The 57,671-nt window shown below is 33.3% G+C and carries 50 protein-coding genes (2 of these 50 cut by a window edge); 39 read left to right on the top strand and 11 right to left on the bottom strand.

Going from position 1 to position 57,671, the window contains the following annotated elements:
- Both G540_RS0100995 and G540_RS07375 read right to left on the bottom strand, forming a co-directional pair.
- Positions 1-239: the beginning of a MucBP domain-containing protein gene (locus tag G540_RS0100995; protein ID WP_027106479.1), read on the bottom strand. It extends 1,570 nt beyond the left edge of the window; the window shows 239 of its 1,809 coding nt (coding positions 1-239); it begins with the start codon at positions 237-239; the stop codon falls past the left edge of the window.
- 177 nt (positions 240-416) lie between these two features.
- Positions 417-593, bottom strand: coding sequence for a hypothetical protein (locus tag G540_RS07375; RefSeq protein WP_155885123.1), 177 nt, complete (start codon positions 591-593; stop codon positions 417-419).
- Positions 594-864: 271 nt separating this feature from the next.
- Here G540_RS07375 and rpsF point away from each other — a divergent pair, with 271 nt between their 5' ends.
- From rpsF to rpsR, 3 genes are read left to right on the top strand one after another with little or no spacing between them, the layout of a single operon-like run.
- Positions 865-1,149 carry a 30S ribosomal protein S6 gene (rpsF, locus tag G540_RS0100985; RefSeq protein WP_027106478.1) on the top strand — a complete coding sequence of 95 codons (285 nt, stop codon included), beginning with the start codon at positions 865-867 and terminating at the stop codon, positions 1,147-1,149.
- A gap of 45 nt (positions 1,150-1,194) precedes the next feature.
- Complete coding sequence (gene ssb / locus G540_RS0100980) at positions 1,195-1,749, top strand: single-stranded DNA-binding protein (RefSeq protein ID WP_027106477.1); 555 nt, start codon at positions 1,195-1,197, stop codon at positions 1,747-1,749.
- 21 nt (positions 1,750-1,770) lie between these two features.
- Positions 1,771-2,007: a 30S ribosomal protein S18 gene (gene rpsR / locus G540_RS0100975; RefSeq protein WP_027106476.1), complete on the top strand. Its 237-nt coding sequence runs from the start codon at positions 1,771-1,773 to the stop codon at positions 2,005-2,007.
- A 139-nt stretch (positions 2,008-2,146) separates the two neighbouring features.
- Here the strand turns inward: rpsR and G540_RS0100970 are convergent, their stop codons facing one another.
- A complete protein-coding gene (locus G540_RS0100970) occupies positions 2,147-2,965 on the bottom strand; it encodes an alpha/beta fold hydrolase (RefSeq protein ID WP_027106475.1) in 819 nt (272 codons plus the stop codon).
- 208 nt (positions 2,966-3,173) lie between these two features.
- On the opposite strand from G540_RS0100970, the gene G540_RS0100965 reads away from it, so the two are divergent.
- The 10 genes from G540_RS0100965 (at position 3,174) to G540_RS0100920 (ending at position 14,518) form a co-directional block, all read left to right on the top strand.
- Complete coding sequence (locus G540_RS0100965) at positions 3,174-3,443, top strand: zinc ribbon domain-containing protein (protein ID WP_027106474.1); 270 nt, start codon at positions 3,174-3,176, stop codon at positions 3,441-3,443.
- A gap of 81 nt (positions 3,444-3,524) precedes the next feature.
- Complete coding sequence (locus tag G540_RS0100960; protein ID WP_027106473.1) at positions 3,525-4,316, top strand: hypothetical protein; 792 nt, start codon at positions 3,525-3,527, stop codon at positions 4,314-4,316.
- A gap of 145 nt (positions 4,317-4,461) precedes the next feature.
- Positions 4,462-5,949: an MFS transporter gene (locus G540_RS0100955; RefSeq protein WP_027106472.1), complete on the top strand. Its 1,488-nt coding sequence runs from the start codon at positions 4,462-4,464 to the stop codon at positions 5,947-5,949.
- A gap of 62 nt (positions 5,950-6,011) precedes the next feature.
- Entirely contained in the window at positions 6,012-7,790 is a 1,779-nt protein-coding gene (locus G540_RS0100950; protein ID WP_027106471.1) for a glycoside hydrolase family 13 protein, read from the top strand.
- A 269-nt stretch (positions 7,791-8,059) separates the two neighbouring features.
- The gene (locus tag G540_RS0100945) at positions 8,060-10,045 is read left to right on the top strand and encodes a fructose-1,6-bisphosphatase (RefSeq protein WP_027106470.1); all 1,986 of its coding nucleotides are present in this window, start codon (positions 8,060-8,062) and stop codon (positions 10,043-10,045) included.
- 106 nt (positions 10,046-10,151) lie between these two features.
- The gene (locus tag G540_RS0100940) at positions 10,152-11,012 is read left to right on the top strand and encodes an SPFH domain-containing protein (protein ID WP_027106469.1); all 861 of its coding nucleotides are present in this window, start codon (positions 10,152-10,154) and stop codon (positions 11,010-11,012) included.
- Between the two features lie 361 nt (positions 11,013-11,373).
- Positions 11,374-12,648 carry a PTS sugar transporter subunit IIC gene (locus tag G540_RS0100935; RefSeq protein ID WP_027106468.1) on the top strand — a complete coding sequence of 425 codons (1,275 nt, stop codon included), beginning with the start codon at positions 11,374-11,376 and terminating at the stop codon, positions 12,646-12,648.
- Between the two features lie 30 nt (positions 12,649-12,678).
- A complete protein-coding gene (locus G540_RS0100930) occupies positions 12,679-13,017 on the top strand; it encodes a PTS sugar transporter subunit IIB (RefSeq protein ID WP_027106467.1) in 339 nt (112 codons plus the stop codon).
- 24 nt (positions 13,018-13,041) lie between these two features.
- A complete protein-coding gene (locus G540_RS0100925; protein WP_027106466.1) occupies positions 13,042-13,365 on the top strand; it encodes a PTS lactose/cellobiose transporter subunit IIA in 324 nt (107 codons plus the stop codon).
- Between the two features lie 61 nt (positions 13,366-13,426).
- On the top strand, positions 13,427-14,518 hold the full coding sequence (locus G540_RS0100920; RefSeq protein WP_027106465.1) for a DUF871 domain-containing protein: 1,092 nt from the start codon (positions 13,427-13,429) through the stop codon (positions 14,516-14,518).
- 58 nt (positions 14,519-14,576) lie between these two features.
- Here the strand turns inward: G540_RS0100920 and G540_RS0100915 are convergent, their stop codons facing one another.
- The 6 genes from G540_RS0100915 to rbsK all read right to left on the bottom strand — a co-directional run bounded on the left by G540_RS0100915 (position 14,577) and on the right by rbsK (position 19,756).
- Positions 14,577-14,759 carry a hypothetical protein gene (locus G540_RS0100915; protein ID WP_027106464.1) on the bottom strand — a complete coding sequence of 61 codons (183 nt, stop codon included), beginning with the start codon at positions 14,757-14,759 and terminating at the stop codon, positions 14,577-14,579.
- Positions 14,760-14,790: 31 nt separating this feature from the next.
- Positions 14,791-15,168 carry a GtrA family protein gene (locus tag G540_RS0100910; protein WP_027106463.1) on the bottom strand — a complete coding sequence of 126 codons (378 nt, stop codon included), beginning with the start codon at positions 15,166-15,168 and terminating at the stop codon, positions 14,791-14,793.
- A gap of 551 nt (positions 15,169-15,719) precedes the next feature.
- Positions 15,720-16,691, bottom strand: a complete 972-nt coding sequence (locus tag G540_RS0100905; RefSeq protein ID WP_035463469.1) for a DUF1002 domain-containing protein — start codon at positions 16,689-16,691, stop codon at positions 15,720-15,722.
- 196 nt (positions 16,692-16,887) lie between these two features.
- A complete protein-coding gene (fucP, locus tag G540_RS0100900) occupies positions 16,888-18,237 on the bottom strand; it encodes an L-fucose:H+ symporter permease (protein ID WP_035463444.1) in 1,350 nt (449 codons plus the stop codon).
- A 32-nt stretch (positions 18,238-18,269) separates the two neighbouring features.
- On the bottom strand, positions 18,270-18,665 hold the full coding sequence (gene rbsD, locus G540_RS0100895; RefSeq protein WP_027106460.1) for a D-ribose pyranase: 396 nt from the start codon (positions 18,663-18,665) through the stop codon (positions 18,270-18,272).
- A 170-nt stretch (positions 18,666-18,835) separates the two neighbouring features.
- Positions 18,836-19,756 (bottom strand): ribokinase, encoded by a 921-nt coding sequence (gene rbsK, locus G540_RS0100890; protein WP_027106459.1) that lies wholly within the window; start codon positions 19,754-19,756, stop codon positions 18,836-18,838.
- 283 nt (positions 19,757-20,039) lie between these two features.
- Here rbsK and G540_RS0100885 point away from each other — a divergent pair, with 283 nt between their 5' ends.
- From G540_RS0100885 to dnaB, 4 genes are all read left to right on the top strand, one after another.
- On the top strand, positions 20,040-20,627 hold the full coding sequence (locus G540_RS0100885) for a histidine phosphatase family protein (RefSeq protein WP_027106458.1): 588 nt from the start codon (positions 20,040-20,042) through the stop codon (positions 20,625-20,627).
- 155 nt (positions 20,628-20,782) lie between these two features.
- Positions 20,783-22,813 (top strand): DHH family phosphoesterase, encoded by a 2,031-nt coding sequence (locus G540_RS0100880; RefSeq protein WP_027106457.1) that lies wholly within the window; start codon positions 20,783-20,785, stop codon positions 22,811-22,813.
- 15 nt (positions 22,814-22,828) lie between these two features.
- Entirely contained in the window at positions 22,829-23,278 is a 450-nt protein-coding gene (gene rplI, locus G540_RS0100875; protein ID WP_027106456.1) for a 50S ribosomal protein L9, read from the top strand.
- A 153-nt stretch (positions 23,279-23,431) separates the two neighbouring features.
- Positions 23,432-24,823, top strand: a complete 1,392-nt coding sequence (dnaB, locus tag G540_RS0100870; RefSeq protein WP_027106455.1) for a replicative DNA helicase — start codon at positions 23,432-23,434, stop codon at positions 24,821-24,823.
- Positions 24,824-25,089: 266 nt separating this feature from the next.
- On the opposite strand, the gene G540_RS06800 is transcribed toward dnaB, so the two are convergent.
- On the bottom strand, positions 25,090-25,836 hold the full coding sequence (locus G540_RS06800) for a copper homeostasis protein CutC (RefSeq protein WP_051188904.1): 747 nt from the start codon (positions 25,834-25,836) through the stop codon (positions 25,090-25,092).
- A gap of 269 nt (positions 25,837-26,105) precedes the next feature.
- On the opposite strand from G540_RS06800, the gene G540_RS0100860 reads away from it, so the two are divergent.
- Complete coding sequence (locus G540_RS0100860; RefSeq protein WP_027106454.1) at positions 26,106-27,392, top strand: adenylosuccinate synthase; 1,287 nt, start codon at positions 26,106-26,108, stop codon at positions 27,390-27,392.
- A gap of 50 nt (positions 27,393-27,442) precedes the next feature.
- Here G540_RS0100860 and G540_RS0100855 read toward each other — a convergent pair whose 3' ends face one another.
- The gene (locus tag G540_RS0100855) at positions 27,443-27,970 is read right to left on the bottom strand and encodes an acyl-CoA thioesterase (protein ID WP_027106453.1); all 528 of its coding nucleotides are present in this window, start codon (positions 27,968-27,970) and stop codon (positions 27,443-27,445) included.
- A 200-nt stretch (positions 27,971-28,170) separates the two neighbouring features.
- Between G540_RS0100855 and yycF the strand changes: the two genes are divergently transcribed.
- The 21 genes from yycF to G540_RS0100750 all read left to right on the top strand — a co-directional run.
- The gene (gene yycF, locus G540_RS0100850; protein WP_027106452.1) at positions 28,171-28,881 is read left to right on the top strand and encodes a response regulator YycF; all 711 of its coding nucleotides are present in this window, start codon (positions 28,171-28,173) and stop codon (positions 28,879-28,881) included.
- Positions 28,882-28,919: 38 nt separating this feature from the next.
- Positions 28,920-30,785, top strand: a complete 1,866-nt coding sequence (walK, locus tag G540_RS0100845) for a cell wall metabolism sensor histidine kinase WalK (RefSeq protein WP_027106451.1) — start codon at positions 28,920-28,922, stop codon at positions 30,783-30,785.
- Entirely contained in the window at positions 30,775-32,133 is a 1,359-nt protein-coding gene (locus tag G540_RS0100840) for a hypothetical protein (protein WP_027106450.1), read from the top strand. The genes walK and G540_RS0100840 overlap by 11 nt, the downstream gene beginning before the upstream one ends.
- An 18-nt stretch (positions 32,134-32,151) precedes the next feature.
- Entirely contained in the window at positions 32,152-32,970 is an 819-nt protein-coding gene (locus tag G540_RS0100835; protein WP_027106449.1) for a two-component system regulatory protein YycI, read from the top strand.
- A 243-nt stretch (positions 32,971-33,213) separates the two neighbouring features.
- On the top strand, positions 33,214-34,806 hold the full coding sequence (locus G540_RS0100830; RefSeq protein ID WP_027106448.1) for a type I restriction-modification system subunit M: 1,593 nt from the start codon (positions 33,214-33,216) through the stop codon (positions 34,804-34,806).
- Positions 34,799-35,746 carry a restriction endonuclease subunit S domain-containing protein gene (locus G540_RS0100825; RefSeq protein WP_027106447.1) on the top strand — a complete coding sequence of 316 codons (948 nt, stop codon included), beginning with the start codon at positions 34,799-34,801 and terminating at the stop codon, positions 35,744-35,746. Before G540_RS0100830 ends, G540_RS0100825 begins: the two co-directional genes overlap by 8 nt.
- A 95-nt stretch (positions 35,747-35,841) precedes the next feature.
- On the top strand, positions 35,842-36,159 hold the full coding sequence (locus G540_RS0100820) for a rhodanese-like domain-containing protein (RefSeq protein ID WP_027106446.1): 318 nt from the start codon (positions 35,842-35,844) through the stop codon (positions 36,157-36,159).
- A 38-nt stretch (positions 36,160-36,197) separates the two neighbouring features.
- Positions 36,198-37,865, top strand: coding sequence for an FAD-dependent oxidoreductase (locus G540_RS0100815; RefSeq protein WP_027106445.1), 1,668 nt, complete (start codon positions 36,198-36,200; stop codon positions 37,863-37,865).
- Between the two features lie 533 nt (positions 37,866-38,398).
- On the top strand, positions 38,399-39,679 hold the full coding sequence (locus tag G540_RS0100810) for a NupC/NupG family nucleoside CNT transporter (protein WP_027106444.1): 1,281 nt from the start codon (positions 38,399-38,401) through the stop codon (positions 39,677-39,679).
- A 1-nt stretch (position 39,680) separates the two neighbouring features.
- Entirely contained in the window at positions 39,681-40,967 is a 1,287-nt protein-coding gene (locus G540_RS0100805) for an NCS2 family permease (RefSeq protein ID WP_027106443.1), read from the top strand.
- A gap of 615 nt (positions 40,968-41,582) precedes the next feature.
- Positions 41,583-42,785, top strand: coding sequence for a phosphoenolpyruvate hydrolase family protein (locus G540_RS0100800; RefSeq protein WP_027106442.1), 1,203 nt, complete (start codon positions 41,583-41,585; stop codon positions 42,783-42,785).
- A gap of 24 nt (positions 42,786-42,809) precedes the next feature.
- Positions 42,810-43,634, top strand: coding sequence for a phosphoenolpyruvate hydrolase family protein (locus G540_RS0100795; protein WP_035463441.1), 825 nt, complete (start codon positions 42,810-42,812; stop codon positions 43,632-43,634).
- A gap of 250 nt (positions 43,635-43,884) precedes the next feature.
- The gene (locus tag G540_RS0100790; RefSeq protein ID WP_027106440.1) at positions 43,885-44,316 is read left to right on the top strand and encodes a hypothetical protein; all 432 of its coding nucleotides are present in this window, start codon (positions 43,885-43,887) and stop codon (positions 44,314-44,316) included.
- A 111-nt stretch (positions 44,317-44,427) separates the two neighbouring features.
- Positions 44,428-45,234, top strand: coding sequence for a glutamate 5-kinase (gene proB / locus G540_RS0100785; protein WP_035463439.1), 807 nt, complete (start codon positions 44,428-44,430; stop codon positions 45,232-45,234).
- Between the two features lie 12 nt (positions 45,235-45,246).
- Positions 45,247-46,494, top strand: a complete 1,248-nt coding sequence (locus G540_RS0100780) for a glutamate-5-semialdehyde dehydrogenase (RefSeq protein WP_027106438.1) — start codon at positions 45,247-45,249, stop codon at positions 46,492-46,494.
- 219 nt (positions 46,495-46,713) lie between these two features.
- Entirely contained in the window at positions 46,714-47,679 is a 966-nt protein-coding gene (locus G540_RS0100775; RefSeq protein WP_027106437.1) for a ribose-phosphate diphosphokinase, read from the top strand.
- Between the two features lie 111 nt (positions 47,680-47,790).
- Positions 47,791-49,113: a C1 family peptidase gene (locus G540_RS0100770; protein WP_027106436.1), complete on the top strand. Its 1,323-nt coding sequence runs from the start codon at positions 47,791-47,793 to the stop codon at positions 49,111-49,113.
- A 103-nt stretch (positions 49,114-49,216) separates the two neighbouring features.
- A complete protein-coding gene (locus G540_RS0100765) occupies positions 49,217-52,801 on the top strand; it encodes a PD-(D/E)XK nuclease family protein (RefSeq protein ID WP_027106435.1) in 3,585 nt (1,194 codons plus the stop codon).
- A complete protein-coding gene (addA, locus tag G540_RS0100760) occupies positions 52,801-56,613 on the top strand; it encodes a helicase-exonuclease AddAB subunit AddA (protein ID WP_027106434.1) in 3,813 nt (1,270 codons plus the stop codon). Before G540_RS0100765 ends, addA begins: the two co-directional genes overlap by 1 nt.
- A gap of 59 nt (positions 56,614-56,672) precedes the next feature.
- Positions 56,673-57,347, top strand: coding sequence for a class A sortase (locus G540_RS0100755; protein ID WP_027106433.1), 675 nt, complete (start codon positions 56,673-56,675; stop codon positions 57,345-57,347).
- Between the two features lie 122 nt (positions 57,348-57,469).
- On the top strand, positions 57,470-57,671 hold the beginning of the coding sequence (locus tag G540_RS0100750; RefSeq protein WP_027106432.1) for an AEC family transporter. Its footprint extends 737 nt past the window's final position; the window shows 202 of its 939 coding nt (coding positions 1-202); its start codon is at positions 57,470-57,472; its stop codon lies off the right edge, out of view.

Here is a 57,671-nt window from a genome sequence, read left to right as displayed (position 1 = left end):
CTTGGAGTAACTGGATCAGCTGCTTTAATAGGTGTTAATTTTACAGATTTACTTGGTGTGGCTTCTTTTGGAACAACGGTTTGTGTCGCTTTTTCAACTGGTTTGGTTGGTGGCTGTGTTGTATCAGCATTAATAGAATTTTGAGCTAAGCCAATCCCAATCAGAACAGAAGCAACCCCGACAGATAACTTTTTAATTGTGTATTTACGTTTTTCAACAAAGAATTTATTATTTTGCATAATAAAACCTCCTTTAATTCCAAAGATTAATAATATAACGCAATGTAAGCGTTTTATTCACTGTTATTATAAAAAAATTATAGGTTTTTGTAAATTTAAAACCATTCAATTTGGGGTGTTTTTTTGAAATAAAAAAGGCCCAGTGATTGTTACAAATCACTGGGCTAGAAAAGGGGATTATTGATGTTTATGCATTTCTTTTTTTACTCGTTCTTCTTTCATTTTGTTGAAACGAGCTTGAGCTTTCTTTTCAGCTTCTTCGATTAAGTGATGATCGATGCAAAGATTTCGGCATTCTTCTTTAATTAAATCGTCTAATTTCTTTTGATCGTCTTGACAATGTTGACAACTCATAAAAAAACACTCCTTTAATCTTTTTTTGTACACGTCGAATATAGCACCAAAGTATTATTTTGAAAATTAAAAAGTCTTCTGAAAATAAGAGATTTAACAAAATTTAACTTTTCGGATAATCTGGAAAAGAGCGGGATAAATGGTTGCAATGGCGAAAAATCAGTGCTATAATACTATTTCGTGAGTATCTAACAAGCAAAAGCTTTAGATTACTCTCCTTGTTCTTAAGATTTTTTAAGAACCACAAGTCCATAAGGAGGTGCAAACAGTCATGAAATATGAAATTACTTATATTATCAGCCCAGCAATCGACGAAGCTGCAAAAGCAGAATTAGTTGAACGTTTTGATGCTATCTTAACAGATAAGGGTGCAGTAATTAGCGATTCAAAAGACTGGTCTAAGCGTCGTTTTGCATATGAAATCGGTGGCTTTAACGAAGGTATCTACCATATCGTTAACGTAACAGCTGATGCAGTAGCAATTGACGAATTTGACCGTTTGGCTAAGATTAACGAAAACATCTTACGTCATATGATCGTTAAACGCGAAAAATAATTTTTAACTATTGAATTAAAACTTGAAAACTAGGAGGATGCAATCTTGATAAATAGAGCAACTTTAGTCGGAAGACTAACTAGAGATCCTGATTTACGTTATACCCAAAGTGGTATTGCAGTTGCAACATTCACATTAGCAGTTAACCGTCAATTCAAGAACCAAAACGGTGAACGTGAAGCTGACTTTATTAACTGTGTGATTTGGCGTAAAGCAGCCGAAAATTTTGCGAATTTTACACATAAAGGTTCCTTAATTGGCGTTGATGGCCGAATTCAAACACGTAATTACGAAAACCAACAAGGTCAACGTGTTTACGTAACTGAAGTCGCAGTTGATAGCTTCTCATTGCTTGAAAGTCGTTCCGAAGCTGAACGTTACCGTCAAAGTAATCCAGCAGGTGGTGCTACTCCTAACTATCAATCTGATAACAACCCTTATGGTGCTCAAATGAATTCTAATGCTCAAAGCACAGGATTCACAGGCAATGTAAGTGCTGGTCAAAACACTGAACAAACAATGGGTGATAATAATGCTCCCGATCCGTTTGCTAATAGTGGCCAACAAATTGATATATCAGATGATGACTTACCATTTTAGTAACGAGGAGGGAAATTAACAATGGCACAAAACCGTCGAGGCGGACGTCGTCGTCGTAGAGTCGACTTCATCGCAGCAAACCACATTGAATATATTGACTATAAAGATGTAGATCTTTTACGTCGTTTTATCTCAGAACGCGGTAAAATTTTACCACGTCGTGTGACAGGAACAAGCGCAAAGAACCAACGTCGTGTAACAATCGCTATCAAGCGTGCACGTATCATGGGCTTACTTCCATTCTCATCTGAAGAATAGAATATATTTAAGACACTCTAACCAGCGGCGTTAGGGTGTCTTTTTGTTTCACGTGAAACATTGAAAAAAGCAGCGTCAAAATTATAATTAATTTTGGCGCTGCTTTTTTGAGTAAAAACAAAAGTTTCACGTGAAACAATTAGTTTTGAATATTTTCAATAAAATCAATTACTGTTTGATTGAACTTTTCGGGTTCATCCCAGAATAACATATGACCAGAATTTTCAAAGAAAACAGTTTGAGCGTTCGGGATATTAGCACCCACCCATGCGCTACCGTGCCAATCGAACACTTGACTATTACGAGCCACGCAAACTAAAGTTGGGACTTTAATATTTGGAATAAAGTCGCGCCAATCAAGGTTTGTATGGTCACGCATAATATCAATTCTGATTTGACCAGGACAACGATTGATTTCGGAAGCGAGTAATTCAGCTTCTTCATCAGTTGGAATATTATGCAAGCAAGCAGATACGAGACCTGCTGCTGAACCGGATGGGTCATATTTAATAGCTGCACAAGTTTGGATAAAAGTTTCTACATCAAAGCAGGCTTTTTGTCCCCATTGCCAATCAGCTTGAACATATTGAGCAGGTGATTGATCGACACAAATTAAACTATCAACACGGTGGTTACCGAATAATTCAAGATAGCTCCATAAAACAGCCGCACCCATAGACCAACCAAGGACTGTGACGTGTTCGACATCTAATGTGTCTAAAACGTTTTTAACATCCATAGCATACCGCGCGATGCGATGTCCAGAGAATACTTTATCGGACTGACCGTGACCTCTAAAATCAAGAGTGATGACTTTAAAATGTTTTGACAAAGTAGGAACATTTTTTTGCCAAAATTCAGTCGTGCATGTCCAACCAGGTAAAAGTAAGAGTGGTTTTCCTGAGCCGGAGACTTCATAATGAAGGTCAACGTTATCATTGGTTTTTAAATAAGGCATAATTTATCGATTCTTTCTAAAAAGCTAAAAAAATAATAATAAATTCTATTAAGAATTTTAACATATTATTGAACCGCTGCCAAAAGGCAAATGCCGCGAAGTGTATAGAAAAAATAGTTAATATAAGCTTTTTCTTTTAGTAATAGATCGTCTATATGGTAAAATTAAATTAAAGAGAGTTTAGATATTTTAGAAATGAGGGATTTCAATGAAAGTGTGTCCAAAATGTGGTCAAGAAGTTAATCCAGAAGCTTTAATGTGTGATAACTGTGGTGAACAATTCGGTCCAGAAGTGGAAGCAATTGATACAGAAAAAATCATGCACGAACAAGCTAGCCCAACACCTGAAGAAGAAATGTTAGGCGATAGTATTGAAAACTCTGTTAAAGGCGGCGTGAAACATAATTTAACGAACACAATTTTATTAATTGTTGGGTTAGTGATTGTGGCATTAGCAGTTTACTTTTTAAATAAATAATAAAATTAAATTAAAGAGCTAGAAGAACATTCTAGCTCTTGTTTTCTATTAAAGATAAATTATTAGACAGGAAGATAATCAATGACAGATAAACCAAAAACAAATCCAGAAGAAACTGGATCAGAACAAGTCACAGAAGAGGTGGCACCAAAAGAACAAGTTGTAAATAATGAAGTAGTTGCCCAACCAAAAGCTGATCAGATTACGGAAAAGGCAGAAGTAAAAGAGCTAACACCAGAAACCAACAACGATTCCAAGGCAGCACCTGCTGTAAAAAATAAAAAAGAACCGTTTGATAAGAAAAAATGGGCCTTAGTAGTAGTGATGGGAGCAATTGTTATTGCTGGATTAGTTTGGTTTTTTACACGAGCAACTCCTAAAAAAGTAGTTGTAGGTAATGTGTTTGAAATTACATCAACGGATAAAAATTCAAGTTATAAGAACTATCTTGTTTTTGGTAAACAAGAGAAAAAACAAGCTATTTTGGCACGAATTTATCGGAAGAAAAACAATGAAACTAAGCATGTTGTGGCTTCTAATGGTTGGTATATAGCTAAGGATGAGGCTGAATTGAAAGAATTAGCGACCGATCAAGATTTCTTTAACAAAGTGTATCAAATGGGTCCTGATGAATGGGAATATTGGGCAGTTGCGCAATATACTTATGAAATTGAAAAAGATAAAATTAAATTAAACTATAATTTAGTTCATGTTCATAAGAAATCAAAGAAAAAATATCCAGCAGCAGTCATTAATATTAATGATTTAAAACATACAAAAATTGATGGTCGCTTATTAACATATGGTGAGAGTAAATACCAAAGTATGTTAGGGCAAACAAATTCAGAAATTCAATTAGAAAAAGTTAACTAAACAAGATTTTTCAGCAACTTTCTGACAGAAGGTTGCTTTTTTTATTGATTTTCACCTTGAAGTGAGAAAGAAGTATTGACTAAAAAAGGCAATCAGTTAATATAGAGGATATGGACAAAAATAAAAATGAGAGAGGGGCGTTAAAATGCACAAAAAACAAGTCGCTTGGGTGACAGGTGCTTTGTTATTAGCTAATATCATTTCCGGGTTAGATGCGACGATTATTACAACGGCATTACCAGCGATTATTAGTGATTTAAATGGTATCGAATATATGGGATGGATTATTGCCGTCTTTTTATTAGGAATGGCAATTTCGACTCCAATTTGGAGTAAATTAGGTGAACGAACAAGTAATAAGTTTGCTTTGCAATTATCTTTAGTTGTTTTCATTGTTAGTTCACTTTTAGAAGGTGCAGCAACGAACATTTGGTTCTTTTTAATTGCCCGCATTTTTATGGGGATCGGAACTGGTGGGATGAGTGCTCTGCCATATATCGTGATTGGCGAACTATATCATAAGTATTATCAAAGATCGAAAGTCTTAGGTTATATTGCAGCTAGTTGGAGTGCCGCAACCATTATGGGTCCGTTAGTCGGTGGATGGATTGTTGATGCTTTAAATTGGCATTGGGTCTTTTATATTAATGTACCATTAGGTTTGATTACAATTATTATTATTCAAAAATATTATGCTGTTAATAAAAACACACGGAAAGTCCACTTTGACTTTAAAGGTAGTGTGTATATGATTATTGGATTGTCTGCCTTGTTATTGGGAATTCAATTAATCGGAATGGCTTCGAATTATTGGGTAGCAGGATTAATGATTGTGGGTGGTTATTTCTTATGGCGTTTAACACAAGTAGAAAAAACAGCTCAAGATCCGATTATTCCGGGACGAATTTTCAAAAACAAACCATTAGTAGCTGATTTTGTTTTATTCTCAGTTGCATGGGGTGGCGGGATTGCCTTTAGTAATTACGCTCCGATGTGGGCGCAAGGATTATTGGCAACAACGGCTTTAATTGGTGGTGTGACCCAAATTCCAGGGGCTGTTACGGATTTAATCGGCGCGCAAAGTGCACCAAGATTACAAACAAGATTCCGTGCCGGGACAATTAATTTTTATAGCTTATTATTAATTTTAATTTCATTAGTTATTTTAATCTTTGCAGGTGTGGATGCTAGTTTTACAACATTATTAATTTCTAGTTGTTTCTTTGGATTAGGAACAGGGTTGATTTTCGTTGTTTTACAAGTAAAAGTCCAAAAAGATTCGAGTCGTCAAGATATGGCGATTGCGACTTCTTTAAGTTTCTTATCTAGAATTTTAGCGCAAACATTTATGTCATCTATTTATGGTGTGACCATGAATCAAGCGTTAGTTCAAGGTGTGAAAGAATCAAAAGGTAAGATTACAATTAAAATGATGAACGCATTAAGTGATCCGGTAGCGATTAAAACATTACCAGAACATTTGATTCCACAAATGCGAAATATTTTACATCACGGCTTGCATAATATTATGATTGTAGCAGCAGTCTTAACGGCAATTGGGATGATTTATAGCCAATATGCCGCTAAAAAACATGGTGCCAATGATATTTTAGATGTTAACGCTGGAGATTAAGCGCTTAAAAGACTTGCTGAAAGGCGAGTCTTTTTTCGTATCATAAGAAAAGAGGATGAAAAATGGAAGCAGCAGCCTTGTATCACCGACCCGATAGTGAAATGGCTTATTTAGTGGATAAAACGACGATACACATTAGATTACAAGCGAAAAAAGCTGATTTACAGGCTGTTTGGCTTGTATATGGAGATCCGTACGATTTAAATTATGAAATAGAAACTCAAACAAATTTATGGGAGTTTCAAAAAATTCCTTTAAAGGTCAAATATCAAACGCAATATCATGATATTTGGAGTTGTGAAGTTCAGATGCCGTTAAAAAGGATGCAATATAGCTTTTTAGTACAAGATCAATGCGGGCAACTTTATTTTTATGATGAACGGGGAATTTATTTATATCAAAATGATCGCCAAATTCAAACGAGTTATGGTTTTAAAATGCCATATTTTCATGACATTGATCGCTTGCACGCGCCACAATGGGCACAAAAAACAATTTGGTATCAAATATTTCCAGAACGATTTGCAAATGGAGATGAGCGTTTAAATCCTCCGAACTGTTTACCTTGGGGGAGTGCACAGCCGACACCGTTTAATTTTTTTGGTGGTGATTTTCAAGGGATCATTGATCATTTACATTATTTAAAAGAGTTAGGTGTGAATGGGTTATATTTGTGTCCTATTTTTGCAGCAACATCTAATCACAAATATGATACGATTGATTATTTTAAATTAGACCCAGCTTTTGGCGATGAAAAAACTTTCCGGGAATTTATCCAACAAGCACATCAATTAGGGTTTAAAGTCATGTTAGATGCTGTTTTTAATCATATTGGTGATCAGTCACCTTATTGGCAAGATGTGGTGCAAAACGGAGCGAAATCGGTGTATATTGATTGGTTTTATATTGCTGATTTACCCGTGAATTATACAGCGACTGATAATTACGAGATAGCTAAGAATTTAAATTATGAAGTGTTTGCGAAAAATCCGCATATGCCTAAATTAAAAACATCAAATCCGCAAGTTCAAGCATATTTATTAGAAATTGCGACGTTTTGGGTGGAAAAATTTGGAATTGATGCGTGGCGTTTAGATGTTGCTAATGAAATCGATCATCATTTTTGGCGGAAGTTTACGCAGAAAATGCAGCAATTAAATCCTGACATTTATATTTTAGGAGAAGTCTGGCATGATGCTAGTCCATGGGTTAATCATGGTGAGTTTAGTGGTGCAATGAATTATCCTTATACAGATGCTATTTTAGCGGGATTAGTTAGACGAGACATCACTTTGGAAACGATGATTAATCAACTTAATTATCAGTTGAGTTTACATCCTGATCAAGTTAATCGCGTTTTATTTAATGCTTTAGATACACATGATACAGCGCGGTTACTAACACTTTGTCAAGGAGACAAGGCGTTAATGTTACAAGCATTAGCCTTTTTGCTAATTCAAATAGGAGCTCCGTGTTTATATTATGGAACAGAGATTGGTTTAACAGGCGGTCCAGATCCAGATTGTCGTAAATGTATGATTTGGGATGAAAAAGAGCAAGATTTAACAATTTTAACAGTGATTAAAGAGTTAATAAGCTTGCGAAAAAAATATTTACCGCAATTCAATCAAGGAAATGTTCGTTGGGAAGTTGCTACTGATAATTCTGCTGTTTTTTGGCAAATTAATCAAAACCACGAAAGTGAAATTATTAGTTATTTTAATATAAGTCCTAACAATTTCCAGCTACCGCCTGAAGATAAAAAATTGCTATTAGCTAATTTATATCAGGCTGATCAAAAGCTTCTTTTACCAGGTGGTTGGGCTATTTTCACAAACTAAGTTAATGATAAAAGGTTTTCCGTTTCGGAAGGCCTTTTTTAATTAACTGTAAGCAAATCATTATAATTTGATTTAGAAATGATTGACTTAATGATTTTTAAAACGTATTATTGAGAGGTATAGATGGAGAAAGAGACTTTGTGAACTGAAAAAAACAGAAATAAACGTTATTTTCAAGTCAGATTAAGTCTTTTTGCATTTTAAAAAGAAAAATGGTCTAGTTATAAGCTGAAAATTCGAAAACAAGACAGGACGGTGCCCAAGAAATGATGAATTTTAGTGATGTTTCACAAGCTTTGAATATAAGCTCTGAAACCACAACTGCTGATATGGAAGAACTATTTTCTTATTCCCAAAAGTTAATGCGTGAAAAATATCCAACAAAACAAGCTGTTGTTACGGAATTAATGAACTTAGAAGCTATTTTGAGTTTACCAAAAGGAACAGAACATTTTGTGAGTGATTTACACGGCGAATATACGGCCTTTGATCATGTTTTACGGAATGGTTCTGGGAATGTGAAACAAAAGTTACAAGATACTTTTGGTGGTCGGATGACACAAAAAACAATTCAAGAATTTGCGACTTTGATTTATTATCCGGAAGAAAAGATTGCCTATGAAAAACAACATTTTGCTTCTAAAAATGATTTAGATCAATGGTATTTAGATATTATTGTCAGCATGCTAGAATTTTTACAAGTGGCAGCACGTAAATATACACGTTCTAAAGTTCGGAAAGCTTTAGATCCTAATTTTACGTACATTACAGAAGAATTATTATATACAAATCATCAAGATAATGCGAAACGACAATATATTAATCGTTTATTACAAAATTTAGTAGCTTTAGAACAAGCGGACGAATTTATTATTGCGACAGCCTATACGATTCAACGGCTAGTTGTCGATCATTTACATGTGATTGGCGATGTTTATGATCGTGGGGAAGCACCGGAAAAAATTATGGATCGTTTAATGGAATATCATTCAATTGATATCCAATGGGGGAATCATGATTTGATTTGGCTCGGGGCGATTTCGGGATCGAAATTAAGTTTATTAAATATTTTACGAATTTGTGCACGTTATAATAATTTAAGTATTATTGAAGATGCATACGGGATTAATTTACGGCATTTATCAAAATTTGCAGAAGAAAATTATCAAGATAATCCAGCATTTAGACCGAAATTATTAAAAGGTGATACATTTAATTTTGATGGTGAACAATTACAAATTACACAAATCCATCAAGCGGTAGCTATGATGCAATTTAAATTAGAAGGGCATATTATAGCGCGGCGTCCTGAATTTAAAATGGAATCACGTGGGTTATTAGATAAAATTGATTATGAAAAACAAACTATTAAAATTAACGGGAAGACATATCCGTTAGAAAATACATGTTTTGCTACAATTGATCCGAAAGATCCGTATAAATTGACTGCTGAAGAAGAAGAAGTCATTAATAATTTATTACGTTCTGTCAGCAAATCACCACAGTTGCGGCGTCATTTAGACTTTATGATGGAAAAAGGTAATATGTATAAATGCTATAATGGAAACTTATTAATTCATGGATGTATGCCAGTTGATGAAAAAGGTAACTTTAAAACAATTAAATTCCAAAATAAAGCCTATACAGGACAAAAAATGATGGATTTCTTTGAAGAACAAGTTAGAATCGCCTATGCACATCCAGAAATTGAAGATGATTTTGCAACAGATGTTTTATGGTATTTATGGCAAGGTGAAAACTCACCATTGTTTGGTAAAAAAGATATGACTACTTTTGAACGCTATTTTATTGCAGATAAAAAGACTCATCACGAAGAAAAAAATCCTTACTTTAAGTTGCGTCATGATGTAAAATTCTGTGAAAAATTATTAAGTGAATTTGGACTAGATCCTAAAGAAGGTCATATTATTAATGGTCATACACCGGTTAAAAAAGGTCATGAAGCAATTATGGCTGATGGAAAAATGATTGTGATTGATGGTGGTTATTCTAAAGCGTATCAAGCTACGACGGGAATTGGCGGATATACATTGTTATATAACTCATATGGATTACAGTTAGTAGCACACCATCCATTCTCATCGAAAGAAGAAGCTATTGAACAAGGTCATGATATTATTTCAACTCGTCGTGTGATTAATTATAAATTAAAACGAAAATTAGTTGCTGATACTGATATCGGAAAACAACTCCAACAAAAAGTTGCACTTTTACGTGACATGTTAGCTGAATAAAATAAAAAAACGCCGGATTGCTAACGCAATCCGGTGTTTTGGTCTAGTTGCGTTTGGCAAGTATTTCCCGGGAAATATGGTATAATTAGTCTTGAGGAGTGGTGAAATGAAAGAAAAAAAGGCCGTTTATATTAATGGTTTTATCGGGTTAATTATTACCTTTGCAGTCGGAATTTATGGAGTGTGGAACATTATTCGACACTTTATTAGCGGCGAAGGAAGTACAACTTTAGGAATCTTCTTAATTATTATCGCAGCTTTATTTAGTACCTCATTAACAACAGTTAATCCTAATGAAGGTAAAGTATTAACTTTCTTTGGTAACTATATTGGTACAATTCGTGAAGCGGGATTATTTATGGTAGTTCCTTTTACAACTAAAGAAACAGTGTCATTAAGAGTGGGGAACTTTAATAGTCCCATTTTAAAAGTTAATGATGCTAAAGGTAATCCGATTGAAATTGCTGCTGTAATTGTTTTTAGAGTAGTTGATACAGCAACTGCGTTATTTTCAGTTGATGATTATGAAGAATTTATTCAAATTCAAAGTGAATCCGCTATTCGACACGTTGCTAGTGAATATCCGTATGATATTTTTGAAGATGAAAGTGAACTAACTTTACGTGGAAATCCCACTGAAGTATCACAACGATTAGCAGAAGAATTACAAGAACGTTTAAATGTGGCAGGTGTTGAAATTGTAGAAACAAGATTAACACACTTAGCTTATGCAACAGAAATTGCTAGTGCAATGTTACAACGTCAACAATCATCGGCCATCTTATCAGCACGAAAAATGATTGTTGAAGGTGCAGTTTCGATTACAGAAGAAGCGATCGAACAATTAGCACAAGAGACAGGTTTGAATTTAACCGAAGAACAAAAATTGCAAGTTATTAATAATATTATGGTGGCTATTATTAGTGAACGAGGAACTCAACCAGTTATTAATACGGGAGCTAATTAAAAATAAGATTTTAGACAGTTGTTTTCTAAAAAAGAAAGCAACTGTTTTTTTGTTGTTCACAATTTATAAAAATAAAAATAAAACATTTTATAAATAACCTTCTTTTGAAACGTTAACTTAATACTTATCGAAACCATAAAAACGAAGAAAACTATACCAATATTCTAGTTTATACCAAAAAAATTTTAAAAGGTTTTTAAATGATAAAAAAGATTGATTTGATGCTATTTTTTGAAAGGTGAAATATGGACTAGACCACTACAAACCTTGATATAACAACGAAAAAAAGCCTTGTTTTTTTGGTATATACCGAATATACTCTAGGTGTTGTTGACAACGATTACAAAAAAGGAGTGGGAATATGGTAGCTGATAGTGTTTCTTTTAAAGATAAAGTTTTTAAGGTAGTTGGCAAAATATCATCATCACGACATATGGTGGCTTTACGTGATGGGATTGCGCAAGTGGTTCCGTTGTTGATTATTGGATCGTTATTTATGATTATTGGTCAATTTCCAATTAAAGGTTACTTAGATTTTATGGCGAAAACCTTTGGCTCGAATTGGAATCTTGTTATACAACAAATTACATTTGCATCATTTTCATTGATGGGATTAATTGCCGTGATTGGGATTTCTTATAATTTAGCGAAAAGTTATGGAGATGTTGCGCCTTTACCCGCAACATTGATCTCAATGAGTGCTTTTTTCTTAACAATTCCATTTGAATTAAAGAAAGGTGCTTTTTATATTCCATTGTCCCAAATGGGTGCAACAAGTTTATTTATTGCAATTTTAGTCGGATTATTTATTACAGATTTTTATGTTTGGTTAGTTCACAAAGATTTAACAATTAAAATGCCAGCGACAGTTCCGCCGGCTGTGAGCAGTTCTTTCACATCGTTATTTCCGGGGTTCTTTTGTCTAGTATTAGTTTGGTTAATTCGTTTGGGTGTCTCATTTACACCAATTGAAACTATTCCAGGCTTAATGCAATTTATTTTTAAACCACTATCTGCTGTTGGTGTGAGTTTACCAGGTGCTTTATTATGCGAGTTATTAATTTCCGTATTGTGGCTCTTTGGTGTTCATGGTGGGAATGTTGTTGGTGGTGTGATGATGGCTTTTTGGTTACAAGCTATGCAACAAAATGCAACCGCATTCACAGCGCATAAAGAATTACCTAATATTATTACAGCTCAATTCTTTGATAATTTTGTTCATATTGGTGGAGCTGGTGCAACGTTAGGTTTAGCTTTGTTAATGGTGTTATTTTCTAAAAGTGAAGAATATAAAACTTTGGGTCGATTAGAAATTGTACCGGCGTTATTTAATATTAATGAGCCGATTATTTTCGGGACACCAATTGTTTTAAATATCTATCTCGCAGTACCTTTTATTTTGGCACCAATTGCGAATGTTTTAATTACTTATTTTGCTATGGCGACTGGACTTTGTGCTAAAACAATTGGGATTATGGTACCGTGGACGACACCAGTTATTATTTCCGGATTTTTATCAACCGGACATATTTCTGGAGCGATTACGCAAGTAGTATGTTTAGTGGTGGATGCTTTGATTTACTACTATTTCTTCAAAGTAGCTGATCGTAAAAATTTAAATAGTGATTTAGGATAAATTAAATTTATAAAAAAGGAAGTTTTGAAAATGGCAAAATATACTATTATGTTAAATTGTGCGGCGGGCATGAGTACGAGTTTATTAGTAACTAAAATGCAAGCGAGCGCACAAGCACAAGGAATTGACGTTGATATTTTTGCGACTGGGGCGAGTGAAGTTTCCCAACAATTAGCGCAACAAACGATTGATTGCGTGCTTTTAGGACCGCAAGTTCGCTATATGGAAGCAGATTTCAAACAACTTTTAGCTAATGAAAAAAATAGTTTAGGGAACCCAATTCCATTAGCTGTGATTGATATGCAAGCGTACGGCATGATGAATGGGGAAGCTGTTTTAAAACAAGCATTAAGTTTAATTGAAGCTTAAAAAAGAATAAATGAGGATTTGAAAATGACAGAAAATAATAATATGGAAGCGATTATGGGATTAATTATTAACGGAGGAAATGCGAAAAGTTTTGCTTTTGAAGCGATTCGAGCAGCTAAAAGTGGCGATTTTATTCAAGCTAATGCCAAATTAGCAGAAGCTGATCAAGCTTTACATGCGGCGCATAATTCTCAAACAGCCATGCTTACTTCGGAAGCACAAGGCGAAACACAAACCATTACACTTTTAACCGTTCATTCTCAAGACCATTTGATGAATGCGATTACTTTTCGGGATTTAGCGGGTGAAATGGTTGAATTATATCAACGTTTGAAAGACCAAAAATAGTTAAACGAATTTCAACTGTGAGGGACAGTTGAAATACACAAAGGAGAAAGGTTGTTAATTAATGTTGAGAGAAATTGGAATATCCATCTATCCAGATCATAGTGATCCAAAACAAGATCAAATCTATTTGGAAAAAGCTGCTACACTAGGATATACACGTGTTTTTATGAGTATGTTAGAAGTTAGCCCAGAAAACCAAACTGCCACATTAGAAAAATTTAGTCAAATTATTCATTTTGCGCGAGATTTGAATTTTGAAGTGATTTTAGATATTAATCCGCAAACTTTTACAAAATTAGGAATTTCCTATCAAGATTTGAGTTTATTTAAAGCGTTAGGTGCGAGTGGTATTCGATTAGACGAGGCTTTTTCGGGGTTACAAGAATCGCTTTTATCATATAATCCAGAAGGGTTAAAAATCGAATTGAATATGAGTAATGATGTTGCTTATTTAGATAATATTATGACTTATCAACCAAATGCTCCGTTTATTTACGGATGTCATAATTTATATCCGCAAAAAGGGTCTGGTTTACCATATGATTTCTTTGTTAAAGCTAGTCAACGATTTAAAAAATATGGGATAAAAACGGCGGCGTTTGTGACAAGTCAAACGGCAACAGGTGGTCCGTGGACGATTAATGATGGTTTACCAACATTAGAAATCCACCGAGATTGGCCAATAGCTTTACAGGCGAAACATTTATTTGCGACTAATTTAATTGATACGGTAATTATTGGGAATGCCTATGCAACAGATGAGGAATTAGCGCAATTAGCGGCTGTTAATCGTTACTGTTTAACGCTCAATGTCGAATATGAACAACAAACAACAACTTTAGAAAAAGAAATTGTTGAAAAAAACCTTCATTTTCGGCGAGGAGATATTACTGATTTAGTAATTCGTTCGACACAACCACGAGTAAAATATGCTCAGAAGGCTAACCCGGCTCATAATCATACACAAGAACTTCAATTGGGAGATATTGTGATAGGGAATGATGATTTTAAAAATTATAAAAATGAATTACAAATTATTTTAAAACCGCAACAAGATATACGTAAAAATTTAGTAGCACGAATTAAACCAGAAGAAAGATTTTTATTAGAATATATAAAACCTTGGACGAAATTTAAGTTACAAGCTCAATAATACAAAACCTCCAAAATTAAAAAATCCGCTCAGCCATTCGGCTGAGCGGATTACTTATTTATTTAAAAGCAAATAAACCAGTAAAAATAATAATAATAGCAACCATACAATATTTCAAAATAGGTTTTACCCAAAGTGGAGCTTTAAATGGTAAATGATCAAATCCCATATACATAAAAAAGATAATCGTTTGTGAAATAGCTAAACCAACTTGAATATTATGAATTATTTCAAATGACATAGTAGGAGATCCTTTCTCTAAAAAATACAAATTAATGTTTAAAAGCCCAAAAACGTTGGCCTAAATAATTTAATGCTACAAAAATAACTGAGCCTGTTAACATTGCAATATTAAGTTGAATTTTAGCAGAAGTAAAACTAAAAATAGCATAAATAAGCGGTTTGGCGACACCATAAGCAATTAAATAACAAACACTAATATTGATAATGAATTTCAAAACGGTTTTAAATGATTTCTTTTTATCTTGGAATGTAAAATATTTATTGAGAAAATAACTTACAATACTTCCGATAATATAATTGGCAGCTGATGAAAACCAATAGCCACAATTAAAAACATTAGCAGCAATTAACATAGCGCCCATACCAACAATAGTATTAATGATTCCTACAATAATAAATTTTAACATGGTGATATCAAAGAAATTTTTATATTTATTAAAAAATGAAGTTTTCATAATTAAGATCCTTTGTAAAAAAATAAGATAAGTCTATTATTCAAGAAGTTGCGTCAGATTGCAAATTTAAATGAAATTTGTATTCTAATAAATTATTTAAGTATTAGTAATCTTTTAAAAAAAGCAACAAGAATATTACTAGTTAATATATTAACAATTGTGAAATATTCGGCAAAAGATTGCAAAAACTTCTTATATAGCATACGAATTTAAACTTTTATATGGTAAAATGTTCCGTAGGGGTTAAACAAACGTGTTATTACACATAAAAACAGCTTTTTTAAAATTTGTAATTAAGATAAGTAGTATCAAAAAATTTAAGCTTTTGACTGGGGCGAGAATTTTTCAGGAATGAGATCTACTTAACCTGTCAACTTTTTTGTGGATTTTAAATTAAGTAATAACCCAAATGAGAAACGTTTCTTGTCTAGCTACGCAGGGAGCGTTTTTTATATATACATATAAAAACAGGACTTTTCAAATTGAAAAGTCCTGTTTTTTGTTTAATTCAGATTTAAGAGCTCTTTAAACCATTGGATAATTTTAGCAATCCAAGATTGGGCAGTTTTGGAGGCTGCTTGTGTTGCGTCTTTAAAATCAGTACTATTAAGCCAGTCTTTAGCTTGTGTCATTAAATTACCCGTAGAATTAATGACGTTGTTAATTGTATTAGAAACGTTTTTAATATAACTTTTACTAGAAGCAATTGGTGAATTTTCAAAAGTAATTAAAGCATTCACAATGACAGTGATATGTTGAGGCGCTGTTTGATTAGCAATTCCTTGTTTTTGGAGAGCTTGCTCTAACATTCTTTGAATATCTTGTTTAGTAGCTAATTGATCGGTTTTTTGTTTTTGTTCAGCAACTTGTTTGGAAACTTCACCAATAGCAGCCATTAATTTACCAGGATATGTTTTATCATCTTTGTTAGCTGCAATAGCAGGTTGTGTAGCACGGATCATTTCATTAGCGGCTTTAGTGTTTTCTGTATCAATTGTAGCTCCATCAGCTGCGAGCGCTTTATAAACACCAGTTAAAGCTGATTCGCCAGAAACAGGTGTATTAGCAGTAACGATAATATTAATATCAGTTACACCAGCCATTTGAGCGACCATGGCATATTGTTGAGAAGTTACTTTTAAAATATTATTTTGGCCATTATAGTCTTTGATATTAACACGAACACCTGATCCAGGATCACTTGGTGCAATAGCTACAGAACTAATCATAGCTGCATTAGTTGTGCCGGTCGCGTTAGGGTTAATATATTGTCGATAATCATTAGCGTCTACAGTAATTTTTTTGAAATTATTATTTACTTGAAAAATATCATTGAGTTTGGGATAAATTTCCGAAGAGACACCTGAACCATAAACTACATAAGGTGCTTTTAAGGTATGTTCGTTAACATTTTGTGATGCATGAATTGGTTGTTGAGCTAGGAAAATAGCTGAAAGCAGCGTAATACCTGCCATTAAACTTGTAAGTGCAAAATTCAGAAATTTTGAAAAGTGTGGTTTCTTCATTATGAGAGACCTCCTTTAATTTTTTATGGAGCTTATAAATTTATTTTACCATGGTTTGAAAAGATAACATATTTAAGTATTGGTAAAGGTCATAACATAAAAAAGAAGCTTAACTAGAGTAGCTAAGCTTCTTTTCGAGTAATTATTATTTATTGTTTGCAGATACAGCAGCCATTTTTGTTTCGTAACGATGTTCTGATAAAAAGTAGAAAGCTACAGCTGCAAAACAAATTGCTGGGACGATAAATGAGAATTGTAATGAGTGTGTTAAGTCAGATACAATACCTTGGATTGCGGGCATAACAGCACCACCCACAATAGCCATTACGATAAAGGCACCGGCTGTTTCTGTATATTGTTTTTCTTCCACGGTATCAAGTGTATGTGCGTAAATTGTTGGCCAACAAGGTCCAAAGAAGAAACTTGTTGCGATGGCTGCATAAATTGCGATCATATTTGGAATTGCAAAAGTAATAATTAAGGCAATCATCCCTAAGAATGAGTAGTATGTTAAGACTTTTGTAATTGAGTAACGATTCATCAAGTAGTTAGCGACTAGTTTACCAACAAACCAAGCAGCGTAACTAATAATCATAAAGTTTGCAGCGATGCTATCTGGCATATGTTTGTCTAATTGAAGTGCTAAACGAATTGTGAAAGACCAGACGGCAGTTTGCATACCAACATACATAAATTGAGCGAAAACACCTTTTTTGAAACGACGGTTACCTAAAAGGTAATGGAGTGTTTCTTTCATAGAAGGTTTTTCTTCTTCAACAGAATTACCATCTTTATCTACTGAGAAAGCTTTTGCTTTTGGCATATCAGTGAAAGCTAAGATTAGGAAAACAATTACTAAAATTACTAAAATAAATTTATAAGGTTTTAATGTTAGTTGTAACATTTTTTGACCATAAGCTTCAGCTTCAGCTGGACTCATTTTAGCCATTGTATTTGCTAAGTTACCACCACCAGAAAAGATGAAGTATTTACCTAAAACAATCCCTAAAATATCACCAAGTGGAACTAAAGTTTGGGCAAAGTTTAAACGACGGTTCGCATATTCTTTAGGTCCAAGCATGGAAGCGTAAGTATCACATGATGTTTCTAAGAAACTTAAACCAACAGCAACCGCGAAAATTGCGACTAAGAACATGCTGTAAGTTGCCACTTTGCTAGCTGGGAAAAACATCCCACAACCTACAATATAAAATGTTAAACCAGTTAAAATTGCAAATTTATAACTTTTTTTCTTAATGATAATAGAAGCAGGAATAGCAATTAGGAAATAAGCACCATAAAAAGCGCTTTGAACAAAGGCTGTTGCTGTATCGTTAAGTGTGAAAACAGTTTTAAATTGTGTAATTAAAATATCATTTAAACTAGCTGCTGCACCCCAAAGTGGAAAAATCATACAAATTACTAAAAATTGCATGAGAGGTGTTTTGCTAAGATAACCGTCAGATAACTGTTTGTAGCTTTTATTTTTAAACATATTGATTTCCCCTTTAAATAATTAATTCAGAATTAAAATGTAACGCCGCTTTGTAAAATAATGTTTGAATATGGAGACATTTCTCCAGTACGAATAAATGCATGAGTTTTGTTCAAATCTTGTTTTAATTGGCTGTGTGGAACGAAAACGATTTCGATTCCAGGTAAAACTTTTTTGATTTGAGCTAATTGGTCGGGATTGATTGTTTTGATTTCTTCGGCTAGGTAAATTTTTTCGACTTCCATTTCAGTTAAAACATTTGTTAAAACATCGATGAAACTAGGAAGTTGGCGCGAAACTGCTAAATCAATTTTCTTGGTTGTTAATGGGCAAGGCATACCAGCATCACCAATGGACAACCAGTCCATATGACCGAGGTTGGAAATAACTGCTGAGACTTCTGAATTAATAACACCACTTTTTTTCATTTTGAAAACTCCTTTAGGTATTTATTTAATTATAGATAAAATAAAAAATCTTAATTATCAAAAATGATTTAAAAATATATAGAAGCTGAGTTTGGCTGAAGACAGCTTCTATATAAAATTTAAATAATCTTCATGTTTTGGCTGGATGAAGATTGGAAACGTTAGGTAAATTACTTACGGGATGCGGCCATTACTTCATCATAAGTTGGGATGGATGGCATAGCACCTAAACCTTGAACAGTAATTGATGAAGAGCGTTGTGCATAAACTAGCGCATCTTTAAGGTTTGAAAAATCAGTTTTTAATTGAGATGTTAATGCTCCGATGAAAGTATCGCCAGCAGCTGTTGTATCTACGGCTTTAACTTTGAAAGCAGGAACCATTTCATATTCATCTTCGTGAACGTAGAACGCACCTTTAGATCCGATTGTAATAATTAAGTTTTTGGCACCTAATTTTTTGAAATGAGCAGCTGTTTCTAACATGGATGCTTCATCAGTAATTTTAATCCCTGTTAAAAGTTCGCTTTCGGTTTCGTTTGGAATAATTAAATCAGTATATTTTAATAATTCATGATCGATTTCACTAGCTGGAGCAGGGTTTAAAACAGTTAAGACATCATTTTCTTTAGCAATTTTGAAAGCTGCTAAAGTAGCATCTTGAGGTGTTTCAAATTGTGAAACTAAGAAGTCAGAATTTTTAATAGTTTCAGCAGCATTTTCAATATCAGCAGGGCTAAGTTTATGATTAGCACCACCATAGACTAAAATACTATTTTGACCATTAGCATCTAACATAATAGCAGCAGAACCAGTACCAACTAAAGGATCCACAGAAATATTTGTTGTATCGATATTGTTTTCATTAAGAGATTCAATCATGAATTCTCCTGAACTATCTTTACCAACTTTTCCGATAAAAGCAGTTGTAGCGCCTGCACGAACTGCGGCCACTGCTTGGTTAGCTCCTTTACCACCAGCAGCAGAACTCTTGTTAGTTGTTGCAAGTGTTTCTCCTGGTTGGGGCATTCTTTCGATTTGATATGTTGTGTCAACATTCATACTACCTAAAACGGTAACGCGATTTGGCATCTCAATATCCACCTTTCTTAAACTATCCATAAATGAGTAATAAAATAAACTTTTTAATTTGGTAAAACGTTTTACCGTAGACCGATTTCATTTACCTCTTAAAAGCAAGTTAATAATAACACCAACGGAAAACGATTTCAACATTTTTTCTAGAAAAATTAAATAAGTTGAGTGCAATTTGTTAGGTAAAATTAAAGGTGTTTTGTATAATAAGAGTATATTCCGAAACTGCACGAAAAAATTAAAAATAATACATTTATATTAAAAGGTGGATTGAAAAAAGATGAAAAAAACAATGTATATGATGTGTTGCGGCGAAACATTATTTGATGAACTTCACCGGATGCAAGGTTGGTGTGATTCACCTTTAACAAACAAAGGAATAGATCAAGCCAAGCAAGCTTATGAAGTCTTGAAAGAACGTAATTTTGATGCAACGTTTTGTTCGTATACACGACGAGCAATTGAAACCGCTGAAATTATTTCACGTTCCAATTATAAAAAATTATTAGCATTAAATGAAATGTACTTTGGAACACTAGAAGGCACACATTTTGAAAAAATTGGTTATCCAGAAATGCCATATGATGAAATTATGAATTACTTTGCCGAATGTGGCGGTGAAAGTGGTCGAGAAGCATCACGTAGAATTATGCGTGTTTGTCGCGATATTATGGATAAAAAAGGTAATGATGAAGTTTTAGTAATTAGTCATAGTTTAGTAGCGTCATTATTAGCACGTGAAAGCTGGATGGAAGATATTGAAATTGATCCGGAAGCTAAAATTTTCAAAGGTGTCATTTTTAAATACTCTTATCGAGTTTCAACGAAAGAATTTAAGCTGGAAGAAATTATTAATCCTGCAGAATAGAAAAAAGGAACGCTCTAACGAAATGTTAGGGCGTTTTTGTGATATTGGTCTGACTTTGATAAAAGCAATTAAGAATTAAGAAAATTATGGTAAAATATAAGGAGTTAATAAAAAATTAAAAATAAGTTCTTGATAAAGTTATGGAGAAAAAGTGTATGAAAAAACAAACTGTGGAAGAAAAGCGGCAAATGCCAGATTTTTTGCACAATGAACGCCTACGTTTACTAGCCATCTTTTTAGGATTATTGGCTTTAGTTGGTGTCGTTTTAGCTTTTACAATTGATTGGATATTAGGATTGATTTTAATTTTTGTCACGGCAATTATTTTAGGATTTTCTTTTAGAACCTTAGCTAAAATTACCGATGATACGAATGAATACATATCAGATTTATCGTATCGGATTAAACGTGGTGAACAAGATGCATTAATCCGCATGCCGATAGGTATTATCTTTTTAAATGATCAAAAAGAAATTCAATGGGTTAACCCTTATCTACAAAAATATTTTGGTAAAGAAGATCTAATTGGTCGCGAACTAACAGCGGTTGATAAACAATTAGGAATGTTAGTTAATGAATGTTGGGAAAACAAGAAAATTACAGAAGTGACGTGGAATGATGCACACTTTGAATTATTAATTCAAAGTGATATTAACGCGGTCTATTTGTTAGATGTAACAACATCGGTCAATATCGAAGAAAAATATCAAAATACACGTCTAGTTTTAGGGCAAATTTTCTTAGATAACTATGATGAAGTTACTAAAACTATGGATGATGAAACTATTTCCAATTTAAATAATTATATTACAAATGTTTTGTCTGATTGGGCACGAGAATATCGCTGCTATTTAAAACGACTTGATGATGATCATTTCTTATTATTAGGTTATCGCCAAGCTTTAACACGAATGGAAAATGATAAATTTACGATTCTTGATAAAATTCGTGAAGCAACCACAAAACAAAATTATCCGATTACCCTCAGTATGGGGATTGCCTACGGGGTCGATGATTTAACGGAATTATCGAAATTAATGCAAAGTAATTTAGATTTAGCGTTAGGTCGAGGTGGCGATCAAGTTGTTGTTTGTGAAATTGGTGGAAAATCACGTTATTATGGTGGAAAAACAAATCCGATGGCTAAAAGAACTCGCGTCCGTGCCCGGATGATTTCGCAAGCGTTACAAGAAATTATTACTAAAGCTGATCAAGTAATTGTAATTGGACATGCGCGTCCTGATATGGATGCGATTGGAGCTTGTTTAGGTGTTCGTAGAATTTGTAAGATGAATGATAAGCAATGTTGGATTGTGATGGATGAAAATCATTTACATTCAGATATTCAACGTTTGATGGATGAAGTCAAACGACATCCAGAAATGAAACGAGATTTCATTTCGGCTGAAGATGCACTTGAAAAAGCTACTAAAAATAGTTTGTTAATTATGGTGGACCATTCGAAACCATCAATTTCAATTAATCCAGAGATTTATGAAACAATGAAAAATAACGTTGTGATTATTGATCACCACCGCCGAGCAGAAGAATTTCCGGAAAATCCGGTCTTGGTATATATTGAGCCTTATGCTAGTTCGGCTTGCGAATTAATTACAGAGCTATTTGAATATCAAACGACAAGTAAAGAACCAGTAACTAAATTAGATGCAACAGCAATGTTAGCTGGGATTACAGTTGATACGCAATCCTTCTCGTTAAGAACGGGAACGCGGACTTTTGATGCGGCGAGCTATTTATTATCGGTTGGCGCCGATCCTGAAATGTTACGTCATTTTATGAAAGAAAACGTTGAAAGTTATATGCAAAGAAATCATTTAATTGATTTAGTCGAGTTTTATGGTAAAAAACAAATTAGTGCAATCTGTGCAGGCGAAGAAAATACAGATTATGATCCGGTATCTGCTGCGCAAGCGGCTGATTCATTGTTAACTGTTAGTGGTGTTGTTGCTTCTTACGTAATTACACAACGGCGGAATGGTCAGATTGGGATTTCAGCGCGGAGTAACGGTGAGTTCAATGTACAATTGGTAATGGAAAAATTAGGTGGTGGTGGCCATCTTTCCAATGCAGCTACACAATTATCTGATATGACTATTTTAGAAGCAAAAGAGAAATTACTTGCAATTTTAAAGGAAGAGCATCAGAATGATAGTAATACTGATTAGTAGGAGGAATGCAGGATGAAAGTTATTTTTACCCAAGATGTACGCGGCAAAGGTCGTCGCGGTGAAGTGAAGGAAATTCCTGATGGTTTTGCAAATTTCTTAATTAAGAATAAGCAAGCTAAGAAAGCTGATGCTAATGCGATGTCTCAATTACGAGCACAACAACGAGCAGAAGCTAAACATGAAGCTGAACTTCTTGCCGAAGCTAAAGAATTGAAAAAGGAATTAGAATCAGGCGAGATGGTTGTGGAATTAACAGCGAAATCCGGAACAGATGGTCGTTTATTTGGATCAATTACAAGCAAACAAATTGCTGACGGTTTGAAAGCACAACATAATGTGAAGCTTGATAAACGTAAAATTGATTTAGAAGAACCGATTAAAGCTATGGGATACCGCAACGTTCCTGTAAAATTGCATAATGATGTGGTTGCCACAATTCGCGTGCATATTTCTGAAAAATAGTATTAATAAAGGGCAGATACTTTAAAAAAAGTATCTGTCTTTTTTTGTGGGATGATGCATCAAGTTTTATTTATTCAAACATTTTTAAGCTAAAAGAAGGATGTTATGTGGTAAAATAATAGAATAATAAAAAACGAAAGAGAGGGCGGCAGATTGAACAATGAGATGTTGATGGAAAATCTTCCACCGCAAAATATTGAAGCTGAACAAGCTGTTTTAGGTGCGATTTTCTTAAGTAATGAAGCGCTCGCTGATGCGTCGGAACATATTCAAGCTAGTGATTTTTATCGACGCGCCCACCAATTGTTGTTCCAAACAATGGTGGATTTAAATGATGATAGTGAAGGAATCGATGTTATCACTGTCCAAAACCGTCTGACTGCGAATGATCAACTAGAAGATGTTGGTGGAATCTCCTATATTGCTGAATTAGCTAGTTCGGTACCAACTGCTGCTAATGTTGGTTATTATGCTAAAATCGTGCAAGAAAAGTCGATGTTACGAGGGTTAATTAGTGCAGCGACTAATATTATTACGCAAGCCAATAATCAAGACGATGATGTCGCTGGTTTGTTAGATGATGCAGAACGGCAAATTATGAATGTTTCTGAACGTCGCAATGTGAGTGGGTTTAAAGCGATTGGTCAAGTTTTAGAAACAACTTTAGATGATATTGATAAATTAGCTCAAGAACATGAAGATATTACAGGGTTACCAACGGGATATCATGATTTAGATATGATGACAGCCGGCTTGCAACCTGATAATTTAATTATTTTAGCGGCCCGTCCTGCTGTTGGTAAAACGGCTTTTGCGTTGAATATTGCGCAAAATGTTGGTACGAAAACAGATCAGACTGTGGCGGTCTTTTCTTTAGAAATGAGTGCGGAATCGTTAGTTAATCGGATGTTATGTTCAGAAGGGTCGATCAACGCTAATCATTTGCGAACGGGTCAATTAACAGAAGATGAATGGCATAATTTAATTGTGGCTATCGGATCTTTATCATCTACATCTATTTTTATTGATGATACACCGGGGATTAAAATGGCTCAAATTCGTGCTAAATGTCGCCGTTTAGCGAAAGAACAAAAGAATTTAGGATTAATTGTTATTGATTATTTACAATTGATTGAAGGTTCTAATAAAGAAAGTCGTCAACAAGAAGTGTCTGAAATTTCACGGCAATTGAAAAAATTAGCGAAAGAATTATCTGTTCCGATTATTGCCTTATCACAGTTATCACGTGGTGTAGAACAACGACAAGATAAACGTCCGGTGTTATCAGATATCCGGGAATCGGGTTCGATTGAACAAGATGCTGATATTGTAGCGTTTCTCTATCGTGATGATTATTATGATCGTGATCAAGAAGGTGACGATGATGAAGATGGTCAAAAGAAAGAACCGATGGATCAAGATGTTGGTGAAGTAGAATTAATTATTGAAAAAAACCGTTCGGGAGCTCGCGGAACTGTTAAATTATTATTTATCAAATCATATAATAAATTTTCTAATATTTCTTATGCACCTGAACCAAATTAAAAAAAGCGCTGAACAACAAAGTTGTTCAGCGCTTTTTTGGGATCATATTTTAAAAAAGATATAATAATTAATCTAGGGAATTAATTATTATGTTAGTATTTTACAACGAAGAGAATAATTACGCAAGTTATATGCTTATAAGAATCCGATTATTTGTAAAGCGTTTGAAAACGATGGTAGTAGGGTTTTGGTAAAAAATAAATAAAACAGCAAGATTAGTAAGGTTATTTATTTACTTATAAAATGTGAATGAGAGGGTGTTGTTTTTATAATTTATGCACATTGTTAATAAAATCTCGAGCTTGATTTGGGTCTGTGGATAAAAAATCACCCGAGTTCATTGTGGGTAAATAAGCATAACTAACGTTCAGAGTTGTGGTAGGATCAGAACTAATGTTTTTGCATGTGCTATGAACGAATTGAGCATGTGTTGTTTGAATAAAGGATGCAATGTTAGCGGCGTTTAAACCAGAGCCACAAATGATTTCGATTTGAGATTGATACTTATTGATTAAATCCGCTAATAAAGGTGCACCGGCAATAGCAGTTGGTTGCTGACCGCTTGATAAGACACGATCGACGTTTAAATCAATTAAAGTTTGGAGTGCTTGTTGTGGATCTGGTGTGTTATCAAAAGCGCGGTGAAAGATGGCTTTTTTACCTGCAGCATGAATTTTATTGACGAAAAAAGCAGTTTTAACTTGATCGATTTGTCCATTAGGGAGTAAAAAACCAAATACAATTCCAGTTAAATCTGTTTTTAAAAATAAGTCTAAATCACGACAAAGTGTTTGGAATTCAGAATCTGAGTAACAAAAACCAGCACCTCGATTGCGTAACATGGCCATTTTATCTAAATCAGGAAATTGCGAACAAATTTCTTGTACTAGACCTAAAGAAGGCGTTAGACCGCCTAAAAAGAGTGCTGAGTTAATTTCTACAGAATTAAAACCATTATTGGCTGCGATTTGAGCACCCGCGAAATCTTGGATGCAAAGTTCGGTATAAATCATATTGTAATCATCCTTTGGTAAGTTACTTGTTAAGTTAAATTATAAATAAAAATTAGCAAAAAGCATAGTTAAGTTAGTTTTTAATTGTGTAATGTTTATTTTTAAGGTATAAAGTTCGGTTATTATCCAGGTAAAAACAAATCTAATTAAAAATATTCGTTTTTAGTTTGAAATTTTGATATAGGTTTGTTAAAATGAAATTGTTGTTGAAAAAAACAAAATAGATAAAACAAGGTAAGCTTGTTAAATAAATATGAGGTGAAGCTTAGATGTCATCAATCGTAGTAGTAGGTAGTCAATGGGGCGACGAAGGGAAAGGTAAAATTACTGATTTCTTAAGTCAAAAAGCCGATGTTATTTCACGTTATCAAGGTGGGGATAATGCAGGTCATACAATCGTGTTTAATGGTGAAACGTTTAAATTACGTTTAATTCCATCAGGTATTTTTTATGCTGATAAGTTAAGTGTGATTGGAAATGGTGTTGTTGTTAATCCAAAATCATTAGTGGAAGAATTAAACTATTTACATGAACGTGGTGTGAAGACTGATAATTTAAGAATTTCGAATCGGGCGCATTTAATTTTGCCATATCATATTGTTTTAGATGGTTTACAAGAAAAATCTAAAAAAGCTGATAAAATTGGTACAACTAATAAAGGTATTGGACCAGCTTATATGGATAAAGCAGCACGTGTCGGTATTCGGATGGCTGATTTATTAGAAGAAGATACATTTTATGAAAAATTAAAACAAAATGTTGCTGAAAAAAATGAACTTTTCACAAAAATTTATGGAATCGAACCGCTTGATTTTCAAGCTATTTATGATGAATATTATGCTTATGGTCAAGAAGTGAAAAAACATGTTGTTGATACATCAGTGATTATTAATGATGCCTTAGCCCAAGGTAAAAATGTTTTATTCGAAGGGGCTCAAGGGGTTATGTTAGATATTGATCACGGAACATATCCATTTGTAACTTCATCTAATCCAATTGCGGGTGGTGTTACAACAGGGACTGGTGTTGGTCCAACGAAAGTGCAAAAAGTAATGGGTGTCTGCAAAGCTTATACATCGCGTGTAGGTGATGGTCCATTCCCAACTGAATTATTTGATGCAACAGGTGATCGTATTCGTGAGATTGGTCATGAATATGGAACTGTAACGAAACGTCCACGTCGGATTGGTTGGTTTGATGCAGTTGTTATGCGTCATGCAACGCGTGTTTCTGGTTTAACAAACCTTTGTTTAAACTGTTTAGATGTTTTAAGTGGTTTACCAGAAGTTAAAATTTGTACAGGATATGAATTGAATGGTGAAGTAATTGATCGTTATCCTGCTAGTTTGAAAGAATTACAAGCATGTAAACCTGTATATGAAGTGTTACCAGGTTGGGAAGAAGATATTACAGCATGTAAGACATTAGATGAATTACCAGTTAGCGCTCAAAATTACTTAAAACGTGTTGCTGAATTAGTTGGTGTGGAAATTTCAACATTTTCAGTTGGTCCAGATCGTAATCAAACAAACGTTTTACAAGATATTTGGAAATAAATCAAAAAAAGCTAGCCCTATGGGCTAGCTTTTTTATTTCCCGGGAAATATTAATTTAAATCCCAAGGATGTTTTAATGATAAACCGGCTTGGAATTCTTTTTGGCGTTGTAAATTAGCAATTCGTTGTGCTTTTCTATCAGAAAAACCAGCACAAACCATTTTTTCTTCAGCTGTGATAGGTTGGAGCGTAGGTAATTGAATGCCTTTTTCAGGAATAACAAAAGTTAAAAATGCAGTTAAACCTAAATAGCGTTCACCAGAATCAAGATGTTCTCCAATAATTTTTGCGAAAACTTCTAATGAGCGTCCCCCAATTCCACTCACATAAGTTTCAATACAAAAAGAATCTTCTAATTGATAAGGGGCAATAAAGTTTAGTTGATCAAGTGATGCTGTAACAGTATCAACACGGGCTGCACGTGATGCGGAAATTGATGCGGTGCCGTCTAACATTTCGAGTAAGCGACCGCCATAAACGGTATCGTGATGGTTTAAATCACTTGCTAAAACACGATGATTTGTAACAGAAAGGGTTTGTCGGCAAGTGACAATTTGTGGTTGTGATTGATTAGACACGTTGAGAGCGCTCCTTTGTATAAGTATATTTAAAAATAGTGTAGCACAAAAAGTAGTGAGAAAGGTTCTGGAATCTTAAAAAATTAAAGGAAGTTTGGCATAGAAAATAAGATAGTTTATAATAGGAGAGTATAGGTCTAGAAAATAATCAAGAAAAACTAAAAATACATAACTTAATTGCATTCCAAGGAGGAAGAACAATGAAAAAGATTTTAGTGGTAGATGATGAAAAACCGATTTCTGATATTGTTAAATATAATTTAACCAAAGAAGGCTATGAAGTCGCTACAGCTTATGATGGTGAAGAAGCTTTAGAACAAGTTGAAGAATTTGAACCAGATTTAATTTTATTAGATTTAATGTTACCCAAAATTGATGGTTTAGAAGTAGCAAGAGAAGTACGTAAGACACATGATATTCCAATTATTATGGTCACAGCGAAAGATTCTGAAATTGATAAAGTCTTAGGTTTGGAATTAGGCGCAGATGACTATGTAACAAAACCTTTTTCAAATCGTGAATTAGTAGCGCGTGTTAAAGCTAATTTACGCCGCCAAACAGTAGCTTTGAAAAACGCTAAAGAAGAGGAAGAAGAATCACGTGATATTACAGTAGGTGATTTAATTATTCATCCTGAATCATATATTGTTTCTAAATATGATGAAAAAATTGAACTAACACATCGTGAGTTTGAATTATTATATTATTTAGCACAACATTTGAATCAAGTGATGACTAGAGAACACTTATTACAAACTGTTTGGGGATATGATTATTTTGGCGATGTGAGAACCGTTGATGTTACAGTGCGTCGTTTACGCGAAAAAATCGAAGATACACCAAGTAAACCACAATGGTTAGTAACTCGGCGTGGTGTAGGATACTATTTACGTAATCCAGAAGAAGAATAAGTCTTATTTTAAGGCATGAAAGAAAAGAGTTGCGCAATATGAACAAAAGAGTTAATTTCTTTCAATCCATCCATTTCAAAATAGCGCTCGTGTTTGCCATGTTGTTATTATTAACGTTGCAAATTGTCGGGGCTTATTTTGTGCAACAATTAAAAAGCGATAACTTAAAAACTTTTAAGCAACGGATTGAATTGTCCACTTATGTCGATAATTCATTGATTGAAAATTTAGAAAAAACGGATGCGAAAGTTGCGAATCGTAAAATTAAGGAAATTTTAGAAGATGTGAATGATACGAACGCAGCAGAAATCCAAGTTATTGATGCTAAAGGTACGATTCGTGGTGATAATGCTGTTAATAATAGCAGTATTGTAGGACAAAGATCGACGAACGCTGAAGTAAGTCAAGTGATTTATAGTGGGCGACCTTATTCAAAAACAACATATGATCATAATGACAATAAACGTTATTATATCTCAATTACACCGCTTTTTAGTTCCAGTGGGAATTCAAATACAATAGTTGGTGTTGTTTATTTGCGCGCTAATTTAGAAAGTGTCTATGATTCTATTAATAAAATCACGATTATTTTTGCGACAGCTGCGTTAATCGCAACCGTCATCGGCTTAGTTTTAGCGATTTTAATTTCTAGTGCGATTACGAGTCCGATTGATGAAATGAAAAAACAAACGGAGCGGATCGCTAGAGGAGATTATTCTGGCCAAGTGAAGATTTATGGTAATGATGAGTTGGGGCTTTTGGCACAAGCAGTTAATGACTTGTCAGATCGTGTTGAAGAAGCGCAAGAATCTTCAGAAGCTGAACGACGGCGTTTAGATTCGATTTTGGCGCATATGTCAGATGGTGTTTTAGCGACCGATCGCCGCGGGAATGTTATTATCGCGAACGATATGGCGATTGCTGATTTAGGTTTGGAAGAAGAAGAAATTTTAGGACGTTCAATTTTAGATGTTTTACAATTGAAATCACAATATAGTTTGCGGGATTTATTGAAAATTCAACAAGAAATTTTAATTGATTTATCCACACCGCAGCAAGAACAAATTTTACAAGCATATTTCTCATTAATTAAACGGGAATCAGGGTTTATTTCTGGTTTAGTATGTGTTTTGCATGATGTTACCGAACAACAAAAAATTGATGAAGAACGGCGTGAGTTTGTGTCGAATGTATCACATGAATTACGGACACCATTAACAAGTATGAAGAGTTATTTAGAGGCGTTAAATGATGGGGCCTGGCAAGATCCTAAATTAGCCCCAACCTTTTTACAAATAACACAAGAAGAAGCTGATCGGATGATGCGGTTGATTTCTGATCTGTTGAGTTTATCTAGAATGGATGCCGGTCGGACACAATTAGATTTAGAATTGGTTAATTTAAATCGTTTATTTAATTATATTTTGAACCGTTTTGATATGATGCTGGAAAAAGATAATAATGATATTCGGGAAGTTGCACCTAAAAATTATACAATTCGGCGTGATTTTACTAAACGTGAATTGTGGGTAGATATAGATACTGATAAATTTATTCGAGTAATTGATAATATTATGAATAATGCGATTAAATATTCTCCCGATGGTGGGGTTATTACTTGTCGACTCTTGGAAACTCATAATCATGTTATTTTAAGCATTAGTGATCAAGGGTTAGGAATTCCGAAAAAAGATATTAATCATGTTTTTGACCGCTTTTTCCGAGTTGATAAGGCGCGTTCGCGGGCTCAAGGTGGGACCGGGTTAGGATTAGCTATTTCTAAAGAAGTTATTGAATTACATGGTGGTAAAATTTGGGTCGATAGTGTTGAAGGAAAAGGATCAACCTTCTATATTTCATTACCATATCAAGAATATGAGGGGGATCTCTGGGATGAAAATTAGAAATGTACTCTTATATTTAGCGTTAGTGATTGCTGTTTTATTTAGTATTGTGATGTCTGGTTTTTTATGGTTAAATCCCATTTATATTCAACGGCATTATCAAATTGAAAAAAAGAATCAAAAGAAAAATATCAATAATGAAAATATTAAGAAAAAATCGAGTAATTTAGTTTATTCGCCAACGAGTTTGGTTGATAATAAAGGAAATGCTAGTTATAAATTAACGAGTGAAAAAATCGATGTGTTGCAAAATGTGTTGAAAAGTATCAAAACATGGCACATGACAGATTTAGCCATTGAAAATGTTAGCAAAAAAGAATATCAAAGTTATTTGCAAATTAAAAATTCACTTGTGTTAAACTATTCTGCTCCAGTTACTTTATCATGGATCAAAAATCTTTTTGTGAATGATTTAGTTACAGTGAAAAAATTGCCGAAAATCATGCATATTGTTATTCCTTATGAAAGTAAAAAATCAGAAATTTATTTATTGGATGAAAATAATTTACAGTTGTTAAAAGTCCATATTGAAAAACAAAACTTAAAAGCGTTGAAAAAGATTATTAAGGATAAAAATTTACAAAAAAATCAAATTACTTGGCAAGATATTGATGGGCGCTGTGTGATGTATTATCAAAATGCAGTCCAAGTTCCAAATTATAGTTATTTATTAGAAAAACAAGGTGCGGATATTTATATTACTCGTTTATTAGGTGCTAATGGATCGTCATTGATTTCATCTAAAGAACAACGGGGTAAAATGGTTTATTATGATGGTACGGATAAACGCATGATTATTAATAATCAACTAGGGATGGTTTCTTATATTAATTATGATGATGAAAGAAATTATCATGACGATAAAAAAGTGATGGAAAAAAATAAAATTAATTTCACAGAAATGTTAGAACTTGATTTACAAAAATTAATTACTTTGGGAATTGGGTTAGATGATTTAAGATATGATGAATATAATAGTCATAATCATGTAATTGCTTATCGAAGTTATATTAATGGTTTGCCGATTATTTCTGATCGGTTATATGGTACGTATCAGTTACAAACTATTAAAAATGGTGGTTTACGGTTAGATTTCTCATTATATACACTGCAAGTTCCGGTGCCTTCACAAAAAAATAGTACCGAGTTAGTAGCTACGAAAGAAGTTTTAAAACGTTTAGCGCAGTATGGATATACTTTGGATAATATTACTGATATTAAAATGGGTTATTCTTGGAAACCGAATGCAGCTACGAAAGAAGTTATTGATTTAGAACCAACGTATTTTATTTATTATAATGGGATTTGGTTAAATTGTTCTGAAATTGTTAAAGTGACCACAGAGTAAAGGTAGGAGGAGAAAAGTATGAATTTCAAAAGAATCCAACGTATTTTCTTAATTGCCTTTATTGCATTAGACATTTTTTTAACGATTTCGTATTTAAAACAAAATGATATGGTAGAATCCACTACGAATACATCACAAGAAACTTCTACATCAGCTATTTTAAAAAGTATTCGTAATGATCAAATTAATTATGGTCAATTAGATAAAAAAACAGGGACAGGATTTTATTTAGCGAGTCCGAATGATAATCAATTAGATCAAGATCGCAAAAATTTACGTTATCAAACGATTAATTATAATAATCAACAAATTACAGCAACTTTTGCGACGATGATTCCGATTAAAGATACAAAAGAACCGCAAAAAACATTAGATAGCGTGATGAAAGATAAAAAATTAATCGCGCATGGTAGTGAGTATGAATATACTGCCGAGCTTTCCACCAAAACGCAAGTTGTCTATGTGCAAAAGATATATCACAAGCCGGTTTTATCGAGTCAAGGGCAGGTGCGTTTTAATATTAAAAATGGTTATGTGGATGGATATACACAAGGTTATTTAAATCAAGTAACGTCTTTACGTGAAGAACAAACAACTATTAGTGAAGAACGAGCTTTGATTTGGTTATATCAATATCGTAAAATCCCAAGTAACTCAACTGTTTTATGGGGTGAATTAGGTTATACAAAAATGTTGGTCGTGAATGGCAATACTATTTATTTACCTACTTGGAATTTTTGTATCAAAAATGCTGATTCAGATACATTAGTCTATCGGCGGGTTAATGCTTTTACGGGAGCTGTAGTTGAGGGCGAGAGTAACACTTTAAATAATTAATTAAAAAGACAACTTCTGGTTAAAAAGGAGTTGTCTTTTGTTTTATTTCCTGGGAAATAATGTAAAAACGAAAAGTAGATATTAAATTACTAGTAATCAATTATGGTTTTTTTTGAAATCGTTTCTAATTATCGGTAAAATGAGAGATATAAGATTAATTAGTTCGTTACCGAAAAAAGTAAGAGGTCATTTGGCGACGGTCCAATTAGTGCAGATCAATTATTGAGGAAATGAGGGTTTTTTATGGTAGAAAAAAATTCACAAGTCGTAACGTTAGAATCAACATTATGGGATGCAGCGAGCGTTTTACGTGGGAAGATGACAGCGGAAGAATATAAGAACTATTTATTAGGCTTGATTTTTTATCGTTTCTTGTCAGAACAAGCTCTAGAAGCAGCCGGCGTCTTTGCGATGGTTGATAGTGATATGACAGATGCTTATGTTCGGATGTTCCACTCGTTAAATATCGTGCAAGGTCGTGCAGAACAAGATCAATTCCGTGATCAACTACGTGAAAATCTAGGTTTTGTGATTAAACCAGAAAATCTTTTTGGTGCTTTTGCAAAATCAGCACAAGAACGTGAATTTAAATGTGAAGATTTATTGGAAGCATTTAAAGATTTAGAAGAATCAACAAAAGAACTACCATCTTATCCAGCCTTTGTTGGATTGTTTTCTGATTTAGATTTTAATAATCCAAAATTAGGTTTAACAAAAGCACAACGTGATCGCACAATTGGTCAATTAATTATTGCCTTAAATAAAGTTAATATCGAAGGACACCATGGTGAATTTTTAGCGGATGCTTATGAATATTTAATTGCACAATTAGCAAGTGAATCAGGTAAAAAAGCAGAAGAATTTTATACACCACGTTCCGTTGCGGAAATTATGGCACATATTATCAATTATGATTGTGAACCAGTTATTACATTGTATGACCCCGTACTAGGTTCAGGATCATTGTTATTAACAGTTGGTGAACATACCAAAGAACCAGAAATTGTACATTATTATGGACAAGATGTGAATCCAGCTATGTATAATGTCGCTCGTATGAACTTGATGATGCACGGTGTTGGATATGATCGCATGGACGTGCGTAACGGTGATAGTCTAGATAAAGATTGGCCAATTGCTCCAGTATCTAAATTTGATGCGGTTGTGATGAATTTACCAATTCAAGCACAATGGGATAATGATTTTAGTCGTTTGCGCGATGAACGTTATCAAGAATATGGCGTGTTAGCTCCAGCTGATCGTCCAGAATATGCCTTCTTACAACATGGTTTACATCATTTGTCTGAAACTGGGACAATGGCGATTGTTTTACCACACAGTGCGTTATTTGCCGGTGATAATGAAGGTGAAATTCGTCAAAAACTTTTAGAAAATAATCAAATTGATGCGGTAATCGGTTTACCAGAAAATATTTTCCACGGAACAGAACAACCAGCTGTTTTAATGATTTTGAAGAAAAATAAAACAACTGATGATATTATTTTCATTGATGCATCACAAGAATTTGAATATGGTTTAACAGAAAATAAATTAACCGATGATGAAATTGAAAAAATTGCAACAACATATAAAAACCGGGTGACACATCCTGGTTATGCAGAATTAGTAACATTCGCTGATGTGAAAGAAAATGGTTATATTTTAAGCATTCCGCGTTATGTAAGCCAAATTCAACCAGAACCAGAAATTGATTTATTGCAAATTAAAGAACGACTTGAACAAATTGATAGTGAATTAGTCCAAGCTCAACAAGATTTTAAAGCTTTAGAAGCAGAGCTAATCGATACAACAAAGAGTGGTGATTTGCATGACTAAAAAAATGCCAAAATATCGGTTTTATAAATTTTCTGATGAATGGAAATTAAAACCTGCAAACTTTAATTTAGCTGAGTTAACGCCAATTGCGGCGCGGTTTGCCGACTATTTAGGCGAATATTTAGTGACGCAAGGATATCATAGCTTTGCGGCAGACGGCCAAGCGCTCCCAACTTTATTAGAAGCAGATCAAAAACGAATTGCTTTTTATTATCCAAAAGAAATTGGGGAACAACAACGGATTGTCCAACTGTTAGCTAAAATCGATAAAATGATTAGTTACAATGAAGAACGTCTGATTATTATTCGTAATTTAAAAGATGGGTATTTACAACGTCTCTTTCCAACATATGGAGGTTCACAACCAAAAGACCGTTTAACTGGTTTTAGTGAGCCATGGCGCGAAGTTAATTTAAGTGCTTTATTTTATGAATCAAGACAACCAGTTGTTCCAAATGAATATTATCCAGCTGTTAAATTACAAGCTGATATGAAATTAGAGTTAACACCGATTAAAGATATTGATTATCGTGAATTAGCGAAATTCCAAAAAGTTGAGGTAAATGATTACCTTTATGATGGAGATGACTTTTTAGGTGGTGTGCGTGGTTTGAACTTGAGTCAACCATGTTCAGTTGCTAAAAAATATCATGTTATGCGTGTCAATGAAGGGGTCGATGTTCACTTTATTCAAGCTTTAACAGCTACGTATAATTTCTTATATAGTGTGCAACGTTTTGAACAAGGCGGAAAAGTACCAGTTGATAATTTCCGACATGTTAAATGTTATGTACCAACTGATGTAGCTGAACAAAAAGCAATTGGGGAGTTTTTCACTAATTTATGTCGTCAAGTTGAATTACAAGAAGCAAAAATTCAAGTTTTACAAGACTATAAACAAGCTTATTTACAAAAAATGTTTTTAGTTAAGAAACACTAATTAGCTGACCCAAGCCCTATAATAAAAAAAGTCGTGGATTCTTTTTATTGTAGGGCTTTTTTGTGAGAAGAAGCATTAAAGGAGGTGGTTTGTATTTGTTTAAGTTTTTCAAAAAAGATCGACCAGAAATTACTGTGGATGAATTAGCACAAAAACTACCCCAAGTAGCAGTGATTGATGTGCGCCGGAGTGATGAGTATCACACTGATCATATACCAGGAGCGATTCATATTCCGTTGGATGTAGTGGCTAGTTTAGATTTACCACAAGAATTAACTGAATTAAAAGGTCAAAAAATATATATCATTTGTCGTTCGGGGAGACGAAGTGCGAGAGCAGTTCAAATTTTACGACAAGTTGGTTATCAAGCAGATAATGTTGTGGGTGGAATGTTGGCTTGGAATAAGAAATAACTTAATAAATAACTTAATTAAAGGAGAGACCTAGTTTAATGAAATTAGTAATTATTGGTGGTGTAGCTGGAGGTATGTCTGCAGCTGCTAGAGCGCGTCGTTTATCGGAGGATTGGGATATTACAGTTTACGAGAAAGGGAAATATGTTTCTTTTTCCAACTGTGGTTTACCATACCATTTATCGAAAACGATTCCACAAGAAGAACAGTTGATTTTACAAACACCAGCTGTTTTGAAAAAACGCTTTAATATTGATGCTTTAGTAGAACATGAGGTAACAGCTATTGATCCCGTTGCGAAAACTGTAACGGTGAAACATCAAGGAGAGAGCTTTGTCGATACATATGACAAATTATTAATTGCGACAGGTTCGCAAACTAATTTCTTTAACTTACCAGGTTTAAAAGAAGCAACTAATGTTTTCACATTAACTAATGTGATGGATTTACAAAATGTTATGACATCTATTCAAGATCAAGATGTAAAAACAGCCGTTGTTTTAGGGGCTGGATTTATTGGTGTTGAAGTTGCTGAAAATTTAGCTAAAAGAGGAATTAAAGTTACTTTAATTGATCGTAATCCGCAAATTCTTTCAGTTATGGATTTAGAGATGTCTTATTTAATGAAACAAGTGTTAATTAAAAATGGAATCGATGTAAAAACAGCGAGTTCGGTTGTAGAAATGAAAGATCAAGGAAAAACAGTTGTTTTAGGTGACGGTACTACATTACAAACAGATCTCTTTATTTGGGCTGCTGGGGTTCGTCCACGGACAGAATTAGCTCAAGCTGCGGGTGTTGAATTAGGTGTTGGTAATGGGATTATTGTTGATCATAATTATGAAACAAATGTGAAAGATATTCACGCTGTGGGTGATGCCATTGTTGTGAAACATCAAATTACAGGAAATGATACGTTGATTCCATTAGCTTCACCAGCTAATCGACAAGGTCGTCAAGTTGCTGATATTATTGTTGGAGATTTACCTCATCATAATTTAGGGAGCTTAGGTACTTCAATTGTCGGGGCTTTCGGTCATGCTTTAGCATGTACAGGCTTAAATGAAAAAGCTTTCCAAGATAGTGATGTACCCGTAGGCGTTGTGCATACTTTTGGTTTAGATCATGCGGGATATTATCCAAATGCAACACGAATTTCCTTAAAAGTTATTTTCAATTTAGAAACTGGACAAATTTATGGTGCCCAAGCCTTTGGTGTTAATGGTGATGCAGTCGCACGGCGAGTAGATGTGATTGCAACTGCGATTAAAAGTGGTTTATTATTACCAGAATTACCAGAATTAGAATTGAGTTATGCTCCACCATTTGGCGTGGCAAAAGATATTGTCAATATGGCAGGGTATATGGGCTTGAACTTGATGGAAGGATTAACCCAAAGTATTCAATGGTATGAAATTAAAAAGTATTTAGATGCTGGTTGGGAAGTTATCGATGTGAGAACCGCCCAAGAATATCAAGAACAAGGACATTTACCTGGTTCGCTTAATATACCAATTGATGAATTACGGGAACGTCGTCATGAACTAGATCCTAATAAAAAATATTTATTAGCATGTTTAAGTGGTTTGCGGAGTTATTTAGCAGAACGTCAATTACGAGGACAAGGATTTAAAGAATTGCGCAATATCGATGGAGCTTATTTAGTTTATAAAAATATGTGTCCAGAATTAGTTGAATTTGATTAAACAAGATATTATTAAGATGTTATCTGATTTGTTTCAGATAGCATCTTTTTTTGAGGTTTTTCACAGGTTAATGTTCGGTAATTGCTACAGAGGTGAAACTAGCTGGAGTTCAGAGGTGTTAAACAGAATGTTAATCATTAAATGGTTTTACTTAATAAGATAAGTTATTTTATAATTAGTAAAACGTTATAAGATTAATAAAACTAATCTAAAAAAACTGAATATCCGTTTTAAAAGAGGGGATAACGACCAAAAAATGAGTGCGTTTACAAAAAATAAAAAAGATTAATGTTCGTGTTTTTGTAACTAATTCAGTGGACATAGGATTGAAAAGAAGTTTATCGCTCGTTATTGGCAAACTATAGCTTTTTAGTGTTTGGAAAATATTCCAATTCAATGAATTGGTCAATTTTTGGTAGTGTTTACAAATTATTAATAAATGTTATACTAACAATACGTTAAAAAAGGAAGCGAATTAACGCCATTTTTTAATTATATAATTAATACATTATAAGGAGGAATTCTAAGTGAGTATGTACTTAGTCGTTAATATTATCGGTCTTATTGTATTCTTAGCAATTGGACTTATTTTTTCAAAAGACCGCAAAAACATCAACTGGAAATCAGTTGCTATCATGGTTGTATTCAACCTTGTTTTAGCATGGTTCTTAACAAGTTTCTCAATCGGACGTGATATCGTTGCCGGTGCTGCAGCAGGTTTCAATGCGTTAGTCGAGGTTTCATTTGAAGGTATTAAGTTTGCATTACCAAACTGGATGCCAGATAACCAACCAATTAACTTCGTTGCTGCTGCGTTACTTCCAATCTTAATGATCGTTCCAATGTTTGATATCTTAACATATATTGGTGTTTTACCATGGATCATTAAATGGATCGGTTTTGGTCTTTCAAAATTAACAGGCCAACCAAAATTTGAATCATTCTTCGCAGTTGAAATGATGTTCTTAGGTAACACAGAAGCTTTAGCTATTTCTGGTTTACAATTACGTCAAATGTCTGCAAAACGTAACGTTACATTAGCTATGATGTCAATGTCATGTATTACAGCTTCTATTTTAGGGGCATATACACAAATGATGCCAGCTGATTTAATTTTAACAGCTGTTCCAATTAACATTATTAATGCTTTAATCGTAACATCAATGTTAAACCCAGTTAAAGTTGCTCCTGAAGATGATGTAATTGTAACAATGGGCGGTTCAGCACAAAATGAAGCTGAAGCAAATATTGAAGAAAACGCAAAACGTTTCGCTCCTGGTGCAGAAATGCCTGCAAAACCAGCTCGCGAACCATTCTTCTCATTCTTAGGTAACTCAATTTTAGGTTCTGGTAAATTAATTTTAATTATCGTTGCTAACGTTATTGCATTCGTATCTTTAGCTGCTTTAATTAACAAATTATTAGGTATGATTTGGTCACCACTTTCATTAGAAAGTATTTTAGGTGTCTTCTTATTCCCATTTGCATGGTTAACAGGTCTTCCAGTTCACGATGCATTCAAGTTTGCTCAATACATGGGTATGAAGTTAGTTACAAATGAATTCGTTGTTATGGGTATGGTTAAAGATACAATTCGCACAGCTGCATTCTCAAACCACTACCGTGCTGTATTAACAGTCTTCATCACATCATTTGCTAACTTCTCAACATTAGGTATGATTATTGGTTGTTTCAAAGGTCTTGTTGACGATGAAAAGAACAACGAAATTTCACGTAATGTTGGTTACATGTTATTATCTGGTGTTTTAGTATCATTATTATCTGCCGCAACAGTAGGTTTGTTCGTCTGGTAAAATGAGTTTTAAAAGTAGTCATAAGACAAAAAGAATTGATTACAAAACAGAAATTATCGCAGGAATCACCGGATTCTTTGCAATTTCTTACATCATCATTGTTAATCCAATGATACTAGCAAACGCTGGGATCCCTGCGGACCTCAGCGTTTTTGCTACGATTTTCTCTTCAGCTTTGGGATGTTTATTAATGTGGCGTTGGGCAGATGCGCCGATTATTATGACACCCGGAATGGGAGTTAATGCCTTTTTCACATACACTTTAGTAGTTGCGATGGAATTGACTTGGCAACAAGCAATTGCTATTTCAATTATTTCAAGTGTTTTATATTTAATTATTGCATTTACTAAATTAAGTACGATTTTTTCTCAAGCTATTCCAGGTTCTTTAAAAGCTGGGATTACAGCAGGGATTGGATTATTTTTAGTTACCATTGGTTTGGAAAAAGCACATTTAATTCAACAAGGCGGATCTCGTTCTTTATTAGCGATCGGTGATCTTAGTTCGCCTACTGTTTTATTAGCATTATTTGGCTTAGTAGTAACATTAATTTTGTTTTTAAGAAAAACACCTGGTGGATTTATTATTGGGATTATTTTAACAAGTGTTTTAGGTGTTGTGTTTGATATTGGACAACAACAATCAGGAATGAGTGTATCGTTAGCTCATCTGGCGCAATATCCAAGCATTATGTTTAAAGGTGATTTTAGTAGTTTATTTACATTGAAGTTCTTGTTAGCTGTTTTTTCAATGACCATGATTTTGGTTTTTGAATCAATGGGCTTATTAGAAGGTTTGTTACCTGAAAAAAGTCAATTTAAACGTGCTTATCAAGCAAGTGCGATGTGTACCTTTATGTCTGGTTTCTTAGGAACAAGTCCAACTGTTGCAGCAGCAGAAAGTGCTTCCGGGATTGAATCGGGAGGTCGGACTGGTGTTATGTCATTAACAGCGGGGTCATTATTCTTGATTTCGTTATTATTTATTCCGTTATTAAGTTATGTTCCTGAAGCAGCGATTGCTCCTGTGATTATTATTACAGGTGCTTTAATGATGGGAGCTTTACAATCGATTAATTTTGGTGATTTTTCTGATTGGTTCCCAGCGTTTTTAATTACGGTGTTAATACCTTTAACGGGTTCAATTTCTACAGGATTAGCATTTGGTTTCGTTGCATATCCACTTGCTAAAATTGCAGTTGGTCAAACTAAAAAAGTTAGTGGGACTTTGTATATTTTAGCAGCGTTATTTTTATTGCAATTAATTTGTGATGCGGTCTTTTTATAGAAATTGGTCTGATAGAAGTTCTTTTGTTTTTAGACAAAAGAACTTCTTTTTTTATTGGAATAAAACTTAATTATTTCATGGTCGTAAAACCTTAATGTTCGTTAATTTCTAAAAAACGAACCCGTGATCAGAAATAAAAGTCGTGAATTCCATGTTAAAAGTACCGAAAAACATGTTTTTTAAATCAATAAATCTAATTGTTTGCTTAGTTAATATATCGACTAGATAAAAAATAATAAATTTGAATAACAAAACCTAAAATTGGTATAGTTTTATATCTGTTTTTTGTTACTAGTAATTATTTTTTTATAAAAGGTTTTGCGCAATGTATAATTTTTATTTAATTTAAGAAGAACCTTGATATATCAAGGTTCTTCTGCTTTTTAAAAATAAAAATTGAAAACGCTTTTATTTTATGTTAAATTATTAGAGAGCAAACTTCGTAATTGGTCTAATTATGAGAAGTAAAAGAAGCAGTTTCATAAAAAAACTGCTTCTTTTTACGAAATCAAAAGATCTCGGTTAGGGGAGAAGTAATAAAAACCGAAAATTAACGCGAAGTGTAGGAAAAAAGAATGAAATGTAATTAAGACAAAAAATTGAGGAGGAAGCAAAGTGGATAAGAAGAAATTCATTACTACCTTGCAGCGCCAGACACAGGCTGGAAATTATTTATTGGGAGTAGAAACAGCAACCGGGATTAGTGCTCGTTGTGCAGTTGATGGGGGAGCAGATTTTATTTTAGCATTGAATTCAGGTAAATTACGTCAAATGGGGCGTAGTCCAATTGGAAGTTTTTTACCATTTAAAAATAGTAATCAACATACTTTAGAATTCTCTGATAGTGAAATTCATCCTATTACTGGATATACACCATTAATGTTAGGTGTTAATGCGACTGATCCAACTTTGAAAATGGATGAATTTTTAAATGAACTTCAAGTTAAAGGTTATACAGGGGTGGCTAACTATCCTACTGTGTCATTAATTGATGGTAATTTTAGAAAAGCTTTAGAAGAAAATGGGTTAGGTTATGCACGTGAATTAAACTTAATTCGAGAAGCTAATAAAAAAGGTTTAGTTACATTTGGTTTTGCAACAGATTTATTAAGTGCATTACAAATGAATGAAGCAAAAGCAGATATTATTTGCTTACATTTAGGTTTAGCACCTAATGAAGAAACAACAGCTAAACATCGTGATTCTTTAGAGCATATTTTAGAATTAGTTCGCCGTGTGAGTGTTGAATTGAAGAAACGTAAAAGTCAAAGTATTTTAATGATTTATGGTGGACCAATTAACAGCGTGACAGAAGTACGTTATTTGCATAATCATGTTGCTAGTTTAAGTGGATTTGTTGGTGGAGCTAATTTTGAACAATTAGGAACAACTGATCAATTTATGAAACGAATTCAAGATTTCAAACGTGCTGACCGGACACATAATGACGATCTAACTGCAGAAATGTTAGAAGGTGCTAGTCAATATGATGATCCTGTTGATTTTGTCCGTCGATATGTTCAAGAAAATTATTCGTTATCAATTCATATGCGTGAATTAGCTAAGTTAGCTCATTTGTCACCATGTTATTTAAGTGTTTTATTTAAACGTAAAATGGGTATTACTTTTACTGATTATCTTGTGAAATATCGGATTAATAAAGCCGTTGAATTAATGCGCCATGAAGAATTACAGTTAACAGAAATCGCGACAATGGTTGGATATACTGATTATGCGCAGTTCAATAAAATTTTTAGAAAACATATGGATATTGCGCCGAAGAAATATCGGCAAACAAAAATCCAAATTGTATCTTAATAAAGTGAAATCGGGGTTTTTCGAATGGAATTAAATTCAATTCAAGCAACTGAATTATTAGCTAAATTACACAAAAAAAGTCAAAATCAAGAAAATGTTTTGAGTGCAGGTGTGGGAACAGCTATTACTGCAAAAACATGTGAAGTGAGTGATGCAGATTTTTTAGTTGTCTATAATTCAGGAAGTTATCGCCGCTCTAATACAGGGGGCTTTGCAGATTTGTTATCTTATGGAGATGCTAATTTACAAGTTCTGGCAGCTGGAAAAGAAGTTTTACCGATTGTGCCGGATGTACCAGTTTTAGCAGGTGTTTGTGGTACAGATCCATATAAAGTAATGGAACAACATTTGCAAGAAGTTAAAAAACAAGGTTTTATTGGTGTGCAAAATTATCCGACAGTCGGAATTATTGATGGTACATTTCGGAGAACGTTAGAAAGTACAGGCATGGGTTATGATTTAGAAGTGAAAATGATTAGAAAAGCTCATGAGCAAGGTTTGTTAACGGTGCCGTATGTTTTTGATAGTGATCAAGCGCAAAAAATGGTACATGCTGGTGCGGATATTATTGTTGTGCATTTTGGTTTGAAATCACAATTAGCGATTGGCACACAACAGGCTCAAATTCGTCAAACTTGTTTAATGGAATTAAGAAAAATTATTAAAGTCGTGCATAAAATTAAACCACAAACGTTAATTTTGTGTCATGGAGGAACTGTTTTAAATGAACAAGATTTAGTATATTTAAAAGAAAAAACACCTGAATTAGCAGGCTTTTTCACAACATTTGCGGATGAAAGTTTAGCTCATCAAAAAGATATCGAAAAAGAATTAGAAATGTTACATTAGAAAATAGTTAATAAAACAGCTCGTCACTGATAACGAGCTGTTTTATTTTGTTTCACGTGAAACATTCAGGAAAGTTGATATACCAATGGTTACACGCGATTTGTAAAATATTTATTTTTTTATATAAAATTTAAAAAATGAGAAAACCAGTTTAAATATTTAAAAATAATAATATTCATGGAATTTAAAAATAAAGTACGCTAAAATGGAATATGATAGGGTTTTCATTATTTTTTGAGAGGAGGGAATAATGTTGATTTTAGAATATTTACGTCGGGATAAACAAAAAAGCTTAATTTTAATTTCCTATAGTTTATTAATTTTTTTCTTACTAGGAAATTATAAAGGATATTTAGCGGGAGAATTAGATTTTTGGATTCTTTTTGAATTTTGGGTTTTAGTTGTTTATGCAGCCGTGATAACTTTATTAGTCATAATTGATAAGCATTGGGGAGTTAATGGTTATTTTGTGAAAAATAAAGTCGCAGAAATTGAAATTATCCCACCGAACAAAGAACAAAAAATACCGAAATACCCAAAACCGACACCACCTGAAGTTGTTAGTTCAGTTACTCGGGGGTTAATAATAGTATTTAATACTATTTTTATTGAATGTCTGATTATACTAGTTGTTCATGTTGTTATGGAAATAATTGACTTAGATCTTTTAAAGAATTTATAAAGAAGAGGATTATTGGTTTAAATAATCAATAATTCACTTCTTTTTTCTTTTCAAATTCGAATGATGGTTGTAGAATAACACTATTATAAAAAAGTGAAATTGAGGTGCCATATGGGATTGGAAAGAAATTTACAACAAGCTAAACGAATTGTTGTGAAAGTTGGAACAAGTTCGCTAACACATGCGAATGGTTTGTTTAATTTACAAGCGATTGATCAACTTAGTTATACATTAAGTGGATTAGTTAATGAAGGAAAAGAAATTGTTTTAGTATCATCCGGCGCGATCGGCGTAGGGATGGGCCAACTTCGCTTGACACAACGACCCCAATCAATCCCAGAACAACAAGCATTGGCAGCTATTGGACAAAGTCAATTGATGGCTGTTTATCAACAACGTTTTTCTTTATATGGACAAAAAATTAGTCAAGTTTTATTAACACATGATGTTTTAGATTATCCTCATAGTCGAGCAAATGTCTTAAATACTTTTGATACTTTACTTTCGTGGGGAGTTATTCCAATTGTTAATGAAAATGATACGGTGGCGGTAGCTGAATTAGATCATATTACGAAGTTTGGTGATAATGATCAATTGTCAGCGATTGTGGCAACAGCAATTAATGCTGATTTATTAGTTATGTTGTCAGATATTGCAGGGTTTTATAATAAAAATCCGCAAAAATATAGTGATGCACAATTAATTACTGAAATTAATGAAATTAATGAGCAAACTTACCAAGCTGCTGAAGGTAGTGGAACGAATTTAGGTACAGGTGGAATGACTACAAAATTAAAAGCTGCTGAAATGATGTTAGCGGCGAATAAAAAAATGATTTTAGCGGATGGATCGAATCCATCAATTATTTTTAAAATTTTAAACAATGCTGCGATTGGAACATTGTTCGCTAAAAAATAAGGGGAAAATCAAATGAAAACAGATTTGGAATTAATGGGTCAAAAATCGCAAGTTGCTGCTCAGGAAATTGCCCAACTTTCGACTGATCAAAAGAATAAAATTTTAAATTTAATGGCTCAAAAATTAATTGAAGAAAGTCATCGGATTGTGGCAGCTAACCAAATTGATTTAGCGCAAGCCCAAGATATGCCGGCGAAATTTATAGATCGGTTATTGATTGATGAATCACGGATTTTGGGAATGGCACATGGTTTGCAACAAGTGGCCCAATTAGCTGATCCAATTGGAGATGTCGAACGTGCGTGGGTGAACCATGTAGGTTTGAAAATCACACAACAAAGAGTTCCGTTAGGTGTGATTGGTTTGATTTATGAAGCTCGTCCCAATGTGACGGTTGATGCGAGTGCATTGTGTTTTAAAGCAGGAAACACAGTTATTTTACGTGGTGGTAAAGAAGCCTTACAAACTAACTTAGTTTTAGCAGAAGTTTTAAGAAATGTTTTAAAAGAATCAGGGATTAATCCGGATGCTATTCAAATTATTTCGGAAACATCACATGAACTAGCGAATGAATTTATGCGTTTAAGTGATTATTTAAGTGTGTTGATTCCTCGTGGTAGTAAAAAATTAATTCAAGCTGTGGTTAAAAATGCTACTGTACCGGTCATTGAAACTGGTGCCGGTAATTGTCATGTTTATATTGATGAATCTGCAGATGAAAAAATGGCCGTGAAAATTGTTGAAAATGCAAAATGTCAACGTCCATCGGTATGTAATTCAGCTGAAAAATTAATTATTAATGAAAAAATTGCTACACAATTATTACCAAAAATTGCAGAAGAATTGGCTTCATCACATGTGTTATTACGTGGTGATCAAAAAGTTCAAGCAATTTTAGGCGGTAAAGTTCAACCAGCGACAGCGGAAGATTGGGAAACAGAATATAATGATTATATTTTAGCGATTAAAGTTGTGAGTGATATTGATGAAGCTATTCAACATATTAATCGTTATAGTACGCATCATTCGGAAGCGATTATTACGAATGATTATCAAAATAGTCAAAAGTTTTTAAATCAAATTGATTCTGCATGTGTTTATGTGAATGCATCCACACGTTTTACAGATGGTTTTGAATTTGGTTTTGGTGCCGAAATTGGAATTTCAACGCAAAAAATGCATGCTCGTGGACCAATGGGGTTACGTGAGTTGACGACAACTAAATATTTAATTCAAGGATCAGGTCAGATTCGTGAATAATAAAAAAGGCTTAAATTATCTTGGAAAATAATTTAAGCCTTTTTTTAATTGTTGCTCAAAAGAGTTAAATTCTTATGTTATAATAAGTGCCAAAGAGACTAATGACGGTTAACGTCGGTTCGTTTAGCAACTTGCGAACTAAATGGTAATAATTTTATTACAAAGAGGCTTAGGCTTCGCTCATTTTGAGTAGTTGACACAAGACAAATGGAGGATATTATGGAACGCAAGCAAGAAACAACAGGTATTAAGTTATTTACTTTAAATTCAAATCGTGAATTAGCAGCTAAAATTGCTGATTATATGAATGTTGAATTGTGTGACGCTTCAATTAAACACTTTAGTGATGGTGAAATCCAAATTAAAGTTAATGAAAGTATTCGTGGTGATGATGTTTACGTTATTCAATCAATCGCTGATCCAATTAATGAGAATTTTATGGAATTGATGGTTATGATTGATGCTTTACGTCGTTCTAGTGCGGGTACAATTAATGTTGTTATTCCTTACTATGGTTATGCACGTGCAGATCGTAAGACGCGTTCAAGAGAACCAATTACTGCTAAATTAATTGCAAACTTAATCGAAATGGCTGGAGTAGATCGTGTGATTGCGATGGACTTACATGCTGCGCAATTACAAGGGTTCTTTAATATTCCTGTTGATCATATTTTTGCTATTTTTGAACAAGCTAAATATTTCAAAGAAAAAGGCTTAGATCATGATGTAGTCGTTGTAGCACCAGATCATAGTAGTGTAAAAGGTGCCCGTAATTTAGCTGAATTATTAAAAGCTCCGATTGCAATTATTGATGAACGTCATGTTGATGGTAAAACATACAATGCTGTAATTGGTGATGTTAAAGGATATCGTTGTATTGTAGTTGACGATATGATTGATACAGGACATCGGATGATGACTGCTGCAACTACTTTGAAAGAAGCTGGCGCAACAGACATTTATGCTTGTGCAACACATGCTATCTTATCCGGAACTTCAGTTGAAGATTTGAAGAAATCTGATTTTTGTGAAGTTGTGGTAACAGATACAATTAGTCTTCCAGAAGAAAAGAAATTTGATAAATTAACAACTATTTCAGTAGCTGAAGTATTAGGTGAAGCAATCTCACTTATTTATAATAATCATTCAGTTAATGAATTATTTGATAAGAGTTCAGATATTTAAAAACAAGTAACACACTAACGTTTCTAGCAATTTTTGTTAGCGACGTTAGTGTGTTTTTTTGATTAAAATATGCTAAGATAGATTTAATATATTCAGAAAGAAGGTTCTTGCATGACAAATTTAATTGATCCACAAAAATTAGCTTATTATCGTGAACAATATACAACATATCCAGCTGCTAATCCTTTAGCACGTGCTACACAAAAAAATGGTGTGATTGAAGCAAGTGAAAACCATGATGCTAAACGTAAATTAAACCGGACATATTCAGTGGAAATTGAAACTGGTGATGTAACCTATCAACAAAAGAGTGGACGTTGTTGGATTTTTGCTACTTTAAATACTTTACGTCATGATTTTGCTAAAAAATATAAAGTGAAAAATTTCCAGTTCTCACAAAATTATGTTTCATTTTATGATCGTTTAGAAAAGAGTAATCAATTTTATAATAATATTATTAAAACAGCGGATCGTCCTTTGAAAGATCGTTATGTACAAGATATTCTTCATTGGGGAAATAATGATGGTGGTCAATGGGCTAATGCAGCAGCTTTAATACCTAAATATGGTCTTGTACCACAAGATGTCATGCCAGAAACTTTCAATAGTAATAATACAGAAGGTTTAAATGCGACATTAAACTTAAAATTAAAGAAAGATGCTTTAGTTTTACGTGAATTAGTAGAGAAATATGGTATTGATGCTCAAGAAGTAGCAGCTAAAAAAGATGAGATGATGACTGAAATTTATCGCATGTTAGTTTTTGCCTTTGGTCAACCACCTGTAAAATTTGATTTTGAATATCGTGATGATGATAAAAATTATCATATTGATCAAGATTTAACACCAAAAGAATTTTATGATAAATATGTTGGTGTAGATTTAAAAGATTATGTTTGTTTAACTGATGCACCTGATCATGAATTAGGTAAAGTTTACGGTCTTCCAAGTCAAGATTATATTCCAGAAGGACAAAAGAACCGCTTTTTAATTTCAACAACACAAGCGTTAAAAGATGCTACGGTTGCGCAATTAAAAGCTGGTGAAACAGTTTGGTTTGCTTGTGATGTTGCGAAAGATATGGATCGTAAACAAGGTATTTTAGCTAGTGAATACTTTAAACAAGATGAATTATTTGGTTTGGATTTAGAATTTTCGAAAAAAGATCGCCTACTTACAGGTGAAGCTGAAGTATCACATGCTATGACATTTACGGGTGTTGATGAAATTAATGGTCAAACAACTAAATGGAAAGTTGAAAACAGTTGGAGTGATAAGATTGGTGAAAAAGGCTACTTTATTATGTCCGATGAATGGTTTGATAAATATATGTATGAAGTAATTATTAATAAGAAATATTTATCAGCTGAACAAGTTCAACTTTGGGAAACTGCAACAGCGATTGAATTAGAACCATGGGATTCTTTACGTTAATTTGATTCAGTATATAACAGCTCAGATGAAGATCTGAGCTGTTATTTTTTTAGTTCAAAGCGTGGTAAAATGAAGGAAATGAAACAAAGGGGATATATATATTATGGCTTTAGATTTTATCTTAGGAACTGCTAGCTGTGATCATCAAGCTGAATTAAGAAATCAATTACATACTTTAATGCAAGAAAAGCCAAATAGTCAGTTTTTCTATATTGTACCGGATCATATTAAATTTGGAGCTGAAGTTAAAGTTTTAGATGAGTTACGTAAAATTGACCAACCTACACATGAAATTTTTGCAGCTAATCAAGTTCAAATTTATTCTTTAACCCGATTAGCTTGGTATTTTTTGAAAAATGAACCGGCATATTATTTACCAAGAATTAGTCAAGCGGGTTTGCAAATGATTGTACAAAGAATTTTGCGTGATCATCATGATGAATTAACAATCTTTAAAGGTGAGAAGAATCAAGCTGGGTTTGTGGAAAAACTTGTGACACAAATGTTGGAATTAAAAGATGGTAATGTTGATAGTCAAGCGTTACAAGTTTTAGAACAGCAAATACCGGAAACCGGCAGTGCTAAAGAACAAATTTTAAAAGCAAAGTTAAAAGATTTGCAACTTGTATATCGTGAATTTGAAAAGTTTATTTTTAATAAATACCTTGATAATAATGATATTTTACAGTTATTAACGAGTTATTTAAAACAACAAGATTTGCATGATTATTATTTTATTTTAGATCAAATGACCAATTTTACCGCGCAAGAAATGAAATTAATTCACGTCTTGTTAGAACAAGGAGCGCATGTCAAAGTTTCTTTAGTTTTGGATAAACCTTGGATTAAGGAAATGCCGCAACCGAATGATTTGTTTTATGTTACAGGGAAAACTTATTGGCAATTAACACAAGCGGCCAAACGTTATGGTCAAAAAATCACTAATTATCAAGTAACACAAAAACGTTTTAAAACACCTAATTTATTAGCGTTAGAAGAATATTGGATTAATTCGATTAATGGGTTGTCATTACAACAAATCAAACAACCAAATAAGAAGTTAGCAATTTATCAAGTTGATTCTCGCTTACAAGAGCTGGAATTTGTAGCGGCTAAAATTAAAGAATTAGTTACTATTCAAGGGTACCATTATCAAGATTTTATGATTTTAACTCCTAAAATTGAGTTATATCAAAATATTTTAGATCCTGTTTTGCAAAAATATGAAATTCCGCATTTTATGGATTTAAAAAAACGCATGTCAGATCATCCTTTAGTTGAGTTATTACAAGCATTACTAACAATTCCTTTAACAAATTATCGATATGTCGATGTGATGCGACTATTGAAAACAGAACTATTAATTCCTAAAAGCCCTTATGATGAACGTTATGCGGTGGCCACGTATCGGGAATATTTAGATTTAGCCGAAAATACTATTTTGAAATTCGGATTACAAGGACAACACGCTTGGACGAGTGATGAAGATTGGTTGTATTATCGATTTAATTCACAAGATGATCAAGAGTTAAAAGACAAAGAAATTAAAATGGCAGAAAAAATTAACGTAATTAAAAATTACGTCAAAAACACTTTGCCACCGTTCTATCTTAAATTGAAAAAAGCTCAAAACGGAAAAGAAGCAGCACAAATTTTAATGGAATTTTTACAACAAGAAGAAGTGCCACAAAGATTGAGTAGTTGGCGACAACAAGCACTAGAAAGTGGTGAAGTGCAAGCTTCTAAACAAGTTGAAGAAGTTTGGCAAGTATTTTGTAATTTATTAGATGAATATGTTGAAAACTTAGGAACTTTACCATTTATTCCGGAAGACTTTTTAGATTTATTGAATGCTGGTTTTGAAAGTGCCACTTATAGTCAAGTTCCTTCAACTTTAGATGAAGTTTTAGTGACAGAAATGCGTACTACACAATTAAACGATCGTAAAATTACTTTTTTAATTGGGGCTGTGGATACAGTTTTACCTGGTATGCAACAAAGTGAACAATTGTTAACTGATCAAGAAAAAGATATTTTAATGCCTAATTTAGCGCCAGACCAACAATTAGCCGAAGGTACAGCTGAAAGAATGGCGAATGAAAGTTTTGTAGCTTATCAAGCTTTTATGAGTAGTACACAAGAATTGGTTATGACATATCCTTTACATGATGATCAAGAGAAAAGTTTACAAATATCGCCTTATTTAAAACGGATTACCAATTTCTTTGGAATTGATATTAAAATTGTGTCGCAAGAAATCCAAGAAGCTGGTGATGTTAGAACATTAATTACTACGAAAAGAACTACATTAAGTAATTTAATTCAGACAATGCGTGATTATCAAGAACAAGGTTTGCCGTTACCGATTATTTGGCAATATGTCTATGCACAATTACAAGCTGACGCGACTCCTGCAGAAGCTGATTTAATGAATAAATTATTAGCTAGTTTACAATATACTAATCAACCCGAACCTTTAACAGAGACGAGTGTTAAGTTGTTATATGGTGATACGTTGAATACGTCAATTTCGAAATTAGAAGAATTTTATAATAATCAATATGCTTATTTTTTGAAATATGGTTTGAAGTTGCAAGAGCGAGATGTATTTGAACTTACGAATGCCGATAAAGGATCGTTATTCCATTTAGCATTTGAACAATTATTTAATAAATTAGCCCAAAGTAATCAAGATATTAAAAATGTTACTGAAAAAGAATATTTACAATATTTGAATCAAGTTATGACTGAGATTTTACAAGAACCACAATTCCAAATTTTACAATCTACAGCGCGTATGAAATTTATTAGTCGGCAATTACAAGCAACCATTCAACATATGGGTTGGGTAATGCACCGCCAACGGCAAGTTTCTAAAAATTTAAAAACTATTGGAACAGAAGTTTTATTTGGACATCACGGCAGCAAAGAAGGATTAGCTCCGTTAGTGTATCCTATTGGTTCGAAAAATAAAATTGCAGTTCGGGGAATTATTGACCGGGTTGATCAAATTAGTTTACCGGATAAAACATATATTGGCTTAGTAGATTATAAATCGAGTGCTAAAAAATTTGAATATTTAAAAGCTTATTATGGCACAAGTATGCAGATGTTAACTTATTTACAAGCTTTATTGAATAATGCTAATAAATTAATTAAACAGCCAGCAACCAAGAAGGAAATTTTACCGGCTGGAGCATTATATATGCAGATTGTCGATCCTGTTTTAAATTATAAAGATTTGAAAGGTGATTTAAGCCAAGCGGCACAAATTTTATTTAAAGAACATAAATTAAAAGGGATTTTACTGGATGATCGGGAACTTTTAGCTAATTTAGATGATCAATTAGAGCCGGGAGCGAGTTCTGATATTTATCAAGTTGGTTTAACTAAAAAAGATCAATACAATAAAAATTTAACCAATTTAATTACTCAAGAAGAATTAGAATTATTGCTATATCATAATGAACAATTAATTAAAGCAGCTGGGGAAGCGATTTTTGCCGGTGAAAATGCTTTGAATCCAATTCGCTATTCTGATCAAGAAACAGCTTTGCAATATTCTGAATATAAAGCAATTATGCAATTTGATGAATTGCTACCTGATAATCACTATCGTGATGTTGAAAAGTTAGCTAAGTCGGAAATTTTAAAAGCAATTTCAGTCGAGCAAGAGGAGGGAGAATAATGGCGAAAATCACTTTAACACCAGCACAAGAACAAGCTGTGTATGATAGTGGGAAAAATATTTTAGTTGCAGCTTCAGCTGGTTCTGGAAAAACACGTGTTTTGGTACAACGTGTAATTGAAAAAATTAAAAGTGGGATTAGTTTAAATGATTTATTAGTTGTAACTTTTACAGATGCAGCTGCCCGAGAAATGAAAGAAAGAATTCAAGCCGAGTTGCGGCAAGAATTGAAGTTGACTAATGATCAAAATCAAAAACGTTATTATCAAGAACAATTGCTAGCTTTGAATGTTGCTAATATTAGTACTATTGATTCTTTTTGTTCATATTTAATTAAACGTTATTATTATGTTATTGATTTAGATCCTAATTTTCGTATGATTACTGATTCGATGGAACAACAATTATTACGTGAAAAAGTTTGGGAAGAAGTTCGTGAAAGTTATTATGCACAAAATGATCAGGAGTTTGAAGCTTTAACTTTAAATTTTGCTAGTGATCGTGATGATGAAGCTTTAACAGAGATTGTTTTTAAAACGTTTAATTATTCACGTGTGCAGCCAGATGAAAATGCTTGGTTAGAACAATTAAGTTCAGTTTATGCTGTTAGTGAAGAAAGTTTGACTAAAACACCATTATTTACTGAGAATATTTTACCAATTTTAAAAAATGAACTTCTTTTAGCTCAAGAAAATTTACAACAAGCTTATCAACAAGCTTTTTCTTATGGTTTTGACAAAGTTGCCGCTAAGATTGAAAAAGATCTTGAGTTAATTACAGCTTGTCGTAATCAATTAGGTGGTTCATGGGATGGAATTCGCCAAGCGTTGCAAGTTAAATTCGTGACTTTATCAGGGTATCCCAAGAAAGCTGATTTAACACCTGAAGATGAAATTGTGAAAAAACAAATTAACGGTTTAGTTGCTGGTGTTAAAGATCAATTGAAAAAATTATCTGAAAGTTGGTTTTTGTTGGATGAAGAACAAATCAAAACGACTTTACAAGCAGCGCATCCGATTGTACAAAAATTAAGTGAAGTAGTGCAAAATTTTGCGCGTGCATATGCAAATGAAAAACAACAACGACATATGTTGGATTTTAATGATTTAGAACGTTTAAGTTTAGAAATTTTAACAACAAATAATGATCAAGCACAACAAATTCAACAAGTGTTACAAGATAATTATCAAGAAATTATGATTGATGAATATCAAGATACGAACGCTTTACAAGAAGCTATTTTAATGGCTTTAGCGAAAAAAAATCCAGGGAATGTTTTTATGGTTGGTGATGTTAAACAATCAATTTATGGTTTCCGTTTAGCAGATCCGACTTTATTCTTAGGTAAATATCAAAAATATGCTGAACCTGATCAACCTGATGAACGAATTATTTTAGCAGAGAATTTTCGCTCTGTTCAAAATGTGACTGAATTTACGAATTTGATTTTTTCACAAATTATGAATTCGCAAGTTGGTGAAATGGTTTATGATGAAGTGGCGCGCTTAGCTTTTGGTGCGAAATATTATCCTGAAGAAACACAACAACCCACAGAAGTTTTAATTTATTTGGACAATAAAGCAGAACGGACAACTGATAATACGCTTCCTGGGGATTTCAAAGAACCTTTTAATGCTAATTTTAGTGTTCAAAGTAAAATTGAAGGCCAAGTTTTAACGGTTGCGCAACGGATTAAACAAATGATTGCTAATCAAGAAATGATTTATGATCGTGAACAAAAAATTATGCGTCCTATTGAATATCGCGATATTGTTATTTTAGTTGCTGCGAAAAAGAATAACTTATTATTAACAGATAAGTTTCAACAATTTGGGATTCCTTTAGATGTGAATGATACAGATAATTATTTTCAAACAACTGAATTACAAATGATGGTTTCTTATTTGAAGATTATTGATAATCCTTATCAAGATATTCCATTAGTCGCAGTTTTACGTTCACCAATTGTTGGATTAAAAGAAAATGAATTAGCTTATTTGAGAATTAATGATCAGATGGGTGATTATTATCAAGCTTTACAAGCGTTTGTGAATGAATATCAAGAAAATAAAGCGAGCGTTTTAGCCCAAAAATTATATCCAAAAATCACCAATTTTTTAGCTGAATTAGATCGCTTCCGAACGATTGCGCGGCAAAATAAATTAGCGACCTTAATTTGGGAAATATATAATCAAACTGGTTTGTTAGATTATGTTGGTGGAATGCCTGGTGGTAAACAACGGCAAGCTAATTTACATGCATTGTATGAACGAGCAACTGTTTATGAAAAAACCAGTTTTAAAGGACTATTCCAGTTTGTGAAGTTTATTGCGAATTTAGAAGGAAAAGAAGATCTTTCCGCAGCAAAAATTAATGCTCAAAATAATGCTGTGCAAGTTATGACAATTCATGGTAGTAAAGGGCTTGAATTTCCGGTGGTGTTTTTATTAGACACAACAAGTGGATTTAATAAACAAGATTTGAAAGGACCGCTTGTTTTAGATAATAAATATGGTGTTGGGATTAACCTTTTGAATTTACAACAAAGAATTAAACGTAAAACATTGTTATATGATGTGATTTTAGAACGGACGCGGCAAAAAAATGCTGCAGAAGAAATGCGTAAATTGTATGTAGCTTTGACGCGTGCTGAGCAAAGATTATTAATTGTTGGGGCGTATGATAGTCAAGAAGCAATGTTAGCTGAATGGGAAAAAAGCGCTAATGATCAAACTTTAGTGTATAACGCTAGTTTAAGAAAAAATGCTAAAAATTTAATGAGTTGGATTGGGATGAGTTTAATCCGTAGTTCACAATTTGATCAAAGTGGGATTCAGCGGACGAGTGATTATTATCAACCGGCTTATTTAAAAGAAAATCAAGCTGATTTTAAAGTGGTTTTGAGTACACCAGACACTTTAGCTACTTTAGAAACGAAACAACCTTTAGATATTCAAACTTGGTTAAAGGAACAAAAAGAAAAAATTAAAAACTTAGTTAAATCTCAGTCCGAAACAACAGAGAAACTATCTGCTGAAGCTAAAAATTATGTTGATCGGATGTTGCATGCACAATATCCGCAAGCAGCCTTAACTAAAACAACGGCATATCAAGCTGTTTCTGAAATTAGTCAATTAATGACTGATCCTGATATAACACAATTACCGCAAATTGAGTTGCAATATCAAGCCGATCAGTTACAAGCCGTAAATCGTTATGTTAAAGAAGATTTGGGTCTGCCAAAATTTATGACAACTACTACGACTGTTTCAGCAGCACAAGTTGGTTCGGCAATGCACTTGTTATTCCAAAAAGTTCCTTTAAATCAACCTATAACTTTAGATGTAGTACAAGATTTATTAACGAGTGAAGTTCACAAAGGATTTATTACGTCAGAAGTAGCGCAAAAAGTTGATTGCCAAGCAGTAGTTGACTTTTTTGCGAGTGATTTTGGTCGCGAAATTCAAGCACATGCTGACCATGTTTATCGTGAAGTTCCGTTTTCGTTACTTTATCCCGCACATAAATTATTTGCCGGGGTTTCTGCCCAACAAACAGCTCCCATTTTAGTTCATGGTGTGATTGATGGTTATTTAGTATTAGATGATAAAGTTATTTTATTTGATTATAAAACTAATTATGTTCGTGATGACCAGTTTCAAACTAAAGAAGAATCGATTCAACAATTAAAGGAACGTTATCAAGGTCAATTAGATTTATATGCCATTGCTTTGGAGCGTATTTTAAAACGCGAAATCACACATAAATATTTATATTTAGTTGAAGTTGGTGCTTTAGTTGAATTAAATTAATTTAAAACATGTTACAATATGACATGCAGAAAGAACAATTTGCTTATGAGGTGAAATAAATGGCAGAAAAACAAAAAAATGCAAAAAAAATTTGGTTACGAATTTTAACGGGGATTTTATTAATTGTTGGTTTAGCTTTAGTCTTTAATCAGCCAATTAAAAATTTTGTCGTGAATCATTTAATTCAAACTGATTTAAATGCAAAAATTAATCCGAAAAAAGATCAAGATGCGAACTTTGATTTTAGTAAAGTCGAAGCAGTTGATAATAAAAAAGTATTACAAGCAATGTTTGATAAACAAAATGTTATTGGTAAAATGGCGATACCTGCTTTGAACATTAAATTACCAATCTTTTATGGATTAAATAATCAAGCTTTAATGCACGGGGCCGGAACAATGCATCCTAATCAAAAAATGGGTGAAGGTAATTATTGTTTAGCTGGTCACCATATGTTAGATCCTGATATTGTTTTTGGACCTTTAGATAAAGCTAAAAAAGGCCAAAAAATTTATTTAACAGATGGTAAGAAAATTTACACATATACAATTACGCAACGTGTGACTGTTGATGAAACGCAGGTGCAATGGGTTGATCAAGTTCCTGGTCGGAAATTAATCACGTTAGTTACATGTGCTTCTGGTCACGTGGGTGAACCAGATCGGGTTATTGTGCGTGGTGAATTAACTAAAGTAACACAAGCAACTGATAAAAAACTAAAAATGTTTGTTTAAATTTAAAATAATTCTAAAACGTTTCGAGAATTATGTTAAAATAACATGTTATTAAAACTGTCAATTTTAAATTGACAGTTTTTTTATTAGGAAGATAAAAATTATAGAAAGCGAGCAAAGCGATGACCTTTTTTATTTCTGTCCAACAAGTTGTCATCATGTTTTTATTGATGGGGATTGGATATTTTTGTCGTCATATTAATTTAATTAGTGAACAAACAACTAAAGATATGACGAATGTTTTATTATACATAGTTTCACCATGTTTAATTGTGAATGCTTTTTTACAAAAATTTTCATGGCGACGTTTAGAATTATTTTTTA

The organism is Ligilactobacillus ceti DSM 22408 (assembly GCF_000423245.1).
Classification (GTDB): Bacteria; Bacillota; Bacilli; order Lactobacillales; family Lactobacillaceae; genus Ligilactobacillus; species Ligilactobacillus ceti.
Note: the sequence above shows the minus strand (reverse complement) of the source record. Positions and strands in the feature narration are given on the sequence as shown.

Coding starts and splice junctions, on each gene's coding strand:
- G540_RS0100920 (WP_027106465.1), top strand. CDS start 13,427: ATGTTGAGAGAAATTGGAATATCCATCTATCCAGATCATAGTGATCCA.
- G540_RS0100935 (WP_027106468.1), top strand. CDS start 11,374: ATGGTAGCTGATAGTGTTTCTTTTAAAGATAAAGTTTTTAAGGTAGTT.
- fucP (WP_035463444.1), bottom strand. CDS start 18,237: ATGTTTAAAAATAAAAGCTACAAACAGTTATCTGACGGTTATCTTAGC.
- G540_RS0100905 (WP_035463469.1), bottom strand. CDS start 16,691: ATGGCAGGTATTACGCTGCTTTCAGCTATTTTCCTAGCTCAACAACCA.
- G540_RS0100840 (WP_027106450.1), top strand. CDS start 30,775: ATGAAAATTAGAAATGTACTCTTATATTTAGCGTTAGTGATTGCTGTT.
- G540_RS0100835 (WP_027106449.1), top strand. CDS start 32,152: ATGAATTTCAAAAGAATCCAACGTATTTTCTTAATTGCCTTTATTGCA.
- G540_RS0100790 (WP_027106440.1), top strand. CDS start 43,885: ATGTTGATTTTAGAATATTTACGTCGGGATAAACAAAAAAGCTTAATT.
- G540_RS0100805 (WP_027106443.1), top strand. CDS start 39,681: ATGAGTTTTAAAAGTAGTCATAAGACAAAAAGAATTGATTACAAAACA.
- walK (WP_027106451.1), top strand. CDS start 28,920: ATGAACAAAAGAGTTAATTTCTTTCAATCCATCCATTTCAAAATAGCG.
- G540_RS0100860 (WP_027106454.1), top strand. CDS start 26,106: ATGTCATCAATCGTAGTAGTAGGTAGTCAATGGGGCGACGAAGGGAAA.
- proB (WP_035463439.1), top strand. CDS start 44,428: ATGGGATTGGAAAGAAATTTACAACAAGCTAAACGAATTGTTGTGAAA.
- G540_RS0100815 (WP_027106445.1), top strand. CDS start 36,198: ATGAAATTAGTAATTATTGGTGGTGTAGCTGGAGGTATGTCTGCAGCT.
- G540_RS0100780 (WP_027106438.1), top strand. CDS start 45,247: ATGAAAACAGATTTGGAATTAATGGGTCAAAAATCGCAAGTTGCTGCT.
- G540_RS0100770 (WP_027106436.1), top strand. CDS start 47,791: ATGACAAATTTAATTGATCCACAAAAATTAGCTTATTATCGTGAACAA.
- G540_RS0100755 (WP_027106433.1), top strand. CDS start 56,673: ATGGCAGAAAAACAAAAAAATGCAAAAAAAATTTGGTTACGAATTTTA.
- G540_RS0100950 (WP_027106471.1), top strand. CDS start 6,012: ATGGAAGCAGCAGCCTTGTATCACCGACCCGATAGTGAAATGGCTTAT.
- G540_RS06800 (WP_051188904.1), bottom strand. CDS start 25,836: ATGATTTATACCGAACTTTGCATCCAAGATTTCGCGGGTGCTCAAATC.
- rpsF (WP_027106478.1), top strand. CDS start 865: ATGAAATATGAAATTACTTATATTATCAGCCCAGCAATCGACGAAGCT.
- yycF (WP_027106452.1), top strand. CDS start 28,171: ATGAAAAAGATTTTAGTGGTAGATGATGAAAAACCGATTTCTGATATT.
- G540_RS0100795 (WP_035463441.1), top strand. CDS start 42,810: ATGGAATTAAATTCAATTCAAGCAACTGAATTATTAGCTAAATTACAC.
- G540_RS07375 (WP_155885123.1), bottom strand. CDS start 593: ATGAGTTGTCAACATTGTCAAGACGATCAAAAGAAATTAGACGATTTA.
- G540_RS0100945 (WP_027106470.1), top strand. CDS start 8,060: ATGAATTTTAGTGATGTTTCACAAGCTTTGAATATAAGCTCTGAAACC.
- G540_RS0100910 (WP_027106463.1), bottom strand. CDS start 15,168: ATGTTAAAATTTATTATTGTAGGAATCATTAATACTATTGTTGGTATG.
- G540_RS0100915 (WP_027106464.1), bottom strand. CDS start 14,759: ATGTCATTTGAAATAATTCATAATATTCAAGTTGGTTTAGCTATTTCA.
- G540_RS0100965 (WP_027106474.1), top strand. CDS start 3,174: ATGAAAGTGTGTCCAAAATGTGGTCAAGAAGTTAATCCAGAAGCTTTA.
- G540_RS0100955 (WP_027106472.1), top strand. CDS start 4,462: ATGCACAAAAAACAAGTCGCTTGGGTGACAGGTGCTTTGTTATTAGCT.
- G540_RS0100970 (WP_027106475.1), bottom strand. CDS start 2,965: ATGCCTTATTTAAAAACCAATGATAACGTTGACCTTCATTATGAAGTC.
- G540_RS0100830 (WP_027106448.1), top strand. CDS start 33,214: ATGGTAGAAAAAAATTCACAAGTCGTAACGTTAGAATCAACATTATGG.
- rbsD (WP_027106460.1), bottom strand. CDS start 18,665: ATGAAAAAAAGTGGTGTTATTAATTCAGAAGTCTCAGCAGTTATTTCC.
- G540_RS0100765 (WP_027106435.1), top strand. CDS start 49,217: ATGGCTTTAGATTTTATCTTAGGAACTGCTAGCTGTGATCATCAAGCT.
- G540_RS0100810 (WP_027106444.1), top strand. CDS start 38,399: ATGTACTTAGTCGTTAATATTATCGGTCTTATTGTATTCTTAGCAATT.
- G540_RS0100940 (WP_027106469.1), top strand. CDS start 10,152: ATGAAAGAAAAAAAGGCCGTTTATATTAATGGTTTTATCGGGTTAATT.
- G540_RS0100930 (WP_027106467.1), top strand. CDS start 12,679: ATGGCAAAATATACTATTATGTTAAATTGTGCGGCGGGCATGAGTACG.
- G540_RS0100885 (WP_027106458.1), top strand. CDS start 20,040: ATGAAAAAAACAATGTATATGATGTGTTGCGGCGAAACATTATTTGAT.
- G540_RS0100825 (WP_027106447.1), top strand. CDS start 34,799: ATGACTAAAAAAATGCCAAAATATCGGTTTTATAAATTTTCTGATGAA.
- rbsK (WP_027106459.1), bottom strand. CDS start 19,756: ATGCCAAATCGCGTTACCGTTTTAGGTAGTATGAATGTTGACACAACA.
- rplI (WP_027106456.1), top strand. CDS start 22,829: ATGAAAGTTATTTTTACCCAAGATGTACGCGGCAAAGGTCGTCGCGGT.
- G540_RS0100880 (WP_027106457.1), top strand. CDS start 20,783: ATGAAAAAACAAACTGTGGAAGAAAAGCGGCAAATGCCAGATTTTTTG.
- G540_RS0100925 (WP_027106466.1), top strand. CDS start 13,042: ATGACAGAAAATAATAATATGGAAGCGATTATGGGATTAATTATTAAC.
- G540_RS0100960 (WP_027106473.1), top strand. CDS start 3,525: ATGACAGATAAACCAAAAACAAATCCAGAAGAAACTGGATCAGAACAA.
- G540_RS0100775 (WP_027106437.1), top strand. CDS start 46,714: ATGGAACGCAAGCAAGAAACAACAGGTATTAAGTTATTTACTTTAAAT.
- addA (WP_027106434.1), top strand. CDS start 52,801: ATGGCGAAAATCACTTTAACACCAGCACAAGAACAAGCTGTGTATGAT.
- rpsR (WP_027106476.1), top strand. CDS start 1,771: ATGGCACAAAACCGTCGAGGCGGACGTCGTCGTCGTAGAGTCGACTTC.